Source organism: Acinetobacter sp. YH01004 (assembly GCF_013420455.1).
Classification (GTDB): Bacteria; Pseudomonadota; Gammaproteobacteria; order Pseudomonadales; family Moraxellaceae; genus Acinetobacter; species Acinetobacter towneri.
Map to the genome: position 1 here is coordinate 1 of NZ_VOXZ01000015.1, position 57,671 is coordinate 57,671.

Annotated in this window: 52 protein-coding genes (1 of these 52 running past the window's edge); 17 read left to right on the forward strand and 35 right to left on the reverse strand. The window is 42.3% G+C overall.

Annotated features, from left to right (window positions below; all coding sequences use genetic code 11):
- Window positions 1-213 precede the first annotated feature (213 nt).
- The 6 genes from bioD to bfr all read right to left on the reverse strand — a co-directional run bounded on the left by bioD (window position 214) and on the right by bfr (window position 5,545).
- Window positions 214-870 carry a dethiobiotin synthase gene (bioD, locus tag FTT71_RS10415; RefSeq protein ID WP_180159009.1) on the reverse strand — a complete coding sequence of 219 codons (657 nt, stop codon included), beginning with the start codon at window positions 868-870 and terminating at the stop codon, window positions 214-216.
- Window positions 867-1,673: a malonyl-ACP O-methyltransferase BioC gene (gene bioC, locus FTT71_RS10420; RefSeq protein ID WP_180159008.1), complete on the reverse strand. Its 807-nt coding sequence runs from the start codon at window positions 1,671-1,673 to the stop codon at window positions 867-869. Before bioC ends, bioD begins: the two co-directional genes overlap by 4 nt.
- A gap of 10 nt (window positions 1,674-1,683) precedes the next feature.
- Entirely contained in the window at window positions 1,684-2,841 is a 1,158-nt protein-coding gene (locus FTT71_RS10425; RefSeq protein WP_168418815.1) for an 8-amino-7-oxononanoate synthase, read from the reverse strand.
- A complete protein-coding gene (bioA, locus tag FTT71_RS10430) occupies window positions 2,838-4,121 on the reverse strand; it encodes an adenosylmethionine--8-amino-7-oxononanoate transaminase (protein WP_180159011.1) in 1,284 nt (427 codons plus the stop codon). Before bioA ends, FTT71_RS10425 begins: the two co-directional genes overlap by 4 nt.
- 98 nt (window positions 4,122-4,219) lie before the next feature.
- Window positions 4,220-4,951 carry a hydrolase gene (locus FTT71_RS10435; protein ID WP_180159007.1) on the reverse strand — a complete coding sequence of 244 codons (732 nt, stop codon included), beginning with the start codon at window positions 4,949-4,951 and terminating at the stop codon, window positions 4,220-4,222.
- Window positions 4,952-5,080: 129 nt separating this feature from the next.
- On the reverse strand, window positions 5,081-5,545 hold the full coding sequence (bfr, locus tag FTT71_RS10440; RefSeq protein WP_180159006.1) for a bacterioferritin: 465 nt from the start codon (window positions 5,543-5,545) through the stop codon (window positions 5,081-5,083).
- Between the two features lie 324 nt (window positions 5,546-5,869).
- Here bfr and FTT71_RS10445 point away from each other — a divergent pair, with 324 nt between their 5' ends.
- A complete protein-coding gene (locus FTT71_RS10445; protein ID WP_180159005.1) occupies window positions 5,870-6,931 on the forward strand; it encodes an aldehyde reductase in 1,062 nt (353 codons plus the stop codon).
- A gap of 87 nt (window positions 6,932-7,018) precedes the next feature.
- Here the strand turns inward: FTT71_RS10445 and ligA are convergent, their stop codons facing one another.
- From ligA to FTT71_RS10470, 5 genes are all read right to left on the reverse strand, one after another.
- A complete protein-coding gene (gene ligA / locus FTT71_RS10450; protein ID WP_180160929.1) occupies window positions 7,019-9,055 on the reverse strand; it encodes an NAD-dependent DNA ligase LigA in 2,037 nt (678 codons plus the stop codon).
- Between the two features lie 177 nt (window positions 9,056-9,232).
- On the reverse strand, window positions 9,233-10,306 hold the full coding sequence (locus tag FTT71_RS10455) for a cell division protein ZipA C-terminal FtsZ-binding domain-containing protein (RefSeq protein ID WP_180160930.1): 1,074 nt from the start codon (window positions 10,304-10,306) through the stop codon (window positions 9,233-9,235).
- A gap of 1 nt (window position 10,307) precedes the next feature.
- Window positions 10,308-13,772, reverse strand: a complete 3,465-nt coding sequence (gene smc, locus FTT71_RS10460; protein ID WP_180160931.1) for a chromosome segregation protein SMC — start codon at window positions 13,770-13,772, stop codon at window positions 10,308-10,310.
- Window positions 13,773-13,782: 10 nt separating this feature from the next.
- Window positions 13,783-14,478 carry a GntR family transcriptional regulator gene (locus tag FTT71_RS10465; protein WP_004972365.1) on the reverse strand — a complete coding sequence of 232 codons (696 nt, stop codon included), beginning with the start codon at window positions 14,476-14,478 and terminating at the stop codon, window positions 13,783-13,785.
- A 219-nt stretch (window positions 14,479-14,697) separates the two neighbouring features.
- Entirely contained in the window at window positions 14,698-15,507 is an 810-nt protein-coding gene (locus FTT71_RS10470) for a sulfite exporter TauE/SafE family protein (RefSeq protein ID WP_004972366.1), read from the reverse strand.
- A gap of 28 nt (window positions 15,508-15,535) precedes the next feature.
- Here FTT71_RS10470 and FTT71_RS10475 point away from each other — a divergent pair, with 28 nt between their 5' ends.
- Complete coding sequence (locus FTT71_RS10475) at window positions 15,536-16,303, forward strand: biotin--[acetyl-CoA-carboxylase] ligase (protein ID WP_180160932.1); 768 nt, start codon at window positions 15,536-15,538, stop codon at window positions 16,301-16,303.
- Window positions 16,300-17,040: a type III pantothenate kinase gene (locus FTT71_RS10480; protein WP_180160933.1), complete on the forward strand. Its 741-nt coding sequence runs from the start codon at window positions 16,300-16,302 to the stop codon at window positions 17,038-17,040. Before FTT71_RS10475 ends, FTT71_RS10480 begins: the two co-directional genes overlap by 4 nt.
- Before the next feature lie 139 nt (window positions 17,041-17,179).
- Here the strand turns inward: FTT71_RS10480 and ffh are convergent, their stop codons facing one another.
- A complete protein-coding gene (gene ffh / locus FTT71_RS10485; RefSeq protein WP_096902093.1) occupies window positions 17,180-18,589 on the reverse strand; it encodes a signal recognition particle protein in 1,410 nt (469 codons plus the stop codon).
- 139 nt (window positions 18,590-18,728) lie between these two features.
- Here ffh and FTT71_RS10490 point away from each other — a divergent pair, with 139 nt between their 5' ends.
- Both FTT71_RS10490 and FTT71_RS10495 read left to right on the forward strand, forming a co-directional pair.
- A complete protein-coding gene (locus FTT71_RS10490; protein ID WP_180160934.1) occupies window positions 18,729-19,538 on the forward strand; it encodes an inner membrane protein YpjD in 810 nt (269 codons plus the stop codon).
- A 316-nt stretch (window positions 19,539-19,854) separates the two neighbouring features.
- Window positions 19,855-20,790 carry a tRNA-dihydrouridine synthase gene (locus FTT71_RS10495; RefSeq protein WP_180160935.1) on the forward strand — a complete coding sequence of 312 codons (936 nt, stop codon included), beginning with the start codon at window positions 19,855-19,857 and terminating at the stop codon, window positions 20,788-20,790.
- 121 nt (window positions 20,791-20,911) lie between these two features.
- Here FTT71_RS10495 and FTT71_RS10500 read toward each other — a convergent pair whose 3' ends face one another.
- The 14 genes from FTT71_RS10500 to acnD form a co-directional block, all read right to left on the reverse strand.
- Window positions 20,912-21,979, reverse strand: a complete 1,068-nt coding sequence (locus tag FTT71_RS10500) for a DUF1176 domain-containing protein (protein ID WP_180160936.1) — start codon at window positions 21,977-21,979, stop codon at window positions 20,912-20,914.
- Between the two features lie 146 nt (window positions 21,980-22,125).
- Window positions 22,126-22,467: a YegP family protein gene (locus FTT71_RS10505; protein WP_180160937.1), complete on the reverse strand. Its 342-nt coding sequence runs from the start codon at window positions 22,465-22,467 to the stop codon at window positions 22,126-22,128.
- Window positions 22,468-22,707: 240 nt separating this feature from the next.
- Complete coding sequence (locus FTT71_RS10510) at window positions 22,708-23,049, reverse strand: zinc ribbon domain-containing protein YjdM (protein WP_004972388.1); 342 nt, start codon at window positions 23,047-23,049, stop codon at window positions 22,708-22,710.
- A 93-nt stretch (window positions 23,050-23,142) separates the two neighbouring features.
- On the reverse strand, window positions 23,143-23,508 hold the full coding sequence (locus FTT71_RS10515; protein WP_004972391.1) for a DUF488 domain-containing protein: 366 nt from the start codon (window positions 23,506-23,508) through the stop codon (window positions 23,143-23,145).
- A 115-nt stretch (window positions 23,509-23,623) separates the two neighbouring features.
- Complete coding sequence (locus FTT71_RS10520) at window positions 23,624-24,001, reverse strand: ribonuclease E inhibitor RraB (protein ID WP_180160938.1); 378 nt, start codon at window positions 23,999-24,001, stop codon at window positions 23,624-23,626.
- 185 nt (window positions 24,002-24,186) lie between these two features.
- A complete protein-coding gene (locus tag FTT71_RS10525) occupies window positions 24,187-25,119 on the reverse strand; it encodes a DUF5660 family protein (protein WP_180160939.1) in 933 nt (310 codons plus the stop codon).
- Between the two features lie 281 nt (window positions 25,120-25,400).
- Window positions 25,401-26,066, reverse strand: a complete 666-nt coding sequence (locus tag FTT71_RS10530; RefSeq protein ID WP_180160940.1) for an RluA family pseudouridine synthase — start codon at window positions 26,064-26,066, stop codon at window positions 25,401-25,403.
- Between the two features lie 165 nt (window positions 26,067-26,231).
- Window positions 26,232-26,945 carry an SIMPL domain-containing protein gene (locus tag FTT71_RS10535; protein WP_178319260.1) on the reverse strand — a complete coding sequence of 238 codons (714 nt, stop codon included), beginning with the start codon at window positions 26,943-26,945 and terminating at the stop codon, window positions 26,232-26,234.
- 119 nt (window positions 26,946-27,064) lie between these two features.
- Window positions 27,065-27,316, reverse strand: coding sequence for a DUF6868 family protein (locus FTT71_RS10540; protein ID WP_004972400.1), 252 nt, complete (start codon window positions 27,314-27,316; stop codon window positions 27,065-27,067).
- A 565-nt stretch (window positions 27,317-27,881) separates the two neighbouring features.
- The gene (locus FTT71_RS10545) at window positions 27,882-28,454 is read right to left on the reverse strand and encodes a DUF4126 domain-containing protein (RefSeq protein ID WP_180160941.1); all 573 of its coding nucleotides are present in this window, start codon (window positions 28,452-28,454) and stop codon (window positions 27,882-27,884) included.
- Between the two features lie 107 nt (window positions 28,455-28,561).
- On the reverse strand, window positions 28,562-28,705 hold the full coding sequence (locus FTT71_RS10550) for a hypothetical protein (RefSeq protein WP_096901556.1): 144 nt from the start codon (window positions 28,703-28,705) through the stop codon (window positions 28,562-28,564).
- A gap of 130 nt (window positions 28,706-28,835) precedes the next feature.
- Entirely contained in the window at window positions 28,836-29,255 is a 420-nt protein-coding gene (locus tag FTT71_RS10555; RefSeq protein WP_180158998.1) for a type II toxin-antitoxin system VapC family toxin, read from the reverse strand.
- Window positions 29,255-29,485 carry an antitoxin gene (locus FTT71_RS10560; RefSeq protein WP_004972406.1) on the reverse strand — a complete coding sequence of 77 codons (231 nt, stop codon included), beginning with the start codon at window positions 29,483-29,485 and terminating at the stop codon, window positions 29,255-29,257. The genes FTT71_RS10555 and FTT71_RS10560 overlap by 1 nt, the downstream gene beginning before the upstream one ends.
- 296 nt (window positions 29,486-29,781) lie before the next feature.
- Complete coding sequence (gene acnD / locus FTT71_RS10565; protein ID WP_096901558.1) at window positions 29,782-32,388, reverse strand: Fe/S-dependent 2-methylisocitrate dehydratase AcnD; 2,607 nt, start codon at window positions 32,386-32,388, stop codon at window positions 29,782-29,784.
- 256 nt (window positions 32,389-32,644) lie between these two features.
- On the opposite strand from acnD, the gene FTT71_RS10570 reads away from it, so the two are divergent.
- On the forward strand, window positions 32,645-33,367 hold the full coding sequence (locus FTT71_RS10570) for a folate-binding protein YgfZ (RefSeq protein ID WP_004972410.1): 723 nt from the start codon (window positions 32,645-32,647) through the stop codon (window positions 33,365-33,367).
- 186 nt (window positions 33,368-33,553) lie between these two features.
- On the forward strand, window positions 33,554-34,360 hold the full coding sequence (locus tag FTT71_RS10575) for a tetratricopeptide repeat protein (protein WP_180159010.1): 807 nt from the start codon (window positions 33,554-33,556) through the stop codon (window positions 34,358-34,360).
- Window positions 34,361-34,462: 102 nt separating this feature from the next.
- Here the strand turns inward: FTT71_RS10575 and FTT71_RS10580 are convergent, their stop codons facing one another.
- Entirely contained in the window at window positions 34,463-35,395 is a 933-nt protein-coding gene (locus tag FTT71_RS10580) for an AEC family transporter (RefSeq protein WP_096901559.1), read from the reverse strand.
- A 123-nt stretch (window positions 35,396-35,518) separates the two neighbouring features.
- Complete coding sequence (locus tag FTT71_RS10585; RefSeq protein ID WP_154321009.1) at window positions 35,519-36,655, reverse strand: NADH:flavin oxidoreductase/NADH oxidase; 1,137 nt, start codon at window positions 36,653-36,655, stop codon at window positions 35,519-35,521.
- A 288-nt stretch (window positions 36,656-36,943) separates the two neighbouring features.
- On the opposite strand from FTT71_RS10585, the gene mutM reads away from it, so the two are divergent.
- Window positions 36,944-37,804, forward strand: coding sequence for a bifunctional DNA-formamidopyrimidine glycosylase/DNA-(apurinic or apyrimidinic site) lyase (gene mutM, locus FTT71_RS10590; protein ID WP_004972419.1), 861 nt, complete (start codon window positions 36,944-36,946; stop codon window positions 37,802-37,804).
- A complete protein-coding gene (locus tag FTT71_RS10595) occupies window positions 37,801-38,079 on the forward strand; it encodes a peptidylprolyl isomerase (RefSeq protein WP_096901561.1) in 279 nt (92 codons plus the stop codon). The genes mutM and FTT71_RS10595 overlap by 4 nt, the downstream gene beginning before the upstream one ends.
- A gap of 91 nt (window positions 38,080-38,170) precedes the next feature.
- On the opposite strand, the gene mscL is transcribed toward FTT71_RS10595, so the two are convergent.
- Both mscL and typA read right to left on the reverse strand, forming a co-directional pair.
- A complete protein-coding gene (gene mscL / locus FTT71_RS10600; RefSeq protein WP_004972423.1) occupies window positions 38,171-38,605 on the reverse strand; it encodes a large conductance mechanosensitive channel protein MscL in 435 nt (144 codons plus the stop codon).
- 199 nt (window positions 38,606-38,804) lie between these two features.
- Window positions 38,805-40,643 carry a translational GTPase TypA gene (typA, locus tag FTT71_RS10605; protein WP_104853091.1) on the reverse strand — a complete coding sequence of 613 codons (1,839 nt, stop codon included), beginning with the start codon at window positions 40,641-40,643 and terminating at the stop codon, window positions 38,805-38,807.
- Window positions 40,644-40,815: 172 nt separating this feature from the next.
- On the opposite strand from typA, the gene FTT71_RS10610 reads away from it, so the two are divergent.
- From FTT71_RS10610 to FTT71_RS10620, 3 genes are all read left to right on the forward strand, one after another.
- On the forward strand, window positions 40,816-42,186 hold the full coding sequence (locus FTT71_RS10610; protein WP_004972426.1) for a uracil-xanthine permease family protein: 1,371 nt from the start codon (window positions 40,816-40,818) through the stop codon (window positions 42,184-42,186).
- A 65-nt stretch (window positions 42,187-42,251) separates the two neighbouring features.
- Window positions 42,252-43,289, forward strand: a complete 1,038-nt coding sequence (locus FTT71_RS10615; RefSeq protein ID WP_180160942.1) for a methyltransferase — start codon at window positions 42,252-42,254, stop codon at window positions 43,287-43,289.
- Entirely contained in the window at window positions 43,286-44,749 is a 1,464-nt protein-coding gene (locus FTT71_RS10620) for an amino acid permease (RefSeq protein ID WP_136144722.1), read from the forward strand. Before FTT71_RS10615 ends, FTT71_RS10620 begins: the two co-directional genes overlap by 4 nt.
- Window positions 44,750-45,242: 493 nt before the next feature.
- On the opposite strand, the gene omp38 is transcribed toward FTT71_RS10620, so the two are convergent.
- A complete protein-coding gene (gene omp38, locus FTT71_RS10625) occupies window positions 45,243-46,283 on the reverse strand; it encodes an outer membrane protein Omp38 (protein WP_004972434.1) in 1,041 nt (346 codons plus the stop codon).
- Between the two features lie 375 nt (window positions 46,284-46,658).
- Between omp38 and FTT71_RS10630 the strand changes: the two genes are divergently transcribed.
- Both FTT71_RS10630 and FTT71_RS10635 read left to right on the forward strand, forming a co-directional pair.
- Complete coding sequence (locus tag FTT71_RS10630; RefSeq protein WP_180043557.1) at window positions 46,659-47,177, forward strand: GspH/FimT family pseudopilin; 519 nt, start codon at window positions 46,659-46,661, stop codon at window positions 47,175-47,177.
- A 131-nt stretch (window positions 47,178-47,308) separates the two neighbouring features.
- Entirely contained in the window at window positions 47,309-48,484 is a 1,176-nt protein-coding gene (locus FTT71_RS10635) for a thiolase family protein (RefSeq protein WP_180043555.1), read from the forward strand.
- Between the two features lie 131 nt (window positions 48,485-48,615).
- Here the strand turns inward: FTT71_RS10635 and FTT71_RS10640 are convergent, their stop codons facing one another.
- The 4 genes from FTT71_RS10640 to FTT71_RS10655 all read right to left on the reverse strand — a co-directional run bounded on the left by FTT71_RS10640 (window position 48,616) and on the right by FTT71_RS10655 (window position 53,429).
- Complete coding sequence (locus tag FTT71_RS10640; RefSeq protein ID WP_004972441.1) at window positions 48,616-49,602, reverse strand: diaminopimelate dehydrogenase; 987 nt, start codon at window positions 49,600-49,602, stop codon at window positions 48,616-48,618.
- A gap of 307 nt (window positions 49,603-49,909) precedes the next feature.
- Window positions 49,910-50,395 (reverse strand): DUF934 domain-containing protein, encoded by a 486-nt coding sequence (locus FTT71_RS10645; protein WP_180006101.1) that lies wholly within the window; start codon window positions 50,393-50,395, stop codon window positions 49,910-49,912.
- Window positions 50,388-52,031 carry a nitrite/sulfite reductase gene (locus FTT71_RS10650; protein WP_004972445.1) on the reverse strand — a complete coding sequence of 548 codons (1,644 nt, stop codon included), beginning with the start codon at window positions 52,029-52,031 and terminating at the stop codon, window positions 50,388-50,390. Before FTT71_RS10650 ends, FTT71_RS10645 begins: the two co-directional genes overlap by 8 nt.
- Before the next feature lie 237 nt (window positions 52,032-52,268).
- Window positions 52,269-53,429 (reverse strand): CaiB/BaiF CoA-transferase family protein, encoded by a 1,161-nt coding sequence (locus tag FTT71_RS10655; protein WP_178319464.1) that lies wholly within the window; start codon window positions 53,427-53,429, stop codon window positions 52,269-52,271.
- 210 nt (window positions 53,430-53,639) lie between these two features.
- On the opposite strand from FTT71_RS10655, the gene FTT71_RS10660 reads away from it, so the two are divergent.
- From FTT71_RS10660 to FTT71_RS10670, 3 genes are all read left to right on the forward strand, one after another.
- Window positions 53,640-54,650 (forward strand): AraC family transcriptional regulator, encoded by a 1,011-nt coding sequence (locus tag FTT71_RS10660; RefSeq protein ID WP_004972448.1) that lies wholly within the window; start codon window positions 53,640-53,642, stop codon window positions 54,648-54,650.
- Between the two features lie 229 nt (window positions 54,651-54,879).
- Complete coding sequence (locus tag FTT71_RS10665; protein WP_096901568.1) at window positions 54,880-56,085, forward strand: acetyl-CoA C-acetyltransferase; 1,206 nt, start codon at window positions 54,880-54,882, stop codon at window positions 56,083-56,085.
- An 11-nt stretch (window positions 56,086-56,096) separates the two neighbouring features.
- Window positions 56,097-57,671, forward strand: partial view of a 3-hydroxyacyl-CoA dehydrogenase NAD-binding domain-containing protein gene (locus tag FTT71_RS10670; protein ID WP_178319463.1) — the 5' portion only. Its footprint extends 561 nt past the window's final position; the window shows 1,575 of its 2,136 coding nt (coding positions 1-1,575); its start codon is at window positions 56,097-56,099; its stop codon lies beyond the right edge, outside the window.

Genomic DNA, 57,671 nt, shown 5'->3' on the forward strand with positions numbered 1-57,671 from the left:
TACTTCATGTACCACCATCATTTTAAAGGCGAAGCTATAATCACGTTGTGTGCGCTTAACTCGTTGTTCTCGTGCATGTTCCATAAAATAAGTCTCTTAAGGTGTAAACTTATTTCAGGACGGGACATAATACACAACAAAAAAGCCACTTTCACAGTGGCTTTTTTGCATTTTGGATCATTACATTCCGACTGCTATTTAAAGCGTTTCAAATCAAGATTCAGCAGCTGCTAATACAGGAATTTCAATCCACTGTGCATTCGGGAAGCTATGAGCCAAATAATTTTTTAAATACTTGGCAGTATCCTGCGAAATTAAAGGGTCTTGCAATTCATCATTTAAGTTATAAGCCAGTGCATACAAGTTCAAACCACGTGTTTTTAAAGCTTCCAAACTGAGCAAAGTGTGGTTGATACTACCCAAACGCCCAGAACTCACCAAAATAACAGGATATTTTTTTTGCTCAATATAATCGATGGTGAGTAAATCTGTAGTTAACGGCACCATTAAACCACCTGCACCTTCTAATAATACCGCATCATACTTTGCCGCCAGTTGCGCAGTCGCAGCCTCAATTTTAGCAAAGTCAATTTCACGACCATCAATTTGTGTAGCCAAATGCGGTGAAGCAGGATAACTAAAAATTTCAGGCATAGTGAGCTTGTCATCATCTTCAGGCAACCATTCGCTGCCCATAATTTTACGATGCTGCTCAATATCTTCTGAAACGTCTTGATTGCCCGTTTGAATCAGTTTTTGGGTAATGGTCTGAATACTCTGTTCATTCATAGTCTTGGCCAAATAACCTGTGGCATAGGTTTTGCCAATCCCTGTATCAATACCACTCACAAAGTAAACTTGAGCTGTCATGGCATTCTCCGTGCAAGACAATAAATAGGATGATACGTGAGCGTATAACTTTTTTGCTGTGAGCTATGCTGCTGACTAAACTGTTCATAGCCCTGATAAAAATGCATTAAACTGGCTTTGCTCCAACGCTGACCTTGCGCGGTGCCTGTCACCCCTGTGGCTTTTAAATGCTGTAAAACTTGTTTGGGATGCTGAAAATTCAGTTGCTGTAATTGCTCTGAACAATGTAGCACTTCAAAGCCTTGCTGTTGCAGCAGTTGTTGAAACTCAGCTGCACTGAAATAGTCTAAGCCCTGCCCTGTTAGTTGCTTCATTTCCATCAAGTTTTGAGGGCCAAATGTCGAAAAGCACAAATATCCATGTGGTATTAACGCTTGATGGGCCTTGTGTAGTAAAGCAGCTAGGTCTTCAACCCATTGCAGGGCTGAACTGGAACAAATTAAATCCAACGACTCAGGAAAAGCCAACTGTTCAATATCGCCAATTAAACCGTGAATGTGTGTTGTTGTATGCGGCAAGTGCAGATAAGGCTGTAAAACTTCAGTATATAAGTCATTTAAAGTCAGCTGCTGAATATCAAACTTGCTTAACAACAAGTCAGTCAAATTGCCTGAACCACAACCGATTTCAAGTACATGCGATAGTGCTGTGCACGGCTGTGTATGACTTGAGTGCTGCACAAAACATTGCTGCATTTTAGTGATTAAATGCTGACAAATTTGCTGCTGTACCACCGCATGCGATTTATAACTTGCATGTGCCCGGGCAAAACGCTGTGCGACCTGTGCTTTATCTATACTCATGCCAAGATACTCAAAGCATGCTCAGCAACGGCGCTAAGTCTGTTGTTTCAAATTGCGTATTTAAACAAATGCGCAAACGTGAACTGCCTTGCGGTACGGTGGGTGGGCGCACAGGCATCACATAAAAACCTGCGGCCTGTAATTGTTGAGCTTTAGTTACGGTTGCACTGGAGTCGCCGATAATCACAGGAACAATTTGTGAGCTAGATGGACACGCAAAGCCTTGTGCACGAATCCCCTGCTGCATATATTGGCTCAAGGCAGCCAAATGCTGACGCTGTGCCTGCATTTGCACAATGTGCTTGAGCATGAATTGTGTCCATGCCATACAAACAGGTGGTTGTGCGGTACTGAAAATTAGTGGACGCATCCGATTAATTAAGTAATCACGGATAATCGGATCACAAATCAAATATCCCCCAATCGAAGCAACGGCTTTACCAAAAGTCCCGACCAGAAAATCAATTGCATCAATCACGCCATATTGTTCAGCACAACCTAAACCTTGCACGCCACGTACGCCAATGGCGTGTGCTTCATCTACATATAACATGACTTTGGCAAATTGCTGTTTAAGCGCCACTAAAGCAGCTAAATCAGTTTCATCGCCATCCATACTAAAAATGGATTCGGTCACCACAATAATGCGTTCATAATTATCATCGGCATGATATTGGCTGAGCAATTGCTGCAAATGTGCCAAATCATTATGGCGATAACGCAAATATTTGGCAGATGACAAGCGAATCCCATCAATCATGCTGGCATGTACCAGTTTATCGGCCAAAATGAGCGTTTTTGCATCTGCTAAGGCGGGTAAGATACCAATATTCATGTGATAACCGCTGTTAAACAGCAAGGCGGCACGTCCATGAAATAATTGACTCAGCTCGGCTTCAAGCTGTTCATAGGCAGGGAAATTTCCTGTTAACAAACGTGATGAAGATGCACTCATCAAGCGTTCAGTATTTGGCGTTTCATCAAAAAACTGTTCACGCAAGCGCAAGTCAGAGGCCAAACCCAAATAATCATTGGAAGATAAGTTCAGCATGTGTTGTTGCTGAATTTCAATCATTTTGCCGTGTTGCTGATTACTGCGAAATTGACGAAAATTACCTTGCTGACGAAGTTGATCGAGCTGTTCTGCGTAGTGGTCAAGTAAATTCATGCGTCTGCTTCCTGCATTTCACACACTACGGCTACCAGCTGCTGCAACAAGGTATCCAACTCTTGTGCTGTAATCACATACGGTGGCATCACATATACCAATTTTCCAAATGGACGTACCCAAATACCACGTTGCACGAATTGTTGTTGTAGACGTTGCATATCTACCGCATGTTTCAACTCCACGACACCAATAGCACCGAGCACCCGCACATCCTGCACCCATGCCAAATTCGCTAATGGCGTTAAATGCTGTTCAAGTTGCTGCTGAATACGTTGAATATTGGCTTGCCAGTCTTGTGACAATAATAATTGAGTGCTTTTTAGCGCAACCGCACAGGCCAATGGATTGCCCATAAAGGTCGGGCCGTGCATAAACACACCTGCTTCACCTTGCGAAATCGTTTCTGCCACCTGTTTTGTGGCCAAGGTTGCAGACAAAGTCATATAACCGCCTGTCAGTCCTTTGCCTATGCACATAATATCGGGTTCGACCTGTGCATGTTCCCAGGCAAAGAGCTTGCCTGTACGTCCAAACCCTGTAGCAATTTCATCAAAAATTAGCAGAACATTATATTGTTCGCAGAGCAATTTAGCCTGACGCAAATATTCGGGATGATAAAAGCGCATACCGCCTGCACCTTGCACAATTGGCTCAATAATCATGGCAGCAATATTGTGATGCTGGTCTGCCAAACTTTGCGCCAGCTCTGCAATATCGTCAGGATTCCACTTTTGATCAAATGCGACTTGCGGTGCGGAAACAAAATAACGCTGTGCCAGACTTGAGCCAAAAACCTGATGCATCCCTGTGACAGGGTCACAGACTGACATGGCATTCCATGTATCGCCATGATAGCCAGAACGAGTGGTAATAAAGTTGGTTTTTTCAGGCTTGCCTTGTGCAGTCCAATATTGCACGGCCATTTTCAAGGCGACTTCTACCGCAACTGAACCTGAATCTGCATAAAAAATTTTATCTAAACTTGGTGGCGTGATTTGCAGTAACAAACGCCCAAGTTCAATGGCTGGGCTGTGAGTTAAACCACCAAACATGATATGTGCCATGTTGTCGAGTTGTTCTGTGACAGCACGATTCAGTTCAGGATGATTATAACCATGAATCGCGCACCACCACGATGACATACCATCAATCAATTGACGACCATCTTCAAGTTCAATGGTGCTGCCAAATGCCCGCTTTACTTTGAAAGTCGGCAGCGGCTGAGTCATAGAGGTATAAGGATGCCAAAGATGTTCACGATCAAAAGCCAAATCCATCTGTTCTGTCATCCTGTCCTCATCCTTGAAATTACAAAACTAAGCTGTCGTAAATCTTAAACCTGTCTGCCTGCAAAATAAATTGCGAGATTTGTCAGTTATCCCTGAGTTGACGGATTTTTCTGTAAATATTGGCAGATTTTGCTAGTCAGCTCATCCGCATGGAACAATGGCAGCCCATGCGAGCCTGATAAAACATCTACACTTAAAAACTTTGCAGCTAAATTTTGAAGTTTAGTGGCAACTTTGCAATCAACTAAAACATCTTGCTCAGCAAAAAGATGATACTGCTGACCTACATACTGCTGTAGTTTATTTACCAAGTTTAGGTTTTCCAGTAAAGCCAAACCGTGCTTGAGTAAAGATTGAGGCTGTGCCTGCACCAAACTTTGCAATTGCAGTAAGTCGGTTTTACTGCTGCTGACACCCTGACACACCATAAAACCAAATCGCTTTAACGTCAGAATTGGGTCTTGTTCAAAAGATTGTTTAAACTGGGCAAAAGTAGCAGAAGACATAGCGGTATCCCACCCTGCGTGTGCCACAAAACACGGATTAGACGCAATCGTGATTAAGGTTTTATATTCTGCATATTGGTGGGCAATCGCATCGACCAGTAGTGTTGCCAATTGACCACCAAGTGACCAGCCCATAATCACATCAAACTGGCGTGCCAATTCCACCTGTTGCTGTAACACTTGTGCATCGGCAGCGTTAAAAATATTGATCAGTTCAACCCGAAAACCTTGTGTAATCAAGGCTTGCTGCAATGGGTTCAATAAAGCGGTGCCACCGCCCCAGCCCGTAATCAATAAAATTTGTTGTTGCACGCTGCTTGCTCTCAAATTCAAAAATAGCTTCAGTATACCCAATCTGTTCAGCCAACATAGCTTGTTCAATTTAAAACACAGATAAAAAACCCGATCTGAATAGATCGGGCTTTTGGGTATTTGTTTACATTACATTTGCGATTGAATGTAGTTTTGCAAACCAATCAGCTCAATTAAACGCAATTGTTTTTCTAACCAATAAGTGTGGTCTTCTTCGGTGTCGGTCATTTGCTGACGCAACATATCACGGCTGACATAGTCACCTTTTTCTTCACACAATTTTACGCCTTGCGCCAATTTTTCACGCACTTCGTATTCCAATTTTAAATCGGCTTTTAAGCAAGACACCACATCTTCGCCCACATCAACATCATCACGTTGCATATTCGGTGTGCCTTCAAGGAATAACACACGGCGAATCAAGGCATCTGCATGTTGCGCTTCTTCCTGCATTTCATGGTCAATGCGCTCAAAAATTTTGCTTAAGCCCCAATCTTCATACATACGCGAATGAATCAGGTATTGATCGCGAGCAGCCAGTTCGCCACCGATCAACATATTTAGATAGTCTACGACTTCTGGATTGCCACGCATTTTCTTCACTCCCTTTCTTGATCTAGTCATTATGGACATATTCGGTTTAAATTGCAAAAGTTAATTATTGTAAACCTATGATTTTTATAAAATTAAAATGAGAAACATACGCATTTGCAATTTAGTTTAAAAATTCCCATATATAAAACAAACGCTTGGAAAAACGGTGCAATAAAAATGACAACACAATGATTTTGCATCATTTTGTAAATACAGAATGAAAACTCATTTTGACGTTCGGGTATTGTGAAAAATACCCGAAAAGCGGATTTTAAAACCCAGCTGCATTATCATAGCCACAAGTTCCATCACTTACGTAAAATAATGACAAATCTAAATCCCTCTGCACCCATTTTAGTCACAGGCGCAACAGGCTATATTGCCAGTTGGGTGATTAAAAACTTATTGGAGCAAGGTCATCAAGTGCATGCCACAGTCCGTGACCTCAACAAAACCCACAGTTTTCAGCACCTGACCGATATTGCAGCCAACAGCACTGGCAGCTTGCAATTATTTCAGGCCAACTTACTTGAAGATGGTGCGTTTGATGCCGCCATGCAGGGCTGTGAAATTGTGCTGCACATGGCTTCACCCTTTGTGGTCACCAATTATAAAGACGCAGTAAAAGACATTATTGAACCTGCGGTGATTGGCACCGAAAATGTTTTAAACAGTGTTAACCGTACTGCATCGGTAAAGCGTGTGGTGGTCACCTCTAGTATTGCCGCAACCTATGGTGATGCGATTGATATTTTAAAGACTGCACACAACCGTTTTGATGAAAGCCATTGGAATACGACCAGTAGTCCTGAACATCAGCCTTATCCTTATTCAAAAGTAGCAGCAGAACGTAAAGCTTGGGAAATGGTACAAGCACAGCAACGCTGGGATTTGGTCTGTATTAACCCTGCTTTGGTGCTCGGGCCATCCTTAACCAAAAACACGCAATCGGGCAGCGTGGAGGTTCTCTTGCAATTTGCCAATGGCTTAACGCTAGCAGGTGTGCCAGCCATGTGGAATGGTATTGTAGATGTACGTGATGTTGCCGATGCCCACATTCAAGCCGCTTTTAACCCTGCAGCGCAAGGTCGCTATATTATTAGTGGTGGTACATTCAGCTTACTGGAAATGGGCAAAATTTTAGCACTGCATTTTGGCCGTAAATATCCGTTCCCACGTAATCAGTTGCCTAAATTTGTCTTTAAAGCCTTTGGCCCTTTACTTGGTTTTTCCCGTAAATTTGTGGAACTGAATATGGGCTACCCGATTTATTTTCATGCGGAAAAAAGTCAGCGTGAATTAAACATGCGCTACCGCAATATTGAAACCAGTTTGGTAGAGCACTTTCAGCAATTGATTGATGACGGGATTGTCAAAAAACGCTAAATCGTCAACTTCTCTATATAAAACAAAGGCACTTCATCATGGAAGTGCCTTTGTTCTTAAAGCGGATAAAATGTGCATAGTTGATGCTTATTCAAGTACACCATATTCCCGCATGAGCTGAATAAACTCAGCTTCATTCATCACTTGCACACCCAACTTCTCGGCTTTTTCTAGCTTTGAGCCAGCTTTCTCACCAGCCACAACACATTTGGTTTTGCCCGACACACTGCCGCTGACCCGTGCACCCAACGCTTGCAATAATTGGGTTGCTTCATCGCGTCCCATTTGGCTTAAAGTACCCGTAATCACCCAGCTCTCACCATTTAACGGCTGGCGTGTTGGTGCTATCGGAGCATCCCAATGAATGCCTGCTGCCAATAATCGGTCCAATACTTCTAAATTATGCGGTGCTTGGAAAAAGTCTAAAATCCATTCTGCGGTAATGTCTCCCACATCTGGAGTTTTCTTTAATGCTTCTAGGTCAGCTTTACGTAAAGCCTCTAAAGTCTGGAAAGTATTGGCAAGCATGCGTGCTGTGGTTTCACCCACACCCCGAATCCCCAAAGCATATATAAACGCTGCCAATGTGGTTTTTTTACTATTTTCAATCGAGTCAATCAGGTTCTGAACTGACTTTTCACCCATTTTTTCAATGCTGAGCAAGGCATCACGGTGTTCATGCAAATGATAAATATCCGCCACATTTTGCAGTAAGTTCAGGTGCAGCAAGGACTCGACCCAACGATCGCCCAAACCTTCAATATCCATGGCTTTACGTGAGACAAAATGACGAATCGCCTCAATACGTTGTGCGGCACAATACAAACCACCCGAGCAACGTGCCAGTGCCTCACCCTCAGGCATCACCACAGGTGAATCACACACAGGGCATTGTTTAGGTAAATGCACTTCTTGAGCATCGGCAAGGCGAAATTCAGGCCAAACTTTTTCCACTTTGGGAATCACATCTCCACTACGGTAAACACTGACCGTATCGCCTAAACGGACATCCAAACGGTGAATTTCACCAATATTATGCAAAGTAACATTGGATACCGTCACACCACCTACGGAAACGGGGTTTAAACGTGCCACAGGGGTCAGCGTACCTGTGCGCCCCACTTGCCAATCAATATTCTCAATGGTGGTTAAAGCTGTTACTGCAGGGAATTTATAGGCAGTCGCCCAGCGCGGCTCACGACTTAAAAAACCCAATTGCTGTTGCTGCTTCAAATCATTGACCTTAACCACCATGCCATCAATTTCAACGCTTAAATTCGGACGCTCAAGGTTAATTTGCTCATAGACCGCCTGAACCTCTTGAATGCTCTTACAGACAAAATGACGTTCACCAATTTCAAAGCCAAACTGCTCCAACCATGCCAAACTGTCGGACATGGTACTTTGTCCATGAGGTGGCACACATTGCGCAATGCCATAAGCATAGAATGCCAAAGGACGTGATGCCGCTATCTTTGGATCTAACTGACGCAAACTTCCTGCTGCTGCATTACGTGGATTAGCAAAGGTTTTTTCACCTTTAGCTATATTGGCCGCATTGAGTTTTTCAAAACCAAGTTTTGGCATCAACACTTCACCGCGCACTTCCAAAAGTTCAGGAATGGCAGCTTCTGTTGCAGTCAAGACTTTAGGTAAATTGCGGATGGTTTTGACGTTGTGGGTAATATCTTCCCCAGTTTCCCCATCACCACGGGTCACACCACGCACTAAAACACCGTGCTCATACCAAAGTGAAATCGCCAATCCATCAAATTTAAGTTCGACATCGTATTCAATATTTTGATTAGGCAAACGCTCTTCGACACGTCTTGCAAAAGCAAATAATTCTTCCTGATTAAACACATTGCCTAAAGACAACATGGGTACGGCATGCCTAACCGTAGTGAACTTCGCCAAAGGGGTGCCACCGACTTTATTGGTCGGTGTATCGGGTTGTACTAAATCTGGATGCTGTTGCTCTAACGCTTTGAGTTGATGGAAAAGCTGATCATATTCGCTGTCTGCAATTGTCGGTTGATCCATCACATAATAGGCATGATTGTGCTTGGCAAGCAGTTGAATCAATTGACGCATTTGCGTCACGACAGTTAAATCTACAGACATATTTTCCACCATAAAAAAGGGCGGTCTTGTTCCGCCCTTCTGTTTCTATGTAGCCGAGGCTACCATTTTGCTGACAGCATTATAAAAATGCCTACCACAAGTTGCAATTTATCTCAGATCACTTTGATCAATAATACTCTACGCAATTATGCTTACATTGCGCACAAATGCAGCATGTTAGCTATGACTTGCCTGACCCGCACGATAATCAATCGCTTGATGACGCCAGTGCTCACGTAATTGTGGGGTAAATTCCAAATGGTTTTGGTCATAGACCGTACCATCAATTTCACGCGCAATCAGTCCCGAAATACTAACCATGGTGTCAAAAGCATTTTGCACATCGCTATGCGGTAAAGCGAGGAAAAATGCCAAACCTTTAACCTGTTCAGTCGATAGCGTTTCTAAATCAAAGCCATCTGCGCCTTCATCATTAATTTGTAGCACAGAGAATAATAGCTTAGTGCCATCTTCGTTATAACGATGGAAACATGACATTTCACCAAAACGCAAACCGTATTTCATCAATACTTTTAAGGCCTTATCACCCGAAAGTATGCGACGCTCTGGGAATACATTCAGCGCAATAAAAGATTCCGCTGTGGCCAAAGCACTTTCTTCATCCATGATTTTTTGTTCATGCAAGTGCGAATCTAAAATGCTGCTTTCTTCGTTAAATTCTGAAATTTCCGCAGTTTCAATGTGTTGATTCAGGCTGTATTCATTTGATGTTTTGGCCTGTTCACTGGTGTTTGGCTCAGTTTCTGCGAATACCTGTTGAATTTCATCTGACAATGAATATTCGGTCGTGTTAGATGTGGTCGATACTGTTGCAGTGCTTGGCTCAGCGACATCGGCAGTTACTGGCGCTGTTTCAGTCGTTACCTGAGCAGTCGTTTCAGAGGCATCTTGAGCTGACACATCGGTCTGTAGATTTGCCGTAGATTGAGTCGCTTCAGTACTTTTATCTGCAGTATCATCAGAAAATGCCTGTGGTTCAGTCTTGGCAGAAACTGGGGGTTCATGAACGGCATCTGCAGTCAAAGTCGGTTCTACCCGAACTGGAGTGGCGTCGCTCTGCAATTGATCACGTACATGCCGTGGAATAATTGGTTTTTGACTATCTGCATTAAACTGCAATTCAGAGTCCAATGACGGCGCTGAATCTGCTGGTTTTTTCAGAATCATTTTTAAACCAAACGCCATGATCACAATAGCGATGACAATTCCAACGATTGTGGTGATTTCCATATTATGCCTCCGCGACTAGGCCGTATTCTGCGGCTTCTTCTAAATTTACGGTTACTAATTTTGAGGTTCCCGGTTCAGGCATGGTAACACCTAAGAGGTCGGTTGCCATCGTCATAGCAAGTTTATTATGTGTAATGTAAATGAATTGCACTTGTTCAGAAAGTTCTTTTACTAAATTACAAAAGCGCCCCACGTTAGCATCATCTAACGGTGCATCAACTTCATCGAGTACGCAAAATGGCGCTGGGTTTAAACGGAAGATTGCAAAAACCAAAGCCAAAGCTGTCAGTGCTTTTTCACCCCCTGAAAGTAAGGCCAAAGAACTGTTGCGCTTACCTGGTGGACGCGCCATCAATTTCACCCCAGATTGCCAGTCATCTTCCAAGCTCAGACTCGCTTCACCGCCATTAAAGACTTTAGGAAACAACTCCTGCAATTCGGTATTCACCTGATCAAAAGTATTCATAAACAGTTTACGAGTTTCCTGATCAATACTTTTCATTGCCGCCTGTAACTGCGAAACGGTATTTTCCAAGTCTTCAATTTGATGGCTTAATTCTGCAAAACGGGCAGATACTTCTTCATATTCTTCCGAAGCCGCCAAATTGACCGCACCCAATTTATCAAACTGTTGCTGCGCTTTCGCCAGTTTTTGTTGATGCGCAGCGACATCAATCTGCAAACCTGTGATGATCTCGCTGTTTAAATCTTTTAACTGTTCAGAATAATGCTGATAGTCCGACTTTGCCGATTGCCATGCCAAGCGCTTTTCTTCGAGTTTGGCACGTAATTGTTCATCTTGCTGCTGTTGCTGCTGCCGTTGCTCGGTCAGTTGCTGCTGTTTGGACTGCACACTGTTCAATTCCACTTGCCATTCCTGCCAAGTTTTTTGCAGCTTTTCAGTCTGCTGCTGCTGCTCTGAAAACTGAGTTTCCAAGTCAGGCAATTCCAACTGAACAGGATCGACAAACTTTTTGGCTTGTTCCATTTGCGCCACAATTTGTTGATATTGTGCTTTTAAGAAAGTGGCATCTTTTTCTAACAGTTCAATTTGCTGCTGAGTTTGTACCGCTTGACGACGTAACAGATCCACTTCTTGTTGCTGCTGCTGAAACTGTTGCTGTGAACTATCCAGCTGCTCATTCAGCTGCTCGACCTGAAATTGCAAGATTTTATACTGCGGTAAGGCTTGCTCAAGTTTAAAAGCCAAAGCATGCAAATCAATTTCCAGATCATCTTTTTGCATGGCATCTTCTTCAAGCTGCTCATCTAATTGTGCCAATTGATGCTGTAATTGCTGTTGCTGTACTGCAAAAGCCTGTGCCGCACTTTCGGCTTTCGCCATTTGCACATCTAGCGTTTGCAAGGCTTGCTGTTGCTGTTTGAGCTGTTGCTGTTGTTGCTGCAATTGCTGCTGCAACTGTTTTACCTGTTGCTGCAATTCAGGCAGTTGCTGTTCTGCTTGCTCATATTGTGGCAGTTGCAACGCCAACGCCTGTTCAATTTCATCCAAGCGAATCCGATGGCTTAATGCCCCTTGCCCTGCCTGTGCCGCTTCATCATAAAACAGCCCGATTACCCAGTCTGCTCCCACATGATAACCATCTAAACTAAGGATAGACTGCCCTGCTTGTAATTGCACTTGCAATGCCAAAGCCTGCGATAAACTTTCTGTAATTGCGACACTTTGCCACAAGCTACTTTGCGGTGAAGCAATCCAGTCACTGAGCGACTCACACCCCGAAATCTGTATTTTTGATGTTTTTGAATCTACAGCCAAATGAATTTTTAGCTGACGTGCGCGGCTGTCCTGAAATTCAATATCTGCTTCTACCACCTGCGCAGATAACCATTTAGCCAAGAACTTTTCAATTAAATTGGCATGTGGTTTCGCCACATCTGCAAGTTGTAATACTTGCATCAACTGCACCACATCGGTTTGGGCTTTTGGACTTTGCTTAATGAGCAATTGATTGAGGTTTTTCTGTTCTGACTGCAAAATCTGAATCTCAGATTTTAAGGTCGCACACTGTGCTTTGTGCTCATTATAGTTGGTCTGCAACGTGGCGAGTTGCTGAGTGCTGTCTTGAATATTCTGTTCTAGTGTTAGCATTTCAGCCTGCAAGCGGGTCTTTTCGTCTTGCAGTTGTTGCATTCCCTCTTGCTGATCTTGCGGCTGAATTTGTGCAAACTGCTGTGTCAGGGTTTGTTTTTGCTGTTCAATACGGCTGATATTTTTGGCTAACTGCTCACTTTGCGCCTGCATGTGCACATGCTTTTGTTGTTGCTGTTCTACTTGCGCTTTGACTTGGGCATATTGTGCAGCTTGGGTTTGTTGCTGTGCTTTTAAATCCTGAAATTGCTGGCTCTGCTGCTGCGCCAAATGATCTTGCTGCTGTAGATTTTCCTGTTGGTTTTCTTGCTGATCGACCAAACTCTCTAGCTGCAATTCAATCAACTGCAAACGCTCTTTGGTTTGTGCTTTTTGTTGTTCAAGCTGCGATAAAGTCGCGGTATTTTGCTGAAACAAACTTTGTTTTTGTTCCAAAGTCATTTTCAGTTCAGCCAGTTTCTTTTCTGCCTGTTGCCATTCTTGCTGTAGCGGTGTCGATTGCTGAATCAAACGCTGAAACAACTCACTGGTCGCAGTTAAGTCATGTTCCAAAGTGGTCAGCTCAGAGCGCACCAATTTAAAACTTTCCCCTAACTCATTCATACTCAGGGTATATTCTTGCTGTAAACGTGCACTTTGTTCACACTGAAAAGACAACACTTCGACTTTAATGGTGCGAATTTCGCTCTCAAGCGCTTTGTATTGAATTGCTGTTTCTGACTGACGTTTTAAGGTTTTTAATTGCGATTTTAGTTCTGAAGCAATATCTTCCAAACGCGCCAAGTTCTGCGTGGTGTGATCCAAATGCAGCATGGTTTCACGACGACGCGCCTGATAACGTGACACGCCTGCCGCTTCTTCAATAAACACCCGCATTTCTTCAGGTTTAGCATCAACCAAACGATTAATCATGCCCTGTTCAATAATTGCATAAGAACGCGGGCCTAAACCTGTACCCAGAAAAATATCGGTGATGTCACGACGACGACACTTGGTTCCATTTAAAAAATATTCAGACTTACCATCACGGTTGACCTGCCGACGTACCGACAGTTCATTATAGGCGTTATAAGCACCGCCCAATTTGCCATAGGTATTGTCAAAACGCAGTTCAACACTGGCTACACCTACAGGTTTGCGTTTGGCAGTTCCTGTGAAAATTACATCCTGCATACTGCCGCCACGCAACTGGCGCGCACTAGATTCGCCCATCACCCAACGAATGGCGTCAATCACATTGGATTTACCACAACCATTCGGCCCCACCACAGCGGTACGGTTGGCTTTAAAATGTAAGGTCGTACTGTCGGCAAAAGATTTGAAGCCAGAAAGTTTTAAACTGCTTAAACGCATAATGTCCCAATTAACGGCGTGAACGTCTTGCCCATGCAAGCTCGATCTGTTTCATACGGGTCAGAGATTCCAACACCAAGTTGCGCAAGTGTCGGCAAAAATCTTCCATAAATAAAGTGGCTTGTTGTGATTTTCTGCTTAAAATTGCATCACTCACCAGTTTAAATAATTCAAAAGATTCTTGTAACTCCCGACGCGAAGTATTTAAGGTCAAAAAGTAACTGCGTCTTAACGATGGCAATAACTCTTGATAGAACTTCATTAAATATAAATTTCCCACCATATCAGGCTGCCGTGCCAGATATTGAAAAATTAAATCATAAAACTTTTCAGTATTGCCCAAGCGACATTGCTCTGCCAGTTGCAGCAAAAGTTGTTGTAAGGCTTCGGCTTCATGCATTCGCCACGTGTCCGCAATACGCTGCACAATATAACCCAATAACAAACTGCTGCTGTCAAACAAAGCTCGGACTTGCTGTGCCGACATTTCCGACACAATTGCACCACGACGTGGAAAAATTTCAATCAGATGAGTACGTTGCAATAACAACAGCGCTTCACGTACCGAACCACGACTCACGTCCAGTTCTTTGGCGATGCGCAATTCCTGAATACGCTCACCTTCAACCAAATCACCGCTAATAATCTGTTCTGCGATGTGTCGGGCAATTTGTTCCGATAAACTTTCTGATTCTTGTTGTTGCATACTGTTCCTATCTTGTTTTTATAAGATGCAGTGATGAAAATTCGGAGCTACTCTCATTTAAGACATCTCAGGATCATCCTTCGACTGCAAGCATAGCTCCGATACAAGCATCTTTCTTTTTACTGCGAAACAGATCACAACGCCATGACATTGTCCGACAATTTCATGGCGCTAGAGCCAATTTTACATGGCTTAAAACAAAGAAAATAGCGACTCAACTTAGAAAAATACTCGCATACCCTGATATACAAAATAACAGCCAACGGTGGTCAGCAAGCAGGCAAAACATTTTTTCAACATCGCTGGCGATAACAAATGTGCCACTTTCGCACCAACTTTGGCAGTAATAAAGCTCATCACACTAATGCCTATAAATGCATAAATGTGGATATAACCAATGGTATTGGGTACTGCAACTTCGGCTTGCTTACCAAACCACATAAAGCCTAATGCGCCCGCCACCGCAATTGGCAAACCACAAGCGGCTGAGGTTGCTACCGCTTTTTGCATGACCACGCCGTAACGGTTTAAGTACGGCACTGTTAAACTGCCACCGCCAATCCCAAAAATTGCAGAGGCAATGCCAATCCCACCGCCCGCCATGACTTGCTTTGCAGTTGAAGGCAAATGATGTGAAGGATCAACCGCAATATTTGCGCCTCTAAACATCTTAAAAGCCACCCACAGTGCAAAACCGCCAATTAATAATTGTAAGCCTTGCCCCGAAAGGAAATCGGCAATACCTGCACCAACAAATGCACCCACAATTAAACCAGGCGCAAGATTACGAAATACAGGCCACATCACCGCACCTTTTTTATGGTGTGCCGTAACTGAGCTGATCGAAGTTACAATAATGGTTGCCAATGATGTCCCCACCGCCATGTGCATTAACACCGATGGGTCATAATTGAGTTGAGTGAACACAATATATAAAATTGGCACAATAATTAAGCCGCCGCCCACGCCAAACAGCCCTGCTGCAAATCCAGCAATTGCACCAATCAATAAATATATGATTAACTCCATAAATATATTCCACTATTTGTAAATTCGTATGGATGTAGAAACCCGACAACTGCAACAACAACTCACAGAAGCAGGACGGCTTCCAGAAGTACTCATCCTGAAGCCGATTACCACTTCCACCAATGATGATGTACGGGAAATTGCACAAAAAGGTGTGCAGAGTGTCTTGGTATGCAGTACCAGACAAACGCATGGTCGAGGACAACGTCAACGGCAATGGGTATCACCCGAAGGGAACATCTATTTAAGCACATTGCTAAATTTACGAACACCTGTAAATGGGCGTTTGGCTTTAGAAATTGCGTTAAATATCTTGCAAATGCCGAGTCTACAGGCGCTGAATCTACAAGTAAAATGGCCAAATGACTTATACAGCCCGCAAGGCAAATGGGGCGGCATCTTAATTGAGCCAATTTCTGCACAGCAAGTCATTGTTGGGGTTGGGCTTAATCTTGCACCTGTCAGCTCAGCAGTTATTGATCAAAAAACCACATCTTTAACCGAACTGGGTTTGGTATCTATTGATCGTGTGCGCCTGATCGCAGAGCTTTATCTTGCCATTCAACAAGCCTGCGACTGGTTTAATCACGATTGCTATAATTTGGCATCTCGCTTCAATCATCATGCCGCATTTATGCAACAACAAGTTGAATTTGAACATTTTAAAGGTACTTGTCAGGGTACTTTTTTAGGCATTCAGGATGATGGCGCAGTGCAAATTGAAACGGCACAAGGGCTTGAAGTTTTTTATCAGGGACGTTTACGCCCTATCGATCATGCCGAGTCATCTTCATGAAAAATTTATGGCTAGATATTGGTAACACCCGCCTGAAATATTGGGTCACAGAACAAGACCGCATCATCGAACATGAAGCAGAATTGCATTTGCAATCTCCTGCCGATTTGTTGCTGGGTTTGATTCAACACTTTAAAAGTCTGAATGTGCATAAAGTAGGCGTGTCATCGGTACAAGATCAGAAGAATAATCAACGCATTCACTTGATTTTAAAAACCCTGAATGTGCCTGTGATTTATGCCAAAGTGCATGCAGATTATGCAGGTTTGCATTGTGAATATGATATTCAACAACTGGGGATAGATCGCTGGCTGCAAGTGCTTGCCGTGGCAAATGACCCACAAGAAAATTATTGTGTCATTAGTTGTGGTACGGCGCTGACTATTGATTTGGCGGATGGACTGACGCATTTAGGCGGCTATATTTTACCGAACTTATATTTGCAACGTGATGCACTGATTCAAAACACCAAAGGCATTAAAATTCCCGATGCTGCATTTGATGAACTCACCCCAGGACGCAGCACCATTGATGCTGTTCATCATGGTATTTTACTCGGCTTGCTCAGCACCATTGAGCATGTAATTCGACAGTCACCACGTAAACTGATTTTAACGGGTGGCGATGCACCGCTGTTTGCCAAATTCTTGCAGCAATATCAACCGCAAGTCGAGCAAGATTTATTGCTCAAAGGTTTGCAGCGTTATATTCAGTATGCAACGCATGGAGTGCACTAAAAACCAAACATTGCGTCCATCTACGCTGATCAGTCTTTCGGTGTAGCTGTCATCTGCAAATAAAAAAACAAAAAAAAGCAGGCGCATTTTTATGCGCCTGCTTTTTTAACACTTAGATTCTAAGATGCTTTAAAAACAATTATTTCTTAGTTGGGTCGTTGCCACCAAACAATGGGCCCATACCGCCGCCACTAAATTGCTTTTGTAAACCGCCCAGTGAACGCATCATTTTTGCCATGCCCGATGGATTGGCAAATTTTTTCATCATTTTTGCCATTTGTGCATGTTGCTTGATCAACTTATTCACTTCCGACACATCCATACCACAACCCGCAGCAATACGTTTTTTACGGCTTGGATTCATCAGGTCTGGGTTACGACGCTCTTTGATGGTCATCGACTGGATAATCGCTTCCATCTTTTTCACTTGCTTTTCAGGATTGGCTTGCGCAATTGCATCTTGAATACCTGAGTTGCTCATGCCAGGTAACTTGTCTAAGAAGCCCATCATGCCGCCCATTTTATTCATTTGTTCAAACTGCATCAGCATATCTTCAAAGTTGAAGCTGCCGCCTTTTTGCAGTTTTTTCGCCATTTTTTCGGCTTTTTCTTTGTCGATTTTACGTTCAACTTCTTCGACCAAAGACAGCACGTCACCCATGCCCAAAATACGTTGTGCAACACGTTCTGGGTGGAATGGCTCTAGGGCATCGAGTTTTTCACCCATCCCCAAGAATTTAATTGGTTTACCCGTAATCGCACGAACTGAAAGTGCTGCACCACCGCGCGCATCACCATCAGTTTTAGTAAGGATTACACCTGTTAATGGCAAGGCATCATTAAAGGCTTTGGCTGTATTTGCCGCATCCTGACCCGTCATGGCATCAACCACGAACAAGGTTTCAGTCGGTTTAATCGCTGAATGTAATGCCTTGATTTCATCCATCATGTCATCATCGACGTGCAAACGACCTGCAGTATCGACAATTAACACATCAGCAAACTGAATTTTTGCCTGTTCGATGGCACGGTTGGCAATATCGACAGGGTTTTCATTGGCATTTGAGTCAAAGAAAATTGCGCCAACTTCGCCTGCAACCGTTTGTAGCTGTTTAATTGCCGCAGGACGGTAAACGTCGGCAGACACCATCGCCACTTTTTTCTTTTGACGTTCTTGTAAGAAACGTGCCAATTTTGCTGCAGTGGTGGTTTTACCCGCACCCTGCAAACCTGCCAATAACACCACAACCGGTGGCTTGGCAGCAAGGTCAAGGCTTTCATTGGCCTCGCCCATCATTTTTGTGAGTTCGTCATAGACAATTTTGACGAACGCCTGACCAGGGGATAACTGAGTCATCACTTCCTGACCCAATGCCTCTTCCTTAACTTTCGCGATGAATTCACGAGTTACAGGTAACGCCACATCGGCTTCAAGAAGTGCCATACGTACTTCACGTAACGTATCTTTAATATTGTCTTCGGTTAGCTGCCCTGAGCCAGTAACATTTCTTAAACTCTGCGTGAGTCGTTCTGTTAAGGTATCAAACATTGCAAATTCCGCTTAAAATAGCCATTAGCAAAAAAATGTTTCTTTAAAATAGAAAATTTATGCACAAGATGCTATAGGATACTGTAGTTCGCATCGAATTTATATAAATGAATATTCATCATCCTGAAAAAGGTTTGACATGATCAGTCTCCCCTTGGTTTATACGATTTTAGCATTAATCGCTTATACCAGTTCTTTTTGGTATTTATTTTCACATTTAATGTCTAAACGTGCGCCAAATCACTGGTTTATTCGTTCTCTGCTCAGTTTGGGCTTATTGCTGCATGCTGCCGTGTTGTATAACGATATGTGGACGCCGATGGGTGTCAACTACAACGTGTTTAACCTAATGTCATTTACTGCGGGTTTAATGTTGTTATTGAGCTTGCTGTTCAGCAGTTACCGACCTGTAATTGCGCTAAATTTGATTGGTATTCCTGTAGCAGCAGTGGGTTTAATTGCAGGTTTTTCATTCAGTCAGCACAATTTATTTATTCATAAAAATTCGATTGGTTTAGATATTCATATTATTTTATCGCTGTCTGCTTATGCCGTATTGTTGATGGCGACCATTCATGCCGTGCTCATGTGGTTTCAAAACCGCGAACTGAAAAACAAACAAAAACGTCGGGTTTGGGTAAATTTGCTGCCGTCTTTGCAAGATATGGAATCTTTGCTGTTTGATATGTTGATTGCAGGTTTTGCCTTACTCACAGTCGCACTAGGTTTTGGTTTCTTTACGGTAGAACATTTCTTTGCACAGCATTTAGCACATAAAACTGCCTTTAGTATTATTTCTTGGTTTGTCTATGGGTCGTTGTTACTTGGGCGTTATAAGTTTGGCTGGCGTGGACAAAAAGCGATTCGCTTTACCATTATTGGCTTCTTTTTATTGGCGCTCGGTTTTATTGGTTCTAAATTTGTGTTGGAAATGATTTTGAGTAAGTAAGGTGTTTTTATTTTGCTCATTCAAAGTGTAGGATGATCAATTATTTAATAGCATAGTCGAGGGGGAATGGGCTGTTTAAATTAAGCCAATCATTTAAATGATTTCTAACGATGTAAGAACTCAATTAAAAGATCTAGTCTAGGATGCACATCAACTGCATGGACTAGATAAAACTTGAGATACAGATCACTGTGTCAAATAAAACAGCTTAAATACCAGAACCTTAGCTACAACCACTTCAATTCAAAACCCTTTTCCTAGACAACCCACAGAAAAAAACGTATAACTCCACTTTTGTTTGAACTGGCAGCATCTTGTGAAACTGATTCTTGCACCCATGGAAGGCTTAACCGACCCCATCATGCGTGATGTAATCACGTCTGTAGGCAGTTTTGACTGGTGTGTAACAGAGTTTATTCGGGTCACAGACAGCATTTTGCCAGACCATATCTACCACACCTATTGCCCAGAACTACTCACCAATGGCAAAACTGCGGCAGGTACGCCTGTGCATGTTCAGTTTTTGGGGAATAATCCTGAAATGTTAGCCGCCAATGCAGCCAAAGTTGCGGCTATGGGTGCACCTGCAATTGATATGAACTTTGGCTGCCCTGCCAAAACAGTCAATCGGCATCGTGGCGGTTCAGTTTTACTCGATGAACCCGAAGTAGTATATGAACTGGTTAAAGCGGTTCGCGATGCCGTTCCTGCTCATATTCCAGTTTCCGCCAAAATGCGTCTAGGCTATATGGATCGGAACTTCATGCTAGAAAATGCGCACGCCATTGAAGATGCAGGCGCAGCATGGGTTACAGTACATGCACGTACCAAAGCCGATGGCTATACGCCTCCCGCATTTTGGGATCAGCTACGTCCTATTCGTGAAGCCTTGAAGATTAACGTCATCGCCAATGGTGAAATTTGGAACAATACCGATGCCAAACAATGCCAGTTAGAATCGGGCTGTGAAGATTTGATGATTGGTCGTGGTGCGGTCACCACCCCAGACTTGACCCAATGTATTCGTCAAAATTCAGACCTGCCTTTGCTGAGTTGGCAAGATTTGCTGCAACTACAAATTCGCTTTATTCACGGCCCTACCAAAACAGAAATTGGGATGCTGGGACGTTATAAACAATGGCTCGGCATGATGTCGAAACATTATCCCGAAGCCAAAGCTTTGTGGGATGAAATCAAGCGTCTGAAAAAGCTGGATGAAATCATTGAAAAATTAGTCGCGCACACGACTTAAACAGTGCATCCAGCGAGCTCCAGATTTATCTAAAAAATTTCAGCTTTTATTAGGGTCTGCTCAGTTTTAGCCTACAGCACAAGCCATTTATGAAATGTCAACAGACCCTAGTGAATGTCATTTATTCAACCTTGCTGACAAAGCTTGGCATTTCCCATGCACTGCCTGCAAAGCCTTTGCATTGTCCTGCATCAAATTGATAGCTTTTGACAAACTGCTGACCATTCCACGCCCATTCAATTTGACTGAAACAATCGCCAATTCCACGCCCTTTTTGATAAGCAAAAATCTGTCCGTTGCTAAATTCTGAAGCAGAATCAGTTACAAATTGCTGTATCTTTTGCAATTTCTTATCCATAACCCAATAAGCCACACCCCAATTATAAGCCCCTCGCCAACAACTTGCCTCAACCAACACGCTGTCCTGATTTAATGGATAAGTATGAACTTGCTGTTCTGCTTGTTCAGGTTCAAACAACATATAACAATCTTCACGATCTACGGTTTTTTGTAAAATTGGATATAACTTTTCTGCACTGGCCGCGGTAAGCACCTGTGCTTTGGCGGTTCGGTGTTGAGGCTGCATGAGAATGTTAATTTTAGGCATCGCTTGCGCTTTTAAGACCTGCGTGGATGCTTGATTGCCTTTTGCCAATATTGCGGAGTCTGTACCCACACGTTTTTGAAATTCATCCATTTTTAGCAACACTGCACTCATGCCTGCATCAGACAATTTCCAGCGTTGTTGACCATGTTTTAACTCGATCACGACATGCTGACGCGCCTGCGCCAACAGCTTTTGCACACTGGCAGCAGATAAATTGGCGATACTTTCATGAAAGTTTAATTGTTGCAAAGTGCGTCCATTTAAAAATAAAGTCGCTTGAGCAATATCTTCTTGAATTTGCAATTGCCCTTGTACAGCACTCTTTGCACCTGCTTGACGGGTCAATAACATACTGATCGGTTGTTCAAAATCATCATCGCTTTGGTAGCCTGCGGCACGGCAGGTTCCTGTATTATCACAGGCCAACTCCCAATCTTGATGCTGAAAATACAGTCCTTGCAAAGCAGTCGACTGGCTTGAAGCAATCGTTTTTTCAGCAGTGATCGGTGCTGCAAAAATACCAACACTACCGAATAAACCACTGATCGCCAGCAATATTTTTAGATTGCATCTGAAATTCATAATCTTCGTAACTCCTGAAATGGTCATCTATAATTCAACGGCTCAATCAAAGCTAAATTTAGCACCTTGCCTACTCAGCTCAATAAAAAAGCACGCCAGAGCATGCTTTTCTAATGCAATTGAACATCAAGATTTAATGTAAAAAATTACGATTCCTGTGTTAAATCCTTGACCGTGGTGCTTGCGCCATTGGTTTTCACTGACTCAATTCCTTTGTCACGTGATTGTTCAGAAGTATAGAGCTGACTCGTACCAATAATCTGATGGTTGGCAGCTTTTAAATTAAAATACGGCTTATCATTCTTAGATGTCAGTCGATCATAACGCCCATCATCCTGACTGTTCTTTTGTACCGAAGCGATGCCATTTTTTGCCGATGCTTTCGCCTTATACTGTTCACTGGTTAAGATAATTTCGCCATTCCCAGCTTTAAGTACAAAGCGGTACTGACCATTGCTTGCTTGTGAAATCTCAAACCTTCCTGACATACTTGCCCCCAGTTTTCTTATGAGTGGTGAAGTGTGTTGTTGAATGATGCTAGGCTTTAAACTGCCTAAAAATTATTCTTTTCACTTAAAATATAAAGGACTTAGGCACAAGAAAACAGTATTAATTTTGTACACTCTTAAAGTTATTGTTGCTCAATTTGAATACTAAAATACTTTTATAAACTCCATAAAAAAGCGCAGGCAACTCAAGTCGCCTGCGCTGTTGAAATCTGCTTAAACTTAAGCTTTTTTCACATATTCAGATTTTAATTTCATAGCCCCCATGCCATCAATCTTACAATCAATGTCATGACCATCTGCTGCATCTGGAATTAAGCGAATATTTTTCACTTTCGTTCCCACTTTTACAGCAGCCGAAGAACCTTTAATCTTCAGGTCTTTAATCACAGTCACCGTGTCGCCATCTGCCAACACGTTGCCGTTTGCATCTTTAATCACAGCAGCAGTTTCTTCTAGCTGTTCCCCTTCTTTCCACTCATGTGAGCATTCAGGACAAATCAGTAGGTCGCCATCTTGGTAAGTGTATTCTGATTGGCATTTTGGGCAATTTGGCAAAGACATAAAAAACCTCAAAAACTATATTATAGCATTTTTTACTGAATTTTCATAAACTTAAAATCCTTATAAAGCACAAGGATAATCAAATAAAACTCTTTAATTGGACTGTGCTAAGCGTTGCAGCATCACGCGTTTTAATACCACTACATGATTGTGCTGCTCATCTTTAGCTGCTGTGACCAGAGTGATTTTTTGCTGCTGTGCCAGTTCACACAACGCCTGTAAAGCCTCTTCTTGCTCTGCTAATTCAGCTATATAACGCTGCTGAAACTCATCCCAATGTTGTTCAGGGTTTTGATGATACCATTTACGCAGCCCAGTCGAAGGCGTAATTTCTTTGGGCCATAAGTCAATACGAGCGCGTTCTTTACTCACACCACGCGGCCATAAGCGATCAACCAGCACCCGTGTTCCATCTGCCTGAGTCGCTTCAAGATAAGCGCGTTTCATTGCAATATCCATATTTGCACCTCTGCATCTTTTATGATGACGTCATCAGCGCCAAAGTTTTAGGCAGCAGATTATGTATCACAAATAAAAAAGCATGTGATCAACACATGCTTTTCAGATACCCGATTTAATCTTTGTAATCGTCTTCGTCTTCATCATCGTAGACGTAAGCCATACAGCCCCAGCCATCGTATTCACCGCCATGTTCTTCAGCAATTTTGCTGAACCATTGCTCTAAATCGATAATGTCTGAATACTCTGGTTCCATGTAAACATAAATGGTAATGATCCATTCAACTGCGTCAGATTCTTCATCTTGGAATAATGAAATTTTTTGTTCTTCGGCCAACAAATACAAAGCACATTTTTCAGCTTGTTCTTGTGTGGTAAAAGCGATGGAGTACTCAATCTCATGTGGCTCTGTCAGGTCATCCCCATCTTCATGCATTTGCCAAAGTACATTGCCATTATCATCATCAGGGAATTGTTCATAGTCACGTGTCATGCGAATATCCTTGTTATCTTTTTAGCCAATATATATCTGGCAAGTGACAAAATAGTGAATTCAACATAGCACAAATTTGCCCGAAGGACTCAATTTTCATCTCGTTTTACACTGACTTTAGTCTGAATTACCCAGAAGCTTGCTTTTACATGACACTACAATTGCTTTAAGCATTTGCAGCCAGTTTAATTTGTGGCATCTGACAAGATGCTTTCCTGTTTAAATGCCAACAGTAAAGCAGCAAACTTTAATTCTTCTTGTCGAAGTGTTAAGTAAGAGTCTAGAATTTTTGCGTGTCCAAATGCAGCCGCATAATGATTCAGCAAAGTAGAATCATCCTGCAAAGCTTGAAGCGATTCAGCCAGATTATGTTCAGTCAGCTGCGCCAAATATAAATCTGCTTTACTATTAAATGCTTGAGCCAGCAAAGTCACTGCCGCTAGACGGCGTTGCTCATCGACAAAAGCACAATGCGCAACTTCTTGATTTTTAACCGCATCTTGAATCTTGTGTCGTACTTGCTGCAGGTGTTGTGCTGCATCACTATAGCCATAACCTTCAATCAGATCATCCAATAGCTGCTGTGCAGGCAACTGAAAAGCAGGCGTATGATGTTCAATTTTATGATACAGCGCGGTCATAATCTGTTCGAGTTGCTGACGTTCTTCAACCAAGTTATAAAAAGCACCCAATTGATCTTGTGCTGTTTTAAGCGTTTTGGCTTTGGTTTTTTGCTCATGCTCGGCTAAAAAATCTCGGAATTTTTCAACTTGTTGCTTGCACTGCTCCCGCGTATTTTCCGCTTCGGATTTAATCATTTCTACAAACATTTCTACTTGTTGACGACGTTCTAATACATATTGCTCAACGTCTAAAATATGTTGATAGTGCTGCAAGGTTTCTAAACGACCTTTTAAACTGCCTATTTCGATGCGTAGCATGGTGAGCTGATGCTCTAATTCATTACTTTCTAACTCATCGGACGCCAAATTGGAGCGAGTGCGGTCTAAATTGCTTTGTAAAGATTGAATGCTGGCAGACAACTCACGGCGGCGCTGAGATTGCCAAAAAATAATCACCACCAAAACAATAATGATTGCACCCAATATATACAGCATATAACTTCTCCCACCCGCATTGGTCTGCCATATTTTAAAAAGTCATCTTCAGTTTTTAAAGACGCTTTCTAACCCGCTTTGACAGCCCACCACACTCAAAAACACAAAGTTTTAAAACAGCGAGTTATTCACATCCTTTATTTATGCCAAGGCAAATGAATAACGACAGCTCTAAGGATACGTTAGCGAGTTAGCGGCACGAAGACTATCCCAATTTTTGAGTATTTTCACAAAAAAATTGAAAAATATGCGCCTGTTAGAAAAATTGAATCCAAAAATCTCTAAAAAGGAAGCTGTGCCCGAATTGCAACAGGAATTTGGCTTAACGGTTGCGTAAAAGCCAAATAACTAGCATGCAGCGCCATCCGACCTAAAGTGCTATTTTTCGGTTCAGGATGATATAACTTATCACCTGTAATGGGATGTCCAATATATTGCATGTGTACTCGTAACTGATGCGAACGCCCTGTGATTGGGGTGAGCAAAACACGGGTAATATCTTCAACCGCACAATATTCCAAAGCTTGATACAGCGTTTGCGCAGGCTTGCCTAAATCGAAATGCACAATTTGGCGTGGACGGTTTTCCCAGTCAGTAATTAAAGGCACATCGACACTGCCCTCACCTTCAAGTTTGCCTTGAATTAAAGCAATGTAGTTTTTTTCTACTGTTCGTGCCTGAAACATTTTACTCAATGCGACTTCTGCATCACGATGCTTGGCAAACATGAGAATACCTGAGGTGGCCATGTCTAAACGATGGGCAATTTTTGCCTGAGGATAATCTGCGAGTACTCTTAAATATGCGCTGTCCTGATGTTCGGGCAAACGCCCAGGCACCGACAATAAACCTGCGGGCTTATCAATCACCAATAAATCGTCATCTTCATAGACAATTACTAAGGGATCTTGTGGAGGTGCATAAATAAAGTTGTCGTTTAAAGCCATGAACATACAGCATACAAAGCGGTGCGGGCAAAATATCAAGCACAGCCCGAACTGTCAATTCAGTCGGGCGATGTACTTTTTAGTGTAAAGATTTAGATTTTGAATTGGCTGAGTCTGCCAAGCTAAATCTGCCAAACTTAGTCTGCGAAACTTAGTCTGCGAAACTTAGTCTGCTAAATAGTATTCCACCGTAGACACCACACGTACTTTTTTCAAATATGGCGTGTTGCTGTCACGGTCTTCAATACTAAATACGCCCTGATTGGCCGATTTAATTTTGCCTAAACGACTGTCAGAATCTGCAGCAAATTTTTCTGCAACACTGCGGGCATTTTGTGTGGCTTGCTCAATCATGGCAGGTTTGATGTCATTTAGTTGCGTATATAAATATTCGGTGCGTTGCCCGTAATCCTCACCGCCAAAGGCAATTCCATTTTTACCTAAATCGACCAAGCGACTTTGTGCGCTGCGCACTTTATCAATATTTTTGGTATAGACCGTAATGGTTTGATGTGCGGTATAACGTAAAGCAACATTACCATCGCCACCATATTGCTGGGCGTATTTATCGGTAATTACAGGTGCCGCAATGGTAATTTCTTCAGAACTAAAACCTTCATTTTTTAAAAAGTTTTGAATTTGGGAGGTTTGGCTTTGCATGGTGTCGTATAGCGCTGCCAAGTCTTGACTGGCAGTACTAAAACGAATTGGCCACACCGCCACATTGGCTTTTACTTCACGTTCAGACAAACCTTTGACTGAAACCACACGCTCATATTGTTTAATTTTGAGTGCGCTATTGCCCAATATCCAACCTGCGAGCACCATTCCCAAACAAATTAGACCGCCTAAAATCAATGCAGGTTTAAATTGATTCATGTTTGCCAACTCCTCAAATTGCGGGCTTTTCGCCTCTATTTCAATGACCGTGTGTTTTTAATGTACTGTCTAAAGCGGTTGTTTCTATGCTTTTCGATGCTTGTTTATAGAGTTTTAAATTAAGGTCGCATCATATACAGCGCAATGAGTGGCGCAATATTCAATAGCAATACCCCAATTTTATAGACTGCCATGCCGCCATAATGAATGGCATCAAAACTTGCATCTGACAATTTGAACCATCTACCATGTAACTGTCGCAGCCAGTCATGCGCGAAAATCACCACCACAAACCACAGCATTAAAATGGCATAGTTAATCAGTGCGCAGGTCAGTAATAAACGACACCAAAAATCGTAATCAACACTCATATCACACCTAATTAGATGTAGATGATTATTGCAAATTAACAGATTTGAATGAAAAATTTGATGGGAGTTTTGTAGCTGAAAGATGGTTTAAAATTCATTTAAGTTTTTATTTTGTCTGGATTTTATTTTCTTGATCATGTTTTGTTTTTTATATTTTTAACAATATTCTTTAGGGTGTTAGGGAAAACAACTGTGGTTTACTTCAACTATCATGCTGGATAAGCCATGATCTTATAGCCTATAAACTTCTGGTTTATAGCGTCCTAAGCCGAATCGAGACCTTTTGGGTAAGTACTACACGCACGTTGTACGCAACTGGTAGCAATCTACTCTTTTCGATCCCCATCACACCCTTGAGATATATAGTAGTGATTTGAGGATGGGATTGTTTCCCCGAAATGATTTTATTTTGATTAATTTTTAAAATTTTTATCACTTTTTAAGTCATATTTTAAAAAATTTTCCAAATAGACATTTTTTATGCACTTAAATCATCAAATAAAGCTCAAATATCAAATTTATTACCATGCTTGTTTTTAAAATATTTTCAAACTGACCCAAAAACCTATGTTGAGGATTCAACAACTTTCTTTTTGCCTCGAATCCAGCGAATTGCCCAAATTAAGGTCAGTAGCACTACAAAAACCACCAATACAGGCACAATGAAAGACAACACTGAAAGTACGGCAGCCCCAATCCACTCTCCTGTTGAAATTACAGGATTAGCAACACCGCCTGTGGTTGCGGTTGATACACCACGTACCGCAACTGTACTCATTTGCACCACACCTGCTGTTCCACCACCGACAATAATGGCCGAAGCCCAACTGGCAAATTGCGACATTTCGCCACTGCTTACAGCCATTGTGGTGAGTGTACCTGCAATCATGGCGGCAGGCGTTGCAACGGTATCGAGTAAGTTATCAACCCACGGTACATAATACGCAGCAATTTCACTGATTGTTGCCACGGTCAAAGCCAGACAAACAGCAGGCATCGCCAACCATTCAAAACCTTTTAAGGGTTCAAACCAACCCATGAGAGCGGCAACACTCATAACCAATAAAGGTACGAAAACCCGAAAACCACTGGCAGCACTTAGCCCAATGCCGACACATAAACCGAGTATTGTTTCCATGTTGTACCTCATTGCCTTGGGTTTTCTTTAGGTAAAATAGCAAAAAGCCCCATCGGGTGATAGGGCTTTAGATTAAAAACAGGATCAGCTGTTTTAAGTCGTGTAGCTTAGGCAACCTTGTTGTTATATTCGGTGCCATGGCATTTGGTACACGGTGGTAGACGGTCTGTACCAATTTCTAAGTAAACGCGATGCCCGCATTGGACACAAAAATAGAAGCCTGTTCCTGGTTTATCACCTGCAGTTACCATCTTTGTTCTCCGTGTGGTTTAGAAATGGTCAATCCAGTATATCTATTCTGTGATGATTGTCTATTGTCCATTTTGACGGGTGATGAGGGCAGTTAGGCAAAGGATGATTTTTATAAAAAATCTAACTCACTTACAAAGGATTAGATACCCAGTTTTCGACTTTTAATCCATCGACACGAGTAAATTCTTTTTCGTTATTGGTGACCATGACCCAATGATTTGCACGTGCATGTGCTGCTAACCATAAGTCATTTGCGCCAATGATCTGCCCCTTAGATGCAAGGTTCTGGCGTATTTCTGCATAATGGTGTGCAACATTTTCATCCAATTCAACCACTTGAATCATTGATGTTAATTCATCTATGACTTTTAAAGCCTTTTCTTTATGTTGACTTTTTTCTGCACCAAAACGTAATTCTCCCAACGTAATGACAGAAATTAATATATTTCGATGCGGAAGATGTTTTTCAAAATACTGACGCACAATTTCAGGTTGGTATTTAATAATGTAAATACAAATATTTGTATCTAATAAATATTGTACTTGCATTAGAACATTTCCCGTTCTTGAGGCGGCAGATCTTCTCTTTCATCTGCATAAAAGTCATTTGGCATTTGGGATAACGCTTTAAATAACCGATCTACCGTGACTGGTTTTTCACGAAGAATCACTTCATCACCACGACGAAAGATTTCAACTTCTTTGCCTTCAAAGCGAAATTCTTTAGGCAATCGAATGGCTTGACTTCGTCCTGTCATAAAAACTTTTGCGGTAGTCATTGGGCTACTCCATCGTTTTTGATACATATCTTATGATAGGTATTTATTGGGTGTTTTTCAACCAAATAAACTTCTACTTTTAAATTTTATTGTTTTTGATAACTGCTGATTTTTTGAATGAAAGATACTTTTTAGAAAATTAAGTTAGGTTTACAAGGAGTTTGCTGTTTAATTCACAATATATTCATCTTCCAAAAAAAAAAGACCTCACTTAACAATGAGGTCTTTTCTCAACAATAATCATTCTCTAACATTTCTTTAAAGAAGAAAAATTAAAGAAGATTCTTAAAACATCATCAAGCCACATTCCCTTCCAAGAAATCCTGCGCAAAGCGTTGCAATACACCGCCCGCCTCATACACAGATACTTCTTCTTCGGTATCTAAACGACAAGTTACTGGCACTTCAATTGTTTGGTTTTTACCATCATCCGTTGAACGCTCAATCACCAAAGTCAAAGTCGAACGTGGCGCAATATTACCAATCACGCTATAAAGTTCCGTACCATCCAAACCTAAAGTTTTACGGTTAACACCCGCTTTAAACTCAAGTGGCAATACGCCCATACCCACCAAGTTGGTACGGTGAATACGCTCAAAACCTTCAGCCACAATCGCTTCCACACCCGCAAGACGCACGCCTTTTGCAGCCCAGTCACGGCTTGAACCCTGACCATAATCTGCACCCGCAATAATAATTAACGGCTGCTTACGGTTCATATAAGTTTCAATCGCTTCCCACATACGCATTACTTCGCCTTCTGGCTCAACACGCGCTTTAGAACCTTGCTTAATTGTGCCGTCTGAACGTACCACCATTTCATTAAACAATTTCGGATTCGCCAAAGTTGCACGCTGTGCAGTCAAATGATCACCGCGATGCGTTGCATAAGAGTTGAAATCTTCTTCTGGCAAGCCCATTTTTGCCAAATATTCCCCTGCTGCCGAGTCTAAAATAATCGCATTCGATGGAGATAAATGGTCTGTGGTGATGTTATCGCCCAAAATTGCCAACGGACGCATATTGGCTAAAGTACGTGGCGCAGCCAATGCACCTTCCCAATATGGTGGACGGCGGATATAAGTACTTTGTGGACGCCAGTCGTAGAGTGGACTTTCAGATTTTTCCGACTCTCCCAAATCGAACATTGGAATGTACACTTGGCGGAATTGTTCAGGTTTAACCGATTCTTTCACCAAAGCATCAATTTCAGCATCAGATGGCCAAATATCTTTCAGATAAATCGGGTTACCATTTTGATCTGTGCCCAAAGCATCTTTTTCGATGTCAAAACGAATCGTTCCTGCAATCGCATAAGCCACAACCAACGGTGGCGATGCCAAAAATGCTTGTTTCGCATACGGATGGATACGACCATCAAAGTTACGGTTGCCCGACAGCACCGCAGTCGCATACAAGTCACGGTCAATGATTTCTTGTTGAATCGCTGGGTCTAATGCGCCCGACATACCGTTACAGGTGGTACATGCATAAGCCACAATACCAAAACCAAGTTTTTCTAAGTCTTTCAGTACGCCTGCTTCTTCCAAATACAATGCAGCCGCTTTAGAACCTGGTGCAAATGATGATTTCACCCAAGGTTTGCGTACTAAACCTAACTCATTGGCTTTACGTGCCAACAAACCTGCTGCTACAGTATTACGCGGGTTTGAGGTATTGGTACAAGAAGTAATCGCAGCGATGATGATGGCACCATCTGGCATTAAACCATCGGTACGGTTTTCAACCACACCTGCAATGCCTTTTTCTTTTAGGTCTGCTGTTGAAACACGTGCATGCGGATTCGATGGGCCTGCAATATTACGAGTTACCGTTGAAAGATCAAAACGTAATACACGTGGATACTCTGCCTGTGTCATTTCAGATGCCCAAAGACCAATTTCTTTAGCATAAGTTTCAACCAGTTTGACCTGATCTGCTTCACGACCTGTTAAGGTTAAATAGTCGATGGTGTTTTGATCGATGTAGAACATAGCGGCAGTTGCACCATATTCAGGTGTCATGTTGGAAATCGTGGCACGATCCCCCACCGACATGCTATCTGCACCTTCACCAAAGAATTCTAAATATGCACCGACCACACGTTCTTTACGCAAAAACTCGGTTAAAGCCAATACGATGTCCGTTGCCGTAATACCAGCCTGACGCTGACCGACCAACTCCACACCAATAATGTCTGGCAGACGCATCCAAGAAGCACGACCCAACATCACGTTTTCAGCTTCAAGACCGCCTACACCTACAGAAATGACACCCAAAGCATCGGTATGTGGTGTGTGTGAGTCTGTACCCACACAAGTATCTGGGAATGCAATGCCTTCACGGTTTTGAATGACTGGTGACATTTTTTCCAGATTAATCTGGTGCATGATGCCGTTGCCTGCAGGAATCACATCAACATTTTCAAATGCAGTTTTCGTCCATTCAATAAAGTGGAAACGGTCTTCATTACGACGATCTTCCACTTCACGGTTTTTACGGAAAGCATCTGGGTCAAAACCGCCATATTCCACAGCTAAAGAGTGATCGACAATTAACTGGGTAGGTACGACAGGATTCACTTTAGAAGGATCGCCACCTTGATCGGCAATTGCATCACGTAAACCTGCTAAGTCAACGAGCGCAGTTTGCCCCAAGATGTCGTGACATACCACACGCGCTGGATACCACGGAAAATCATGCTCTTGTTTACGCTCAATCAATTGTTTTAAAGATTGTTCTAAAATTGCAGGATCACAACGGCGCACTAACTGTTCTGCAAGTACTTTTGAGGTATAAGGAAGTTTGGCATAAGCGCCTGGCTGGATATCTTCAACGGCTTGTCGCACGTCATAAAAATCGAGCTGAGTGCCTTGCAGTGGTTTGCGGTAGTTGTTATTCATCTGGTATTCGCCCTTACTCTATTGTTCTCAACATCTTATGGGATGATTGTTTCCACCCGTCGAAAGCATTGTACGCTGCCAAAAACCCATTTCCCAAATCCTATATATTTCATACACTTAAATATAAAAACAGGGGTTTTTGAAACATTTAATTACATTTTAAGTAAAATTCTTGCCCTAAAAATGCTTTTTTTTGAAAAATAGCGCAAAATTGACCTCATTCTTTAGTCTTAGATTTCAATGTGAAAGGTTATTCATGCGCGATTTAGCTTTCAGTGCTTTAAGTTTAAACGGTGTCGATGCACAAAAATTCCTGCAAGGTCAGGTAACAGTCAATGTCGAAACATTAGCTGAAAATACAACCTGTTATACCGCAATTTGCAGTTTAAAAGGACGCGTTCAGTTTGGCTTCTGGCTTAAAAAAATCTCGTCCGAATGTTTTGAAATCATCAGCACAGCCGACCAAGCCGAAGATTTAGCCAAACACATTAAAAAGTTTGGTGCATTTTCAAAAATGCAGCTTGAAACCATCGGTACGGTTTACCCAACCATTCAGGGCAATCAAACTGAATTTTCAGCTGAAGTGACTGATTTAAACGCATGGCAACTACAAGCGATTGAAACAGGTCAGGCATGGATTCAAGCCTCAACAGCAGAAGTGTTTCAACCGCAGGAATTGCGTTTGCATCAACGAGATGGCGTGCATTATGACAAAGGCTGTTATTTGGGTCAGGAAGTCGTGGCACGTTTATGGTTTAAAGCCAAACCAAAACATTGGTTGCATTTAATTCAGGGTTCAGGCGAAGCCCCTGCACCTGCCGCCAAACTGAATAATGATGTGGAAGTGGTGAATAGCATAGCGACTGCAGAAGGTTTTAAAGCGTTGGTGGTTGCCAAACCAAGTGCTTTGGAAGAGTTAGCTGTACAAGTATTGGCTTTGCCTGAACATTTGAATGGCGATGTTGCACGTCCGCAATAAAATAGATTCCACCCGCTCAGGTTAAGGGAGTCGCAAGATTCCCTTCAAATGACAATGAAAAAGCATTCGTACACATTTTTTATATTTACATTCACACTTTTCAACTTATGATGAATGCACCACTGTAAAAACAAAACGCACATCAACGGAATGATGTGTAAAAGAGAACAAGGTACAACTCAAATGATGAAAAAACTACTCATTGCGGGTACAATCGCCCTATCTAGCAGCATCAGTATGGCAAATAGCAACATTCCAACCGATCCTGCTTTTGCCAAAATTGAACAATTAATGCAAGCCAACAAGGTTAAAGATGCCTATCAGGAATTAGAAAAGCTTGCCAAAACAGGCAATGCGCAAGCCATGTATAACTTAGGCTATTTGACACAAACTGGACAAGGCACAGCAAAAAATGAAAAGAAAGCCATTCAGTTGTATGAGCAATCTGCCCAAAAAGGCTACCCAGTTGCGAGTTATGTTTTAGGCAAAAACTATCTTACTGGCGCACTGGGTTTAAAACAGGATGCTGCTAAAGCCAAACAATATTTACAGACGGCATCCAATCAGGGTTTTAATGATGCCACAGTCGATTTAGCCGTTTTATATTTCTCGGAAAATACGGCAGCATCTGACCAAAAAGGTTTAAAACTATTACAACCTTTAATTGCCAAAGATCATTATCAAGCCATACATGCAAAAGCCTTGTACGAAATTAGCACAGGCTTTAAAAACAAAGATGAAGCACCAATTAAGCAAGGGCTGCAAAGCATTCAAAACTTGGCGCAAAAGGGTTATATTCCTGCACTCATGGCAGTGGGCAATATGTTTGTGAATGGCAATATCGTGCCGCAAAACTTGCCTGAAGCGAAAAAGATTTTTGCCTCACTGGCACAGGAAAATGTAGCGCAAGCCAAAGAATCATTGGCTGTGGTTGAAAAAATGATGGCAGATCAAGCCAAAGCTTCCAACAAGGCAACCGCTAAGAAAAGTTAAGATAGTTTCTTTATAAAAGCTATTAATCAGAGAAATTTTTAAAAAAGTCTGTATCAGCATGGTACAGACTTTTTTTATGATTTGAGCACTTCGATACCGATGCTATAAATACTTACCCGATTGTGTCAATAAAATCGCCACCATCACAAAACCAAAAACTGTACTCAACACCAAGGGGGCTAAGGCTTTTTCATGTAAACCATAGTGCTGCCCGAAAATACCAAAGGCAATTGGCATTGGTAAAGCCGCAAGCAAAGTCCCGACAAATAGCATTTCTCGGTTCACATCTAATGCCCATAAAATTCCAAAAATCGTGAGTGGCATCAGCAATACTTTGAATGCAACCAAAACAATACTTTGCAAATTCACCGACTTGATTTGCATGCCGACCAAACTTCCACCTATCACAAATAAAGCCAAAGGTGAAGCAGTTTTGCCCAACATTTCCAGCACTTGTGCAATAGCTTGCGGCAGTTTGAAATTCAACAATACGCACAGCATACCCAATAAAATAGATAAAATTACTGGATTTTTCAGTAAGCGCTGCACAGTTTCGGCATACACCTGCCAACCTGATTTCGCTGAAGATTGTAGCCCTCGTTCTGCCAAAATCAGCATCAATGCCACAATAATTAAATTTTCGACAATTAAAGTTAAAGACAAATAAATTGCCGATTGACTGCCAATCAACAAAGTCAAAATAGCAGTGCCAATAAACCCTGTATTTGACATTGATGCACCCATTGCCAAGACACTGGCATGGGTTAAGTTTGAATTAAAATAATGCCGATACAGTAAAAAGGCAAAGATAAACAGCAGAATAGAACCGCCACCGTAACCTAAAAAATAAGCGGGATGCCAGATTTCTGACAAACTTTTACTGGCCAATGCCTGCAATAGAAATGCAGGCAACGCCACTTTCATGACAAATTGACCTAGAAACTGAATCGCACTGGTCTCAATAAATTGGCTTCTGACGGCAAAATATCCCAACAGTACTACGGTACAAATGGGAAATAAAATACTCAGTAACACCCTGACATCCTTTTTCAGTGTTGCCCATGATCGACATGGTTTTACTGATTTAGCTTACACCGAAGCTCCCGATAAAGCACGGCAAAATAGTGTAAGTTTCACTTATTTTAAGCAGATAAAATATTAGGATTCCACTTCCGTATCTGTTGATTTAAACGGCGCAAATAAAGTACGGAACCCATGCGGCTGACATCGTAAATATTGCGGGGCAATTTCAATTTTTTCGCCCAATTCTGCCGCAGCATGCCATGGCCAACGTGGGTCATATAAAATGGCACGTGCTATCGCAATTGCATCGGCTTGTTCATATTGCAAAATACCTTCTGCCTGCATCGCTTCAGTAATCAAACCCACCGCAATTACAGGGATTTTTACAGCTTGCTTAATTGCATGAGCAAACGGCGTTTGATAACCCGCATGCACATCAATTTTTTGATCGACATGCAAACCTCCGCTAGACACGTGAATATAAGCCGCACCTAAATGCTCTAGTGCCTTTGCCAAACCCACAGAAGATTCCACATTCCAGCCATCTGCATCATCCATCCAGTCTGTTGCAGAAATTCGCACCCCAATTGGATAGCCTTGTGGAACAGCATTTTGAATCGCTTGAAATACTTCCAATGTAAGGCGAATCCGATTTTCCAAACTGCCGCCATATTCATCTTGGCGGTGATTAGACAATGGCGACATAAATTGATGCAATAAATAGCCATGTGCGGCATGAATTTCGATTAAGTCAAAACCTGCATCCACCGCTCGTACTGCGGCGCTGGCAAAGTCTGCAATGACCTGTTGAATTTCATCTTGCGTTAAAGCATGCGGTGGATGTTCGTGCGATTGAAATGGCAACTCACTGGCCGATACCGTCTGCCAACCATGTTCTTCATTCGGTGCAAACTGTCCTATGCCCTGCCACGGTTTATCGGTTGAAGCTTTACGACCCGCATGTGCCAACTGCACAGCAAATGGCATAGGCGATATACTTTTGACTTTATGCAATAGTGCTTTCATCTGCGCACGCTGCATGTCATTCCATAAGCCTAAATCTGCATAACTAATACGTCCTGCTGCCTGCACTGCCGTGGCTTCTACAATACACATCCCTGCGCCCGACAAGGCATAATTGGCCCATTGCTGCTCATGCCAATAGCTCAATTCACCTTGTTCATTGGCAGAATATTGACACATCGGGGCGATAACAATTTTGTTGGCAAGTTGCAGTGATCCAAATTGAATCGGCTGAAAAAGTAATGTCACGCTGCAAGCCCTCATACAGTGCGATTCACCAAAAGCGAATCATTAAATAAAAAAGAAGTAATCACTCAGAATCTGCCATCTGTTTTAGATGGTTTTTCTATAATAGATGTTTAAAAATGATTTATTTATAACGTGTTGTATGGTTTTTGCAAAGCCTGCTTTTGTTTTACACAGAATAATTTTGCGACAGCACACTATGGCTTGTATTCTATGGATAATGCCCAATATTAAGCGCATTACTGTATGTCCTTGCCTGCTTAATTTCTAAAAGCGGATTGAATTTGTACCATGCCAGAATTACCAGAAGTTGAAACTACCAAAACTAGTCTATTGCCGCTACTTGATCAAAAAGTCCTGAATGTAGAAGTACGTCAAGCCAATTTACGCTGGCCCATTCCAGAAAACCTACATAAACTCACAGGACAAAAATTACTGCAATTGACCCGCAGATCCAAATACATTCTGGCGCAATTTGAACAGGACAGCATGTTGTGGCATTTAGGCATGTCGGGCAGTTTTCGTCTTTGCGATGCGCAGGAAGATTTACGCAAACACGACCATTTGATTATTCAGTTTGAAGATATACAATTGCGCTACCACGACCCACGTCGCTTTGGCTGTATTTTATGGCTAAATGAAAGCTCTCAACGCAAACTGATAGATCCACTTGGCCCTGAGCCGTTGAGTGATGCCTTTAACCCCGACTATCTTGCACAGAAGCTCAAAAACAAAAATGTTGGCATCAAAGTTGCAATTATGGATAACCATGTCGTGGTGGGTGTGGGCAATATTTATGCCACGGAAAGTCTGTTTAATTTAGGTATTCACCCTGCACAACCTGCATCATCACTCAGTTTGAAACAGATTGAAAAACTAGTGCTCGAAATCAAACGCATTTTAAAACAAGCGATTGATTTAGGCGGTTCGACCTTACGTGATTACAGCAATGCGATGGGCGAAAATGGCTATTTCCAACAAACCTTGTTGGCGTATGGACGTGCAGGTGAAATGTGTGTGAACTGTGAAACCACACTAGAAAATTTAAAACTGGGCCAACGTGCCTCGGTATTTTGTCCTGAATGTCAGCCTTTGAAAAAAGTACTCACTTCGACTAAAGCTGCAACAAGCAAACGAGGTAAAAAAGTATGAGAACCGCTATTGTGCGTCATATTTTAGTGAAAGATAAAGAAACCTGTGAACAACTGAAAAAGCGGATTCAATCAGGTGCTGATTTTGCCAAAATTGCCAAACAATTTTCGACCTGCTCTTCAGGAAAAAAAGGTGGGGAATTGGGTGAGGTCAAAAAAGGACAATTGGTACCCGTCATTGATAAATTAGTGTTTACCGCAGCAGAACGCGTACTACACGGACCTGTAAAAAGTCAGTTTGGTTTTCATTTGGTAGAAGTAAAGTTTCGGATGTAATTTTTATGCCTTCAGCGCCTCTCCATCCTAGAGAATAGGGTGCAAACAAACGGCGCATAAAGCGCCGTTTGTTTTGATTGCGTATTAAAAATTATTGACGTTTTTTCAATTCATCACGAATTTCACGTAGCAACGCGATATCTTCTGGCGTTGCTGCTGGTTCTGGCGCTGCTTCTTCTTGTTTACGGCGCATACGATTAATCATTTTCACCATTAAGAACACCACCCATGCCAAAATAATGAAGTTAATTAAAATCGTAAGGAAGTTACCATAGGTCAGGACATTTACACCTGCTTTGGTTAACTCATCTAAAGACTGTAAATTGTTTGGGTTATCGCCCAAAACAAAGAACTTTTGTGTGAAATCCACACCACCGCCAGTGATCACAGTAATCAATGGCATGATGATATCTTTCACTAATGAGTCAACAATTTTACCAAATGCCCCACCAATAATCACACCGACAGCCAAGTCGATCATGTTACCTTTTACCGCAAATTCGCGGAACTCTTGAATAATACTCATTTAAATCTCCAGTTTTTTTGACTTTAATTTATGTGACGAAGTATACATTAATTTTATAGCTTCATTTCCACGTAATTTACTCGGAAATCATCTGCTTTTATATATTGGTTTGCTAATTTTAAACAAAAAATGCCATCAATAAATTGATGGCATTTTTAAATTTTGCTGCCCCGCATGAGGACAACATCATTTTTAAAACTTATTTACCAGAACGGTTACGTTTACGTTCGTTTTCAGTCAAGTAACGCTTACGGATACGAATTGACTTTGGCGTTACTTCAACCAGCTCATCATCTTCAATAAATTCAAGCGCTTGTTCAAGCGTGAATTCAATTGCAGGTACCAGTGTCAACGCATCATCAGTACCAGAAGCACGTACGTTTGTTAACTGTTTCGCTTTGGTTGGGTTAACCACCATATCATCTGAACGAGAGTTAATACCAATGATCATACCTTCGTAAACTTCTAACTGAGGCTTGGCGAATAAACGACCACGGTCTTGCAAGCTGAACAATGCATAACCCAAGCACGTACCTTGAACCATAGAGATCAACACACCGTTTTGACGTTTGGCAACTTGACCTGCTTTCATTGGGCCATAGTGTGAGAAGCTTGACGTCATGATACCCGTACCAGAAGTCATGGTCATGAATTCAGAACGGAAACCAATTAAACCACGTGAAGGCACAGTGGCTTCAATACGGATACGACCTTTACCGTCTACTTCCATATTGGTCATCTCACCTTTACGGTTACCCATTTGTTCCATCACAGCGCCTTGGTGCTGTTCTTCTACGTCAAAAGTCACGTTTTCGTATGGTTCTTGCATTTCGCCATCAATCTCTTTCAAGATGACTTGCGGACGAGATACACCCATTTCGAAGCCTTCACGGCGCATGTTTTCAATCAATACAGAAAGGTGAAGCTCACCACGACCAGATACTTTGAAACGGTCTGGACTGTCAGTATCTTCTACACGAAGTGCAACGTTGTGAATTAATTCGCGGTCTAGACGTTCACGAATGTTACGTGAAGTCACGAACTTACCTTCTTTACCCGCAAAAGGTGAGTTGTTGACTTGGAATGTCATCGATACGGTTGGTTCGTCTACAGAAAGCGGCGGTAAAGCTTCTACATTTTTCGGATCACAAATCGTGTCAGAAATATGTAATTCGTCCATGCCTGTTACACAAACGATGTCACCTGCAGATGCAGATTCGATGTCGATACGCTCTAAACCGTGGTAACCCATGATTTTTAAGATACGACCGTTACGTGTTTTGCCTTCTTGGTCAATCACGGTTACAGGTGTATTCAATTTCACAGAACCACGTTGAATACGACCCACACCAATCACACCCACGAAACTATTATAGTCAAGTGAAGAGACTTGCATTTGGAATGGACCATCAACATCAACTGCTGGTGGCTCGACGATATCTACAATTGTTTGGAATAACGGCGTCATATCTTCCGCTAATTCGTCTGGCGCAGGACCAGCAACACCACGTAAGCCTGATGCATATACGATTGGGAAGTCTAATTGGTCATCGGTTGCACCCAAGTTATCAAACAAGTCAAATACTTGATCAATAACCCAGTCTGGACGCGCGTTTGGCTTGTCTACTTTGTTGATGATCACGATTGGCTTCAAACCACGTGCGAACGCTTTTTGCGTTACGAAACGTGTTTGTGGCATTGGGCCTTCTTGTGAGTCAACCAAAAGAAGTACGCAATCCACCATCGACATTACACGTTCAACTTCGCCACCGAAGTCGGCGTGTCCCGGGGTGTCCACAATGTTAATGCGGTATTCAGTATCAGTACGTTTGTCTAACCACTTGATTGCAGTGTTTTTTGCAAGAATGGTAATACCACGTTCACTTTCAATAGCGCCTGAATCCATGACACGCTCAATCTCGCCCGCTCGTTCACCGAGTGCGCCCGATTGTTGTAAAAGTTTATCCACAAGAGTTGTTTTTCCGTGGTCAACGTGCGCAATAATTGCGATGTTGCGGAGAGTTTTAATATCAGACATTTAAATTCAATACGCTATAAATTTGAGGGCAAATTATACAGAAAAATACTAAAGTTTTATAGTGACACTTTATTGACACACACAATTTTTTTTGATGAGTGGCGTGCTTTGGGTTTTGTAAAGCTGTGTAACTCGATTAGAATAGCGCCACTTTTGCAATTTTTTATGACTCATGTCTGATTTAAACCACTCTCCCCACCCAAAAGACCAGCTCGATTTGGTCTATGGTCTGAATGACCGTCCAAAACCATTCATCGCTTTTTTAGCAGCTTTTCAGCATTTACTGGCAATTATTGTTCCAATTGTCACACCAGGTCTCTTAATTTGCTTGGCTTTAGGTGTTTCCAAACAAGATACCAACATGATCTTGTCAATGTCTTTGGTCATTTCAGGCATTGCAACCTTTTTACAATGTAAAAAAGTCGGCCCTTTTGGTGCAGGTTTGCTCATTGTGCAAGGCACCAGTTTTAACTTTATTGGCCCAATCATTGGTATTGGCTCTGCTATGGTCGCCGCAGGCACACCTGTTGAATCGGTCATGGCGGCAATTTTTGGCGTGGTCATTGCAGGTTCGTTTATTGAAATGGGCGTATCGCAAATTTTACCGTGGGTCAAAAAGCTGATTACCCCATTGGTCACTGGTATTGTGGTACTTCTCATTGGTTTGACCTTAATTAAAGAAGGTTTAATCAGTATGGGCGGTGGCTACCAAGCCATGAGCAATAATACCTTTGCCAATACCGACAACCTGATTATGTCGTGTACCGTCTTGGCAATTATTATTATTTTGAACCGCATCAATATCACGTGGATTAAAAGCTCTGCCATTTTAATTGCCTTGGTGATTGGTTATGCAATGGCAGGCATGATGGGTCATCTCGACTTTTCAGGTCTGAAAGATGCCCCTCTGGTACAAGTGCCGACTCCGATGCATTTTGGACTGGATTTCTCTTGGAGCTTATTCATTCCATTGGCATTTATTTATTTGGTGACGTCATTAGAAGCCATTGGTGATATTACCGCGACCTCTAAACTCTCCAATCAACCTGTCGATGGCCCACAATGGATGCAACGCATTAAAGGCGGTGTATTGGTAAATGGCGCTAACTCATTCTTGGCAGGGATTTTCAACACCTTTCCAAGTTCGGTATTTGCCCAAAATAATGGCGTGATTCAACTTACAGGTGTTGCTAGCCGTTATGTCGGCATCTGGATTGCTGCCCTACTCATCATTTTAGGTTTACTTCCTGCAGTTGCAGGTGTGATTCAGGCTGTGCCTCAAGCCGTACTAGGTGGTGCTGTGATGGTGATGTTTGGTGCCGTTGCCGCTTCGGGAATCAATATTCTTTCAGGTGTCGCTTTAGATCGTCGTGCCTTACTGATTATTGCAATTTCATTGGGCTTAGGCTTAGGTGTTGCACAAGTGCCACAAATTCTGGAACACTTACCTGAATTATTCCGTAATATTTTCAGTTCAGGCGTTGCAACAGGCGGTATTGCAGCACTCATTTTAAATATTGTGCTTCCTGAAACTAAAAAGTAATTGCATGTCCAAAAAACACTGTCTGAGCTGAACTTGGGCAGTGTTTTTCTATTGGAGAGAGAACCATGAACCCCCAAAGCGAAGTTTTACTCAGACAATATGACTATTTGTCTGGTCGCGTTCTACTGATCAATGCCCCGACCGATCAACTCCTCGCAGAATTGGGTGACTCAATCCAAACTTCTGTTTGGACATGGAATTTTAACGACTATCAATACTTTCAAAATCAACAGGCACAAGTGCATTTTGGTGCAGAATTGCCTGTCGGTGAATTTGATCAGGCTGTTATTTTTGTACCGAAATCTAAGGAACTGCTCAATTACCTGATTCACACCATTGCCGCACAACTCCCACAAGGCAGCAGCGTATTTTTAGTCGGTGAAAAGAAAGCAGGAATTGAACGGGCTGCAAAGCAATTACAACCTTATGGCAAAACACTCAAACTAGATAGCGCCCGCCACTGCCAACTATGGCAGCTGATTTTAGACTGCAAGGTTCAAACTAAAACCTTAGCAGATTGGGCGAAAAACTATACAGTTGCTACACCTAAAGGCGATTTACAGATTTGTGCCTTGCCAGGTGTATTTAGCCAAAAACACTTGGATGTTGGCACGGCTGTATTACTGCCTTACTTGAATCAGGTTACTGCTGGAAAAATTGCAGATTTTGGCTGTGGCGCGGGTGTGATCAGTGCTTACTTAGCCAAACTTAACCCTGAAAATCGTATTTTTGCTTTAGATGTCGATGCCTTTGCTTTAGCGTCAACGCTAATGACGTTTGAAAAAAATCAGCTCAATCCACAACAACTTGAAATTAAAGCCGTGACAGGCGTTGAAGATGCACCGCTATTTTTGCATGCCATCGTGAGTAATCCCCCATTCCACCAAGGCATTCAAACACATTACGATGCCAGTGAAAACCTGTGTAAAACTTCACGTCGTCATCTGAAATCGGGTGGTGAACTTTGGATTGTGGCCAATCGCTTTTTGAATTATCCACTCTTAATTGAACAAAGTTTCGGTCAATGCACAATCAAGGCAGATCAACAAGGCTTTAAAGTGCTGTTTGCTAGCACGCAGAAAAATACAAAGGAAGTAGGATGAGCGACTCACACAACAGTAGAAAACTGCAGCGTAAGCTCGGTGCGCGTCATTTAAACATGATCGCCATTGGTGGCTCAATTGGTACAGGTTTATTCCTTGCTTCAGGTGCGACCATTGCCAATGCAGGTCCTGGTGGCGCCTTGCTTGCGTATGCCCTAATTGGCGTCATGATTTATTTTTTGATGACCAGTCTAGGCGAACTTGCAACGCATAATCCAACTTCAGGCGCGTTCTTTACCTATGGCAGTAAATATGTCGAAGGTGGTTTCGGTTTTGCACTAGGTTGGAACTATTGGTACAACTGGGCTATTACCGTGGCATTTGAATTGGTTGCGGTGCAATTCATCATGAAATTTTGGTTTCCTGATATTCCTGGCTTTTACTGGAGTGCATTATTTTTAGCGGTGGTTTTCGCAATTAACGCATTAACCGTCAAAGGTTTTGGTGAGTCTGAGTTCTTCTTTTCTTTGGTCAAAGTACTTGCGATTGTGGCATTCATCATTATCGGTATTTTTATGATTGTCAAAATCATGCTCAACCCTGATGTTGCTACATTTGCCAATTGGAGCAAAGGCGAAGCGCCATTTGTAGGTGGACTATCTGCCTTAATTGGTGTGGCGATGATTGCAGGATTCTCATTTCAAGGTACTGAAATGGTTGGCGTTGCAGCGGGTGAATCTAAAAATCCTAAGAAAACAATTCCGATTGCAATTAAACAAATCTTCTGGCGTATTTTATTGTTTTATATCGTGTGTATTTTCATTATTGGTACCTTAATCGCCTATGATGACCCACGTTTACTTCAAGCAGCCGCCACCGATAACATTGCACTCTCTCCGTTTACTTTACTGTATGAACAGGCAGGCTTTGCCTTTGCCGCAAGTGTCATGAATGCAGTAATTTTAACTGCGATTCTTTCTGCCGGTAACTCGGGTATGTATTCATCGACCCGTATGCTATTTGATATGGCACGTAAAGGCAGTGCTCCAAAAGCTTTTGCCCGCTTGGATGCTCGTGGCGTCCCAATGAATGCACTGTATGCCACAACAGCAATCGCTGCACTATGTTTTTTAACAACATTTATTGGCGAAAAACAAGTATTTAACTGGCTTCTGAATATGTCAGGCATGTGTGGCTTTATCGTTTGGCTCGGGATTGCTGTATCGCATTACCGCTTTCGTAAAGGCTATTTGGCACAAGGCTACAAACTTGAAGATTTAGATTACCGCGCCAAATTCTTTCCTTTTGCGCCATGGTTTGCCTTTATTTTGTGTGCAATTGTCGTGTTAGGGCAAAACTACCAAGCAGTGCTTGAAGGTGAATGGCTCGCTGTTTTATCGACTTATATTGGTATTCTTTTGTTCTTGGTCATTTGGTTAGGCTATAAATGGAAACACAAAACCAAACTGATTGCATATCAGGAGATGGATGTGAAACCACTACACCCTGATCATGACTAAAAAAATTCTTCTTCTATTGCATTTCATTTGAGAAGCTAAGATTCAAAAAACAGTCAACATTTGGCTGTTTTTTTAGCGTAAATTTCAAGCAAATTCGAGTTACAACATATTTTGTTATCAATATTACGGCGAGAGATCACGCCACAAACTGCTCAATGTTGATTTTATAATCGTTAAACAACGATTTGATCGACTGATAGACATCGAGTCCATATTTTAAAAGTTTGATCTGCGACGACGCTTTGGAGTTTTTAAATGAATTAACGATAAACTTGGTATAAAAATTCGACTAAGTTTACGAGTCAACAGACCGAAATATTAAGCACCATCTGCCTCTACCTTATTTACTCTTTATTTTAAAAATCATACTTTTACAATATTTTTTAAAAGTATTGAATGTAAATCATTTCAGGCACTCTTTAGTCAATATATTTCATAAAAATAAGCATAAAAAAAACGACTCCGAAGAGTCGTTTTTTCAACTTAACTCAAATTATTGAGCTTGTTGTTCAACAGTCACTGTACGGCTGCCAGTGATCGTCGCGAATACACGACGGTTCATAGCACGACCTTCTTTAGTGTTGTTGTCAGCAATCGGTTGATCCCAAGCGAAACCTTGAGTAGACAAACGAGCTGGATCTACATTGTATTCATTTACAAGTGAAGATTTAACAGAGTTCGCACGCGCTAAAGATAAACGTTCGTTCAATGCACGTGGACCAGTGTTGTCAGTGTGACCTTCGATGCGAGCAGTAGCGTTTGGATATTCAACTAACTTCTCAGCAACTTTAGCGATTTCTGGCTTGTACTGATCTTTGATGTTTGATTTGTTCGTATCAAAGAACACACGAAGTTCCATGTTCAGGTCTTCAGTCAACTCTTGTGGAGCTGGTTGAACTGGAGCAACGGTTTCAACTGGGGCAACTTCTACTACAGGAGCAGCTGGCTTCAAGTGACCACCAAGAACTACGTTAAGACCAGCTAAAGCTGTGTAGTTCCAGAATTGCTCATCAAAGTGGTAAGTACCACGTGCTTCAGTACGAAGAGATAAAGCATCGTTCAAACGGAAGAACGCACCCACACCTGCGTTACCTAAAGTACCTTCTTCACCATCACGGATATAACCGACACCATTAGCACCTTCCACGTCATATTTATAGTGACCAGCACCTAAAAGTACGTATGGCTTGATTTTGCTGTCATAGTTTTTAGTGATTAGATCAGAAGTCGCATAGAAGTTACCTGCGATATTTTGACCCTTGTATTCACCACCGTTACTCACATCACCTTTGATTTGGCTATATTCAGCTTCAAAACCTAACCAAGGAGTAAGCTCAACACCAAGTGCTGCACCCACGAACAAGTCATCATCAAGTTCTGCGCCACTTGTTAAACTACCATCATTACCACCATTGTTATGCTGTGTATCAAACATAGTATAACCAAGCATTAATGGGGTAACAGTTACGCCCGCGTTTGCAGCAGCTAAAGGAGCAGCTACGAGCATTGCTAATGCAATACGACTCATTTTCATGGATTTATCCTCCAGAGATAACAATTGTTGTTCAAGCTCAAGCTTAAATTTTCGACTACCCTGAGATAGGCTTTCTTATACCCCAGTATTATTTTTAAGCTAGTCACTTTGAATCATACAAACACTTTTTTACTTTTCCAAGTGCTTGATAATTTTAATCAAGTAAATTATTGACAAAATTACTTACAATTTCCGTTGTAATTCGGTAACTTTTTACTCAATTATTTGGTGCGAATAGCCTATCTTTCTTGCGGTTTATTCTAACACTTTCACGAAAAGTTGTTTAGAAATTATTATACAACACATAAAGCGCTATAAAACAACAAATTACTCAAATTAATCATAAAAAAACATAACAATAACAGGTAAAGACTTATGTCGAATGTAAGAAAAAATGGCTTCACGCTGTTTGAATTGATCGTCACCTTAGCAATTAGTGCGATTTTAGTCATGATTGCCCTACCCCATTTTCATCAACTGATGGCAGAACAAGAACTCAAACGAATTCATTATTCATTACAGGCCAGTCTGAAAATAGCACGTTCTCATGCCTTCACCCATCATAGCAATGTGGTGATTTGTCCTACACAAAACTTTGTTCAATGTAGTATGCAAAACTGGGATACTGGTTTTTTGATCTTTATGGATCGTAATCGAAACCGCCAAATTGACGACAGTGAATACATTCTTTATACAGAAAAAACTGCACTTAAATACGGAACTCTGGATTGGCGTGGAACTTTAAACATTCCTAGTGTGACTTTTAATGCTCAACAAGGTTTGCCGATCGGCTCGAATGGTAGTTTCTTTTACTGCTCTACTCACGTCGCGAGCAAACGACTGGTGCTTAGTAAAATGGGGCAAACTCGAGCTGAAGACATCAATGGATGTTAACTGAGCAGTCTAAATGATCTTTATATTGTCACTTTATTCTCATCTTTTTTTGCCTATACTGCTGAAGTGATCTATTCCTGCTTGGAATTAAATCTAGACAAAAGCACATATAAAAAAACTGGGAGAATAAAATGACGGATATCGTTATTGTAAATGGTGCACGCACTGCAATGGGTGGCTTTCAAGGCAGTTTAGCCAATGTGACTGCACCAGAATTAGGTGCGGCAAGTATCCAAGCGGCCATTCAACGTGCGGGGGTACAAGCAACAGAAATCGATGAAGTCATTATGGGCTGCGTCCTGCCTGCAGGCTTAAAGCAAGGCCCTGCTCGTCAGGCGATGCGTCAAGCAGGCTTACCAGATTCTACAGGTGCGGTCACCATCAACAAACTCTGTGGTTCTGGTATGAAAGCTGTCATGCAAGCAGCCGATGCAATCAAAGCAGGTTCTGCCTCAATCATTGTCGCTGGTGGTATGGAGTCAATGAGTAATGCACCTTATATTCTGACTAAAGCACGTGCGGGTTACCGCATGGGACACGGTGATGTGAAAGATCACATGTTCTTAGATGGCTTAGAAGATGCAGAAACAGGGCGTTTAATGGGCTCATTCGCACAAGATATGGCCAATAGCAAAGGTTACACACGCCAACAAATGGATGACTTTGCGATTCGCTCACTCAAACGTGCACAAACTGCAGTCAATGAAGGCTATTTTGCCGATGAAATTGTCCCTGTGACAGTTGCAACACGTAAAGGCGATGTCATTGTAGATAAAGATGAACAACCTTTTAATGCCAATATTGAAAAAATTCCAACACTTCGTCCAGCCTTCGCTAAAGATGGTAGTATTACTGCTGCAAATGCCAGCTCTATTTCGGATGGTGCATCGGCACTCGTACTCACTTCTGCTGAACATGCTGCTGCCCAAGGGTTAAAGCCTATGGCAAAAATTGTGGGCTATGCAACCAACTCACAACATCCTTCAGAATTCACCATTGCTCCAATTGGTGCGATTCAAAAAGTATTGGATAAAGCGGGTTGGCAAGTTGCAGATGTAGATTTATGGGAAATTAATGAAGCTTTTGCTATGGTCACCATGTGCCCAATGGATGAGTTCAAGCTTGATCCTGAAAAAGTGAATATCAACGGTGGTGCATGTGCACTTGGGCATCCTGTGGGTTCTACAGGTTCACGTATTATCCTGACTTTGATTCATGCGCTTAAACGTACAGGTGGCAAGCGTGGTGTGGCTGCTCTCTGTATTGGTGGTGGTGAAGCAACTGCGGTCGCGATTGAATTACTTTAAGTGCCTTGCAACCCCTATTTCGTAAAGAGGGATTGAGGTAGATTGAATAAAGTCATTCCCTAACCCTTCTTTATTCAAAAAGTAAAAAGACGAATCATTGATTCGTCTTTTTGCTTATAGCTTTAAAAAGTTTAGAGCAATTCTGCACGCAACTGTTCAGGCGATTTCATTGACAATAAACCTGGCGCAACATCATAAGCAGTTTTTGCACCATATTGCTGCATTTGGTTTAAACGATAGCAAGCACGTGCATAAGCCACCAAAATACTCGCGGTAAACTCAGGATTGCTGTCTAACTTCAATGAGAATTCAAGCACTTGTTTTTGTTCATCGCTGGTATTACCACTGCGAATGACAAAACCACCATGTGGCATGCGTTGGTGATCTTTGGCTAAAGTCGCTTCATCAATGAAATTTACGGTTGTGTTGTAGTCAGCGAAATAATCTGGCATGGTCACAATCGCTTGCTCTACCGCAGCAGCATCGGCACCTTCTGCAAGTACGACATAACATTCACGAGTATGTTTATCTTTGGTGCTTAATACAGGACGCGCACCGCTACGCACTTGTTCAATGGCATCATTCGATGGAATGGTATATTGCACACCTGCTTTTACACCATCAACACGACGAATGGCATCTGAGTGACCCTGACTTAAACCTTTACCCCAAAAAGTATAGGTTTCACCATCAGGTAACAACGCTTCACCAAATAAACGATTAATCGAGAACATGCCTGGATCCCAACCAATTGAGATGAGTGCAGTTTTCTTGTTCGCTGTCGCAGGTGCATCTACAGATGCATAATATTCAGGAATACGTGCATGCGTATCGAAACTATCGACAATATTAAATTGGCTCGCCAGTACTGGACCTTGTTGTGGCAAGTCGTCTTTTGAACCACCACATAAAATCAGCACATCAATTTTGTCTTGAAAATCTGACAATGAATCCATGTGAAACACTGCTGTTTCAGCAAAACATGGTGAAACGCTTTCAGGCGCACGACGGGTAAAAATACCCACCAATTGTAAATCTGGGTTTTTATGAATCGCCGTTTCAACACCACGACCTAAGTTGCCATAACCAGCAATACCAATACGGATAGAATTTTGCATAAAGACAAATCACTTCATCATGAAAAAATTGAAAAATAAATCAGAGGATAATCACATCAAATTATCGTCTTGATTGATTTTTGATAATGTAAAAATAACGCCTACATAAGACTGCGATGCTACATCAGCGTGCTTATACTACAGCACTTTACGGTAAATTAAATCATTAAGAAGTGCGATAAAACAAGCCGTTTGATCATTTTAAGGCAAACAAAAAGCCTGCACATGGCAGGCTGTTTGTAAATGTGTGAACCGTGATATTTCGATAAAATCTATCTACATTTCGATGAAATCCATCATCAATATATTACGCACCTGTTTGATAATTTGGTTTTGGCACTGCGGTAGAAGCTTGATAAGGATGGGTAAAGTCCGCCAAACCTGCTGCAGCTTCTTGCACATCTTTACCTTCTTTAATCACGAAAGTATCGAAACCTGCACGCTTCATATAATTTAAGACGTCTTTAAAGACATCACCGACTGCGCGAAGTTCACCCTGAAAGCCTTGACGGCGTAACAATGCCGCAAAAGAATAACCACGGCCATCGTTAAAACCTGCAAATTCAATAAAAATCGCATCCAGTTCTGCCAATGGAAATTCATGGTTTTCAGGCGAAGCATCTACCGTTAAATATAGGGCTTTTTTACCTGAAATTTGTGCCAACTGATCAAGCTGTTCAACGCTGAGCACCACATCACCTTGCGGTAATGCTGCATCTTCAGCAATCACTTGATAAGTATTGTCTGCAATCGTGCCATCTTTCGCGAGCACAGGTAGTGCAGTATTAAGCATAAGCGCGCTCCTTAAATGGTTGAATGCCGACACGGCGATAAGTGTCGATGAAGTCTTCACCTTCACTACGCAAATCTAAGTAGGTATTTAAAATTTCTTCCACCACATCAGGAATCACTTCAGCAGCAAAAGATGGCCCTAAAATATCACCGATTGACGCATCATGGTCTGCATGCCCGCCCAAAGTGATTTGGTAGAATTCCGCGCCTTTTTTATCGACACCTAAAATCCCGATATTACCAACGTGGTGATGACCACAAGCGTTCATACAACCTGAAATATTTAAATCCAGTTTGCCAAGATTATAAATGGTATCCAAATCATCAAAACGGCGTGAAATGGCTTCTGAAATTGGAATAGATTTGGCATTGGCAAGTGAACAGAAATCACCACCCGGACAGCAAATAATATCGGTAATAAAGCCAATATGCGCGCGCGCCAAGTTATTGGCATCGAGCACTTGCCACAATGCAAACAGGTCTTTTTGTGGCACATCTACCAAAGCAATATTTTGCTCATGCGTGGTGCGCAATTCACCAAAGGTATATTGATCGGCTAAATCTGCAATCAAATTCATTTCTTCTGTCGTCATGTCACCCGGTGCAACACCTGCACGTTTCAATGAAATGGTGACAATACGGTAGCCTTGTACTTTGTGCGCATTGGTGTTGATGTTGAACCATTGCTTGAATTTTGGATACTGTGCAAACAGCTCGCTAAAATCTTCATCGGCATAGTTTTGATAAGCAAATGGCGTGAAGTTTTCATCCATTTTTTGCAAAGTTTCTGCATCAATTTTTAAGGTTTTCACCGTATGTGCAAATTCAGCTTCAACTTTTTCTGCAAATACTGCTGGCGTTAAAGCTTTTACCAAAATTTTGATACGTGCTTTATATTTGTTGTCGCGACGACCATGCAAGTTATAGACACGTAAAATAGCTTCTAAGTAAGCAATCAAATCTTCACGTGGCAAGAACTCACGAATAAAGCTACCGATAATTGGAGTACGACCTAAGCCGCCACCAACTTTAATTTTATAGCCAATTTCGCCTGCTTCATTTTTAACAATATAGACGCCAATGTCATGAAATGCAGTCGCAGCACGGTCAATTTCTTCCAGTGCAGACACCGCAATTTTGAATTTACGTGGCAAGAAGGCAAATTCAGGGTGGAAAGTCGACCACTGACGAATTAATTCACAGGTTGGACGTGGGTCAGCAATTTCGCCCGCCACGACACCTGCATACTGGTCTGTGGTGGTATTACGAATACAGTTACCCGAAGTCTGAATTGCGTGCATTTGTACGGTTGCAAGCTCTGCCAGCATGTCAGGCACATTTTCCAGTGCAGGCCAGTTAAACTGAATATTTTGACGTGTTGATACGTGCGCATAGCCACGGTCATAGTCTTTGGCAAGCTGCGCAACTTTACGCAATTGCTTAGAGTTCATCAGACCGTAAGGCACCGCAATACGCAACATTGGCGCATAGCGTTGTACATACAAACCATTTTGCAGACGCAATGGACGATATTCATCCTCAGTCAATTTGCCTGCTAAATAACGTTCCGTTTGGTCGCGGAACTGTGCAACACGTTCATTAATCAGTTGCTGATCGAAATCAGTATATAAATACATGGCGTACAGCTAGTCATTTCTATTATCACGGCTGACAGCATAGCGAGATTCAATCTATCAACAAAATGTGTTTTTTACATATTTCTTAGCGGTTTTATTGATAAGCCATCGCAACATCACAGCCTGTAAGCCTTTGCCAAAATTAACAGGCTTTTTATAGAGCTATCACGAAATAGTGCATGCTTTAGCACTTTTTCTGCTAAAGCATCTATTCGAACTTTTATTTAATACCTATGGTTATGACTTGGCTTCATCTTCATCCTGATTTTTAGTCTGAGATGACCACTGCCCTGCACCCAAAGCCTGCCCTATATAATCGTAACGCATTTGAGAACGTGAAAATTTAATTGGACACGCCAACTGAGTTTCAGTTTTTTCGGCATTCTGCTGAATAGGAACTTCTACTGTCCAACCGCGTTGCTGTGCCAAAGGTGAATGTAAGGCTTCATCTAAAGTGAATACAGGTTCAACGCAGACATCATATTGCGCGAATACCTGCTGCCATGTGGCAAAACTTTGTGTTTTAATTTTATCTTGAATAGCGTGTTTGACTTGCAAGCGCTCTTGCGGATCTAAAGATGCCCCTTTTTCCAAAAGTATCGGTAAGTTTAAAATCTGTGCCAAACCCTGCATAAACTGCGGCTCTAAACTACCGACTGAAAGATAACGGCCATCTGCTGTTTCATAATAGTCATAATAGGTGCCACCATTTAAGTAAGATTGCTCAGCATATTGAGGAACCTGTGCCGCCAAAACTGCTGAAGCGGCCATATTGTTTAAAGTCGCAGCGCAATCGGTCATCGAAATATCAATATACTGCCCTAAACCACTGCGCTGACGTTCTATCACTGCACTTAAAATCGCCACCAAAGCATGCAATGATCCACCTGCTACATCGGCCACTTGAATCCCGAGCGGTGGCGGCCCACCCGCTTGCCGTCCACTATGCCCCGCAATGCCAGACAAGGCTAAATAGTTGATGTCATGTCCTGCCCTTTGTTGATAATCGCCTGTTTGTCCATAACCTGTGATGGAACAATAGATCAGTCGCGGATTAATTTTTGCCAAGCTGGCATAGTCCAGCCCTAAACGCTGCATCACGCCTGGTCTAAACTGTTCCAATACAATATCGAATTCGGCAATTTTATCGTGAATAAGCTGAATACTTTCGGGGGATTTTAAATCCAAAGTAATTGACTGTTTATTCCGATTCAAATAACTGTGCGAAGTCGCTTGTCCATTGGCATAGGGCGGAAATAAACGAATTAAGTCAGGACGGGTTGCCGATTCAATATGAATCACCTCTGCACCCATATCCGCCAAATACAAACTGGCAAAAGGGCCGGGCAATAAGGTGGAAAAATCTAAAACTTTTAAACCGCTCAGTGCATGTGTCATTGTTGTGATTACTCGATTTTTACTGATTTTCCGTTCATCTTATAAACAGCAAAACTGTAACACAATGTCATGTTCAGCCATTTACCTTGATCATTTCGGCAATTTATTATGTAAAATAAGTAAAATTGGTATTGTAAATTGCCAATTTCAATTTTTTAGCGTCATTTAGGTCAAGCTTACGTGAATACAAAAGAGACTGAAGGATTTAACATGAGCAGAGATACCATTAGTATCCATTTTGTAAATGCAGCGCTCACGGGTGTTAAGCGACTCGGCATGGATGTCGAAACCTTATTATCTCATGTCGGTATTGAGGCAGAACTTCTGCGCCAACCGAAAGCACGTATTTCACCTGAACAATATACCCGCTTTATTAAAATGTTGTGGATGGTGACCCAAGACGAACACGTGGGTTTTGATTCTCAGCCACGTCGTTTGGGTACATTCGCGATCATGTGCCAATTGGTAATTCACGCCAAAACACTGGGCGATGCCTTAGAACTCTCTTCGCAATTCTACAAACTGTTTGGTGATGATTGGTCGGTTACCTTAGAACGTGATAAACACGAAGCACGTTTGGTACCATCTATTCCACAAGCTATGGATCCTGATCACTTTATTACTGAAAGTATGTTGATGATTTGGCACGGCTTGGCATCTTGGCTGATTGAACGTCGCCTGCCTTTGGAGCGCGTACATTTTGGCTATCCACGTCCTGCACATGCAGATGAATACGATGCGCTGTTCTTTGCGCCTGTCATGCAATTTGACATGCCACGCACCGAAATTACCTTTGCTGCCGACTACTTGGATTTACCAATTCGTCAAACCCAAGAAACCTTAGACGAATTCTTAAAAACCGCGCCTGCGCAATTGTTGGTGAAATTCAAAAACACCAATTCTTTAACTTCGCGTATTCGTGACGTGTTAAAGAGCCAAATTGGCGAAGAAATGCCAACCTTGAACGATGTTGCATCCATGCTGTACCTATCGCCACAAACCTTGCGTCGTCGTTTGGCTGCAGAAGGTAAAAGCTATCAAGGGGTAAAAGATGCATTACGCCGTGATGCCGCGATTCACCTATTGCTGAATCCTGAACTTACCCTTGAAGATGTGGCACAACAAGTTGGCTTTAGCGAAACCAGTACTTTCCACCGTGCTTTCAAAAAGTGGACTGGCGTCACACCTGGTTTATACCGTCAGTTGCACGGTTATCATTAATTTAGAATCGACAATTCACAATAACTCGTAATTCCAATCGATTGCCCTTGCACACCGCAAGGGCTTTTTTTATCGCTCTATTATAGTTTCAATCTTTCTGCCAAATTACTGCGTCATCCCAATTAGCAAAAAACCTCACTGACCTGTACCGTTCTCGTCATTGCACTTCAAAATTTTCAGATTACACTCAAAAGCAATCATAAAGAAAACTATCGACAAGGGATTGATTATGAGCGAGGCCTACATCATTGATGCTATTCGCACTCCGCGCGGCAAAGGAAAAAAAGATGGCGCATTACACGAAGTTAAACCCATTCGCCTACTCACAACCTTATTGAATGAATTGCAACAACGACACAACCTAGACACCTCACAAGTAGACGATATTGTTTTGGGTTGTGTCACACCAATTGGCGATCAGGGTGCAGATATTGCCAAAACCGCAGCGATTGCCGCAGGTTGGGACAATGATGTTGCTGGGGTACAAATCAACCGCTTTTGTGCCTCAGGTTTAGAAGCCGTGAACCTCGCAGCGCAAAAAGTTCGTTCGGGTTGGGAAGATTTAATCGTTGCAGGTGGTGTGGAATCTATGTCACGCGTGGCAATGGGTTCCGATGGTGGTGCTTGGGCATTCGACCCTGAAACCAATATGGCTTGTGACTTTATTCCACAAGGTATTGGCGCTGACTTAATTGCCACACTCGATGGCTATAGCCGTACAGAAGTCGATCAATTTGCAGCAGCATCACAGCACAAAGCCGCAGCAGCACAAGCACAGGGACATTTCGAGCGCTCGATTGTACCTGTCAAAGATCAGGCAGGTGTGGTGATTTTGGCACAAGATGAATTTATCAAACCACAGACCACGGCTGAAAGCTTGGCACAGCTCAAGCCGAGTTTTGCCAATATGGGACAAATGGGTTTTGATGCGATTGCCCTGCAAAAATATCCTGAAGCAGGACAAGTCAATCATGTGCATCATGCAGGCAATTCATCAGGTATTGTTGATGGCGCGGCATTGGTCTTGATTGCATCGGAACAAGCGGTACAACAACACAACTTAAAACCACGCGCCAAAGTGCTTGCTACCGCACTGGTTGGCACAGACCCTGCCATTATGCTCACAGGACCCGCGCCTGCAGCACGCAAAGCCTTAGCCAAAGCAGGACTGAACATTGAAGATATTGATCTGTTTGAAGTCAATGAAGCCTTTGCAGCCGTGGTTCTGCGTTTTATTACAGAACTTCAGGTTGATCCCGCCAAAGTCAATGTGAATGGTGGTGCTATTGCCTTGGGTCATCCACTTGGCGCTACAGGTGCCATGATTTTAGGCACCTTACTGGACGAGCTAGAACGACAAGATAAAAAACGCGGCATGGCTACATTATGTGTAGGCGGTGGGATGGGAATTGCCACCATTATTGAGCGAGTATAAGGAGTATAAAAATGAGCGCCATTCACTATTATAAAAATGCCGATAACATTGTCATTCTAACCTTTGACTCACCAAATCAATCTGCCAACACCATGAATGCTGACTTTAGAGATGCATTAGCGCAAGTGGTACAAAAGTTAAAAGCAGACGAACAAGTGGCGGGAATCATTTTCGCCTCTGCGAAAAAAACCTTTTTTGCAGGCGGTGACTTAGATGAGTTGATTCAAGTACAGCCTGAGCATGCCAGCTCATTTTTTCAGATGATTGAAAACCTAAAAGCACAGCTGCGTTATATTGAAACCCGTGGTATTCCTGTGGTAGCTGCCTTAAATGGCACGGCACTCGGCGGCGGATGGGAACTTGCTCTGTGCTGTCATCATCGTATTGCAATTCGTGATGCAAAAACCAAGTTTGGTTTACCCGAAGTGACTTTAGGTTTATTGCCTGGTGGCGGTGGTATTGTGCGGATGGTACGTTTATTGGGTTTACAAACTGCCCTGCCGCTGTTGATGGAAGGCAAACAGCTGAGTGTGGAAAAAGCACAAAGTTTAGGTTTAATCCATGATCTTGCTGAAAATGAAACAGAATTACTCAGCAAAGCCCAAGACTGGATTCTTGCACATCCTCAATCACAACAAGTATTTGATGTCAAAGGCTATAAAATCCCTGGGGGAACACCATCTACACCTGCTGTCGCGCAAATGCTTTCCATTGCTCCTGCCATGCTACGCGACAAAACCAAAGGCTGTTACCCTGCGCCTGAAGCAATTTTGAGTGCAGCAGTAGAAGGTGCGCAGGTTGATGTCGATACAGCCTTACGCATTGAATCTCGCTATTTTACCCAGCTCGCAACAGGTCAAATTTCTAAAAATATGATTGGCACCTTTTGGCATGGGCTGAATGCGATTAAATCGGGCAGTGGCCGTCCGCAAGGCATTGCACCGCATCAAACTCAAAAAGTCGGCATTTTAGGTGCAGGCATGATGGGCGCAGGCATTGCTTATGCCACAGCAAGCAAAGGCATTGCGGTTGTTCTTAAAGATGTATCCATCGAACAAGCTGAAAAAGGCAAAGCTTACAGTCAAAAACTATTGGATAAACAAGTATCGCAAGGTCGTATAAGTGCAGAGCGAGCAGCACAAGTCTTAGCCAATATTCATCCAACGGCACAGGCTGCCGATTTACAAGGCTGTGATTTGATTATTGAGGCGGTATTTGAAAATCCTCAACTCAAGGCGCAAGTCACACAAGAAGCCGAAGTTTTTCTGGCAGAACAAGGTGTGATGGCATCCAATACCTCAACTTTGCCAATAAGCGGGCTTGCCCAAGCTGCGCAAGATCAACAGCGCTTTATTGGACTGCATTTCTTTAGTCCTGTCGATAAAATGCCGTTGGTAGAAATCATTAAAGGAAAAAACACCTCTGCCGATACTTTGGCAAAAGCATATGACTTTGTGCAACACATTGGTAAAACACCGATTGTAGTCAATGACAGACGTGGCTTTTTTACCAGTCGGGTGTTTGGCACTTTTGTGCAGGAAGGCTTGCGCTTACTGGCAGAAGGCGTACATCCTGCCAAAATTGAA

Coding starts and splice junctions, on each gene's coding strand:
- FTT71_RS10665 (WP_096901568.1), top strand. CDS start 54,880: ATGAGCGAGGCCTACATCATTGATGCTATTCGCACTCCGCGCGGCAAA.
- FTT71_RS10470 (WP_004972366.1), bottom strand. CDS start 15,507: ATGGAGTTAATCATATATTTATTGATTGGTGCAATTGCTGGATTTGCA.
- FTT71_RS10560 (WP_004972406.1), bottom strand. CDS start 29,485: ATGACTACCGCAAAAGTTTTTATGACAGGACGAAGTCAAGCCATTCGA.
- bioC (WP_180159008.1), bottom strand. CDS start 1,673: ATGAGTATAGATAAAGCACAGGTCGCACAGCGTTTTGCCCGGGCACAT.
- FTT71_RS10515 (WP_004972391.1), bottom strand. CDS start 23,508: ATGGATATTGCAATGAAACGCGCTTATCTTGAAGCGACTCAGGCAGAT.
- bioA (WP_180159011.1), bottom strand. CDS start 4,121: ATGGATTTGGCTTTTGATCGTGAACATCTTTGGCATCCTTATACCTCT.
- FTT71_RS10545 (WP_180160941.1), bottom strand. CDS start 28,454: ATGGAAACAATACTCGGTTTATGTGTCGGCATTGGGCTAAGTGCTGCC.
- mscL (WP_004972423.1), bottom strand. CDS start 38,605: ATGAGTATTATTCAAGAGTTCCGCGAATTTGCGGTAAAAGGTAACATG.
- FTT71_RS10645 (WP_180006101.1), bottom strand. CDS start 50,395: ATGCTTAATACTGCACTACCTGTGCTCGCGAAAGATGGCACGATTGCA.
- omp38 (WP_004972434.1), bottom strand. CDS start 46,283: ATGAAAATGAGTCGTATTGCATTAGCAATGCTCGTAGCTGCTCCTTTA.
- FTT71_RS10655 (WP_178319464.1), bottom strand. CDS start 53,429: ATGACACATGCACTGAGCGGTTTAAAAGTTTTAGATTTTTCCACCTTA.
- FTT71_RS10510 (WP_004972388.1), bottom strand. CDS start 23,049: ATGTCTTTGCCAAATTGCCCAAAATGCCAATCAGAATACACTTACCAA.
- FTT71_RS10630 (WP_180043557.1), top strand. CDS start 46,659: ATGTCGAATGTAAGAAAAAATGGCTTCACGCTGTTTGAATTGATCGTC.
- FTT71_RS10505 (WP_180160937.1), bottom strand. CDS start 22,467: ATGTCAGGAAGGTTTGAGATTTCACAAGCAAGCAATGGTCAGTACCGC.
- bfr (WP_180159006.1), bottom strand. CDS start 5,545: ATGCGTGGCAATCCAGAAGTCGTAGACTATCTAAATATGTTGATCGGT.
- FTT71_RS10535 (WP_178319260.1), bottom strand. CDS start 26,945: ATGAATCAATTTAAACCTGCATTGATTTTAGGCGGTCTAATTTGTTTG.
- FTT71_RS10520 (WP_180160938.1), bottom strand. CDS start 24,001: ATGACACGTGACTATGAACAATTCCCTGATGATGATAATGGCAATGTA.
- acnD (WP_096901558.1), bottom strand. CDS start 32,388: ATGAATAACAACTACCGCAAACCACTGCAAGGCACTCAGCTCGATTTT.
- bioD (WP_180159009.1), bottom strand. CDS start 870: ATGACAGCTCAAGTTTACTTTGTGAGTGGTATTGATACAGGGATTGGC.
- smc (WP_180160931.1), bottom strand. CDS start 13,772: ATGCGTTTAAGCAGTTTAAAACTTTCTGGCTTCAAATCTTTTGCCGAC.
- FTT71_RS10640 (WP_004972441.1), bottom strand. CDS start 49,602: ATGCAAAATTCTATCCGTATTGGTATTGCTGGTTATGGCAACTTAGGT.
- FTT71_RS10445 (WP_180159005.1), top strand. CDS start 5,870: ATGACAAATCTAAATCCCTCTGCACCCATTTTAGTCACAGGCGCAACA.
- FTT71_RS10615 (WP_180160942.1), top strand. CDS start 42,252: ATGAACCCCCAAAGCGAAGTTTTACTCAGACAATATGACTATTTGTCT.
- FTT71_RS10465 (WP_004972365.1), bottom strand. CDS start 14,478: ATGCAACAACAAGAATCAGAAAGTTTATCGGAACAAATTGCCCGACAC.
- FTT71_RS10610 (WP_004972426.1), top strand. CDS start 40,816: ATGTCTGATTTAAACCACTCTCCCCACCCAAAAGACCAGCTCGATTTG.
- FTT71_RS10555 (WP_180158998.1), bottom strand. CDS start 29,255: ATGCAAGTACAATATTTATTAGATACAAATATTTGTATTTACATTATT.
- mutM (WP_004972419.1), top strand. CDS start 36,944: ATGCCAGAATTACCAGAAGTTGAAACTACCAAAACTAGTCTATTGCCG.
- ffh (WP_096902093.1), bottom strand. CDS start 18,589: ATGTTTGATACCTTAACAGAACGACTCACGCAGAGTTTAAGAAATGTT.
- FTT71_RS10620 (WP_136144722.1), top strand. CDS start 43,286: ATGAGCGACTCACACAACAGTAGAAAACTGCAGCGTAAGCTCGGTGCG.
- FTT71_RS10525 (WP_180160939.1), bottom strand. CDS start 25,119: ATGCTGTATATATTGGGTGCAATCATTATTGTTTTGGTGGTGATTATT.
- FTT71_RS10650 (WP_004972445.1), bottom strand. CDS start 52,031: ATGTATTTATATACTGATTTCGATCAGCAACTGATTAATGAACGTGTT.
- FTT71_RS10635 (WP_180043555.1), top strand. CDS start 47,309: ATGACGGATATCGTTATTGTAAATGGTGCACGCACTGCAATGGGTGGC.
- FTT71_RS10550 (WP_096901556.1), bottom strand. CDS start 28,705: ATGGTAACTGCAGGTGATAAACCAGGAACAGGCTTCTATTTTTGTGTC.
- FTT71_RS10540 (WP_004972400.1), bottom strand. CDS start 27,316: ATGAGTGTTGATTACGATTTTTGGTGTCGTTTATTACTGACCTGCGCA.
- FTT71_RS10480 (WP_180160933.1), top strand. CDS start 16,300: ATGAAAAATTTATGGCTAGATATTGGTAACACCCGCCTGAAATATTGG.
- FTT71_RS10595 (WP_096901561.1), top strand. CDS start 37,801: ATGAGAACCGCTATTGTGCGTCATATTTTAGTGAAAGATAAAGAAACC.
- FTT71_RS10660 (WP_004972448.1), top strand. CDS start 53,640: ATGAGCAGAGATACCATTAGTATCCATTTTGTAAATGCAGCGCTCACG.
- FTT71_RS10530 (WP_180160940.1), bottom strand. CDS start 26,066: ATGGCTTTAAACGACAACTTTATTTATGCACCTCCACAAGATCCCTTA.
- FTT71_RS10575 (WP_180159010.1), top strand. CDS start 33,554: ATGAAAAAACTACTCATTGCGGGTACAATCGCCCTATCTAGCAGCATC.
- FTT71_RS10570 (WP_004972410.1), top strand. CDS start 32,645: ATGCGCGATTTAGCTTTCAGTGCTTTAAGTTTAAACGGTGTCGATGCA.
- FTT71_RS10490 (WP_180160934.1), top strand. CDS start 18,729: ATGATCAGTCTCCCCTTGGTTTATACGATTTTAGCATTAATCGCTTAT.
- FTT71_RS10425 (WP_168418815.1), bottom strand. CDS start 2,841: ATGAATTTACTTGACCACTACGCAGAACAGCTCGATCAACTTCGTCAG.
- typA (WP_104853091.1), bottom strand. CDS start 40,643: ATGTCTGATATTAAAACTCTCCGCAACATCGCAATTATTGCGCACGTT.
- ligA (WP_180160929.1), bottom strand. CDS start 9,055: ATGTCTGTAGATTTAACTGTCGTGACGCAAATGCGTCAATTGATTCAA.
- FTT71_RS10500 (WP_180160936.1), bottom strand. CDS start 21,979: ATGAATTTCAGATGCAATCTAAAAATATTGCTGGCGATCAGTGGTTTA.
- FTT71_RS10475 (WP_180160932.1), top strand. CDS start 15,536: ATGGATGTAGAAACCCGACAACTGCAACAACAACTCACAGAAGCAGGA.
- FTT71_RS10455 (WP_180160930.1), bottom strand. CDS start 10,306: ATGGAAATCACCACAATCGTTGGAATTGTCATCGCTATTGTGATCATG.